The organism is Phenylobacterium sp. (genome assembly GCF_041916435.1).
Lineage (GTDB): Bacteria > Pseudomonadota > Alphaproteobacteria > Caulobacterales > Caulobacteraceae > Phenylobacterium.
Genome location: NZ_JAYRZM010000002.1, coordinates 168554 through 224830, shown reverse-complemented (window position 1 = coordinate 224830; position 56277 = coordinate 168554). Strand labels below are relative to the sequence as shown.

General features: G+C 70.4%; 48 protein-coding genes and 2 tRNA genes (2 of these 50 only partly in view). 26 read left to right on the top strand and 24 right to left on the bottom strand.

The annotated features are described in order from the left end of the window. The 3 genes in view from ACE3TA_RS05980 to ACE3TA_RS05970 are tightly spaced (each overlapping or abutting the next) and all read right to left on the bottom strand, a layout consistent with a single transcriptional unit that may run on beyond the window. Positions 1 to 784, bottom strand: the 5' end (the start) of a protein-coding gene (locus ACE3TA_RS05980) for an MBL fold metallo-hydrolase (RefSeq protein ID WP_374571535.1). It extends 839 nt beyond the left edge of the window; only the first 784 of its 1623 coding nucleotides appear in the window; its start codon is at positions 782 to 784; its stop codon lies off the left edge, out of view. Continuing rightward, a complete protein-coding gene (locus ACE3TA_RS05975; protein ID WP_374571533.1) occupies positions 781 to 2325 on the bottom strand; it encodes a thymidine phosphorylase family protein in 1545 nt (514 codons plus the stop codon). The genes ACE3TA_RS05980 and ACE3TA_RS05975 overlap by 4 nt, the downstream gene beginning before the upstream one ends. Then, a complete protein-coding gene (locus ACE3TA_RS05970) occupies positions 2325 to 2774 on the bottom strand; it encodes a host attachment protein (RefSeq protein ID WP_374571531.1) in 450 nt (149 codons plus the stop codon). Before ACE3TA_RS05970 ends, ACE3TA_RS05975 begins: the two co-directional genes overlap by 1 nt. A 214-nt stretch (positions 2775 to 2988) precedes the next feature. On the opposite strand from ACE3TA_RS05970, the gene ACE3TA_RS05965 reads away from it, so the two are divergent. Continuing rightward, complete coding sequence (locus tag ACE3TA_RS05965; RefSeq protein WP_374571529.1) at positions 2989 to 4362, top strand: hypothetical protein; 1374 nt, start codon at positions 2989 to 2991, stop codon at positions 4360 to 4362. Next, complete coding sequence (locus ACE3TA_RS05960; protein WP_374571526.1) at positions 4347 to 4745, top strand: cytochrome c family protein; 399 nt, start codon at positions 4347 to 4349, stop codon at positions 4743 to 4745. The genes ACE3TA_RS05965 and ACE3TA_RS05960 overlap by 16 nt, the downstream gene beginning before the upstream one ends. Before the next feature lie 36 nt (positions 4746 to 4781). Here ACE3TA_RS05960 and ACE3TA_RS05955 read toward each other — a convergent pair. After that, positions 4782 to 4855 (bottom strand) — tRNA-Gln (locus ACE3TA_RS05955). Between the two features lie 126 nt (positions 4856 to 4981). Between ACE3TA_RS05955 and ACE3TA_RS05950 the strand changes: the two genes are divergently transcribed. Then, positions 4982 to 5058 (top strand) — tRNA-Pro (locus ACE3TA_RS05950). Between the two features lie 68 nt (positions 5059 to 5126). Here the strand turns inward: ACE3TA_RS05950 and ACE3TA_RS05945 are convergent. Next, positions 5127 to 6482, bottom strand: coding sequence for an ATP-binding protein (locus ACE3TA_RS05945; protein WP_374571523.1), 1356 nt, complete (start codon positions 6480 to 6482; stop codon positions 5127 to 5129). A gap of 2 nt (positions 6483 to 6484) precedes the next feature. Beyond that, the gene (locus ACE3TA_RS05940) at positions 6485 to 7138 is read right to left on the bottom strand and encodes a response regulator transcription factor (protein WP_374571521.1); all 654 of its coding nucleotides are present in this window, start codon (positions 7136 to 7138) and stop codon (positions 6485 to 6487) included. 175 nt (positions 7139 to 7313) lie between these two features. Here ACE3TA_RS05940 and ACE3TA_RS05935 point away from each other — a divergent pair, with 175 nt between their 5' ends. Genes ACE3TA_RS05935 through ACE3TA_RS05925 form a run of 3 tightly spaced genes read left to right on the top strand, consistent with a single transcriptional unit; the run spans position 7314 to position 12709 of the window. Then, positions 7314 to 8366 carry an efflux RND transporter periplasmic adaptor subunit gene (locus ACE3TA_RS05935; protein WP_374571519.1) on the top strand — a complete coding sequence of 351 codons (1053 nt, stop codon included), beginning with the start codon at positions 7314 to 7316 and terminating at the stop codon, positions 8364 to 8366. A 3-nt stretch (positions 8367 to 8369) separates the two neighbouring features. Then, on the top strand, positions 8370 to 11459 hold the full coding sequence (locus ACE3TA_RS05930) for an efflux RND transporter permease subunit (protein ID WP_374571517.1): 3090 nt from the start codon (positions 8370 to 8372) through the stop codon (positions 11457 to 11459). Continuing rightward, positions 11459 to 12709 (top strand): TolC family protein, encoded by a 1251-nt coding sequence (locus ACE3TA_RS05925; RefSeq protein ID WP_374571515.1) that lies wholly within the window; start codon positions 11459 to 11461, stop codon positions 12707 to 12709. The genes ACE3TA_RS05930 and ACE3TA_RS05925 overlap by 1 nt, the downstream gene beginning before the upstream one ends. Before the next feature lie 7 nt (positions 12710 to 12716). On the opposite strand, the gene ACE3TA_RS05920 is transcribed toward ACE3TA_RS05925, so the two are convergent. Continuing rightward, the gene (locus ACE3TA_RS05920) at positions 12717 to 14234 is read right to left on the bottom strand and encodes a M20/M25/M40 family metallo-hydrolase (RefSeq protein ID WP_374571513.1); all 1518 of its coding nucleotides are present in this window, start codon (positions 14232 to 14234) and stop codon (positions 12717 to 12719) included. A 239-nt stretch (positions 14235 to 14473) separates the two neighbouring features. Here ACE3TA_RS05920 and ACE3TA_RS05915 point away from each other — a divergent pair, with 239 nt between their 5' ends. Continuing rightward, a complete protein-coding gene (locus ACE3TA_RS05915; RefSeq protein ID WP_374571510.1) occupies positions 14474 to 15949 on the top strand; it encodes a replicative DNA helicase in 1476 nt (491 codons plus the stop codon). A gap of 34 nt (positions 15950 to 15983) precedes the next feature. Here the strand turns inward: ACE3TA_RS05915 and ACE3TA_RS05910 are convergent, their stop codons facing one another. Then, entirely contained in the window at positions 15984 to 16940 is a 957-nt protein-coding gene (locus ACE3TA_RS05910) for a calcium-binding protein (RefSeq protein WP_374571508.1), read from the bottom strand. Between the two features lie 119 nt (positions 16941 to 17059). Continuing rightward, the gene (locus ACE3TA_RS05905) at positions 17060 to 17464 is read right to left on the bottom strand and encodes a BA14K family protein (RefSeq protein ID WP_374571506.1); all 405 of its coding nucleotides are present in this window, start codon (positions 17462 to 17464) and stop codon (positions 17060 to 17062) included. 157 nt (positions 17465 to 17621) lie between these two features. On the opposite strand from ACE3TA_RS05905, the gene ACE3TA_RS05900 reads away from it, so the two are divergent. Together ACE3TA_RS05900 and sppA are read left to right on the top strand one after the other, a co-directional pair. Further along, complete coding sequence (locus tag ACE3TA_RS05900) at positions 17622 to 18755, top strand: DSD1 family PLP-dependent enzyme (protein ID WP_374571503.1); 1134 nt, start codon at positions 17622 to 17624, stop codon at positions 18753 to 18755. An 83-nt stretch (positions 18756 to 18838) separates the two neighbouring features. Next, on the top strand, positions 18839 to 20617 hold the full coding sequence (sppA, locus tag ACE3TA_RS05895; protein WP_374571501.1) for a signal peptide peptidase SppA: 1779 nt from the start codon (positions 18839 to 18841) through the stop codon (positions 20615 to 20617). Positions 20618 to 20638: 21 nt separating this feature from the next. Here sppA and ACE3TA_RS05890 read toward each other — a convergent pair whose 3' ends face one another. Then, on the bottom strand, positions 20639 to 21640 hold the full coding sequence (locus tag ACE3TA_RS05890; protein WP_374571499.1) for a retropepsin-like aspartic protease: 1002 nt from the start codon (positions 21638 to 21640) through the stop codon (positions 20639 to 20641). A 120-nt stretch (positions 21641 to 21760) separates the two neighbouring features. On the opposite strand from ACE3TA_RS05890, the gene ACE3TA_RS05885 reads away from it, so the two are divergent. The 4 genes from ACE3TA_RS05885 to ACE3TA_RS05870 all read left to right on the top strand — a co-directional run bounded on the left by ACE3TA_RS05885 (position 21761) and on the right by ACE3TA_RS05870 (position 24570). Further along, on the top strand, positions 21761 to 22801 hold the full coding sequence (locus tag ACE3TA_RS05885) for a hypothetical protein (RefSeq protein WP_374571497.1): 1041 nt from the start codon (positions 21761 to 21763) through the stop codon (positions 22799 to 22801). Beyond that, positions 22791 to 23660, top strand: a complete 870-nt coding sequence (locus tag ACE3TA_RS05880) for a prolyl hydroxylase family protein (RefSeq protein ID WP_374571495.1) — start codon at positions 22791 to 22793, stop codon at positions 23658 to 23660. Before ACE3TA_RS05885 ends, ACE3TA_RS05880 begins: the two co-directional genes overlap by 11 nt. A 63-nt stretch (positions 23661 to 23723) precedes the next feature. After that, entirely contained in the window at positions 23724 to 24014 is a 291-nt protein-coding gene (locus ACE3TA_RS05875) for a hypothetical protein (protein ID WP_374571493.1), read from the top strand. Between the two features lie 22 nt (positions 24015 to 24036). Then, positions 24037 to 24570: a hypothetical protein gene (locus tag ACE3TA_RS05870; protein WP_374571490.1), complete on the top strand. Its 534-nt coding sequence runs from the start codon at positions 24037 to 24039 to the stop codon at positions 24568 to 24570. 9 nt (positions 24571 to 24579) lie between these two features. Here the strand turns inward: ACE3TA_RS05870 and ACE3TA_RS05865 are convergent, their stop codons facing one another. From ACE3TA_RS05865 to oppB, 6 genes are all read right to left on the bottom strand, one after another. After that, entirely contained in the window at positions 24580 to 26205 is a 1626-nt protein-coding gene (locus tag ACE3TA_RS05865; RefSeq protein WP_374571488.1) for a sulfotransferase, read from the bottom strand. Then, positions 26202 to 26870 carry a Fe2+-dependent dioxygenase gene (locus tag ACE3TA_RS05860; RefSeq protein WP_374571486.1) on the bottom strand — a complete coding sequence of 223 codons (669 nt, stop codon included), beginning with the start codon at positions 26868 to 26870 and terminating at the stop codon, positions 26202 to 26204. The genes ACE3TA_RS05865 and ACE3TA_RS05860 overlap by 4 nt, the downstream gene beginning before the upstream one ends. A gap of 118 nt (positions 26871 to 26988) precedes the next feature. Continuing rightward, on the bottom strand, positions 26989 to 29982 hold the full coding sequence (locus ACE3TA_RS05855) for a TonB-dependent receptor domain-containing protein (RefSeq protein ID WP_374571484.1): 2994 nt from the start codon (positions 29980 to 29982) through the stop codon (positions 26989 to 26991). 214 nt (positions 29983 to 30196) lie between these two features. After that, positions 30197 to 31843: a peptide ABC transporter substrate-binding protein gene (locus ACE3TA_RS05850; protein ID WP_374571482.1), complete on the bottom strand. Its 1647-nt coding sequence runs from the start codon at positions 31841 to 31843 to the stop codon at positions 30197 to 30199. Between the two features lie 22 nt (positions 31844 to 31865). Further along, the gene (locus ACE3TA_RS05845; protein ID WP_374571480.1) at positions 31866 to 32777 is read right to left on the bottom strand and encodes an ABC transporter permease; all 912 of its coding nucleotides are present in this window, start codon (positions 32775 to 32777) and stop codon (positions 31866 to 31868) included. Beyond that, positions 32774 to 33694 carry an oligopeptide ABC transporter permease OppB gene (gene oppB, locus ACE3TA_RS05840; RefSeq protein ID WP_374571478.1) on the bottom strand — a complete coding sequence of 307 codons (921 nt, stop codon included), beginning with the start codon at positions 33692 to 33694 and terminating at the stop codon, positions 32774 to 32776. The genes ACE3TA_RS05845 and oppB overlap by 4 nt, the downstream gene beginning before the upstream one ends. A gap of 107 nt (positions 33695 to 33801) precedes the next feature. Between oppB and ACE3TA_RS05835 the strand changes: the two genes are divergently transcribed. Beyond that, positions 33802 to 34209 carry a TIGR01244 family sulfur transferase gene (locus tag ACE3TA_RS05835; RefSeq protein WP_374571476.1) on the top strand — a complete coding sequence of 136 codons (408 nt, stop codon included), beginning with the start codon at positions 33802 to 33804 and terminating at the stop codon, positions 34207 to 34209. A gap of 10 nt (positions 34210 to 34219) precedes the next feature. Here ACE3TA_RS05835 and ACE3TA_RS05830 read toward each other — a convergent pair whose 3' ends face one another. After that, positions 34220 to 34372 (bottom strand): hypothetical protein, encoded by a 153-nt coding sequence (locus ACE3TA_RS05830; protein ID WP_374571474.1) that lies wholly within the window; start codon positions 34370 to 34372, stop codon positions 34220 to 34222. A gap of 66 nt (positions 34373 to 34438) precedes the next feature. Here ACE3TA_RS05830 and ACE3TA_RS05825 point away from each other — a divergent pair, with 66 nt between their 5' ends. Then, positions 34439 to 35338, top strand: a complete 900-nt coding sequence (locus tag ACE3TA_RS05825) for an MBL fold metallo-hydrolase (RefSeq protein ID WP_374571472.1) — start codon at positions 34439 to 34441, stop codon at positions 35336 to 35338. A 1-nt stretch (position 35339) separates the two neighbouring features. Here ACE3TA_RS05825 and ACE3TA_RS05820 read toward each other — a convergent pair whose 3' ends face one another. Beyond that, a complete protein-coding gene (locus tag ACE3TA_RS05820) occupies positions 35340 to 37505 on the bottom strand; it encodes a long-chain-fatty-acid--CoA ligase (protein ID WP_374571470.1) in 2166 nt (721 codons plus the stop codon). Between the two features lie 306 nt (positions 37506 to 37811). Here ACE3TA_RS05820 and ACE3TA_RS05815 point away from each other — a divergent pair, with 306 nt between their 5' ends. After that, entirely contained in the window at positions 37812 to 38903 is a 1092-nt protein-coding gene (locus ACE3TA_RS05815; RefSeq protein ID WP_374571468.1) for a 3-deoxy-7-phosphoheptulonate synthase, read from the top strand. Between the two features lie 191 nt (positions 38904 to 39094). On the opposite strand, the gene ACE3TA_RS05810 is transcribed toward ACE3TA_RS05815, so the two are convergent. The 4 genes from ACE3TA_RS05810 to pdxH form a co-directional block, all read right to left on the bottom strand. Further along, positions 39095 to 39343 (bottom strand): DUF3297 family protein, encoded by a 249-nt coding sequence (locus ACE3TA_RS05810; RefSeq protein ID WP_374571466.1) that lies wholly within the window; start codon positions 39341 to 39343, stop codon positions 39095 to 39097. A 64-nt stretch (positions 39344 to 39407) separates the two neighbouring features. Further along, positions 39408 to 40787, bottom strand: coding sequence for an MFS transporter (locus ACE3TA_RS05805; protein ID WP_374571464.1), 1380 nt, complete (start codon positions 40785 to 40787; stop codon positions 39408 to 39410). A gap of 68 nt (positions 40788 to 40855) precedes the next feature. Next, positions 40856 to 42364, bottom strand: a complete 1509-nt coding sequence (locus ACE3TA_RS05800; protein ID WP_374571461.1) for an AAA family ATPase — start codon at positions 42362 to 42364, stop codon at positions 40856 to 40858. After that, positions 42361 to 43038 (bottom strand): pyridoxamine 5'-phosphate oxidase, encoded by a 678-nt coding sequence (pdxH, locus tag ACE3TA_RS05795; RefSeq protein WP_374571459.1) that lies wholly within the window; start codon positions 43036 to 43038, stop codon positions 42361 to 42363. Before pdxH ends, ACE3TA_RS05800 begins: the two co-directional genes overlap by 4 nt. A 78-nt stretch (positions 43039 to 43116) precedes the next feature. On the opposite strand from pdxH, the gene ACE3TA_RS05790 reads away from it, so the two are divergent. The 3 genes from ACE3TA_RS05790 (at position 43117) to ACE3TA_RS05780 (ending at position 45744) form a co-directional block, all read left to right on the top strand. Next, on the top strand, positions 43117 to 43836 hold the full coding sequence (locus ACE3TA_RS05790) for a DnaJ domain-containing protein (protein WP_374571457.1): 720 nt from the start codon (positions 43117 to 43119) through the stop codon (positions 43834 to 43836). Between the two features lie 58 nt (positions 43837 to 43894). Further along, positions 43895 to 45019: a chorismate synthase gene (gene aroC, locus ACE3TA_RS05785; RefSeq protein WP_374571456.1), complete on the top strand. Its 1125-nt coding sequence runs from the start codon at positions 43895 to 43897 to the stop codon at positions 45017 to 45019. Between the two features lie 200 nt (positions 45020 to 45219). Then, positions 45220 to 45744 carry a response regulator gene (locus ACE3TA_RS05780; protein WP_374571453.1) on the top strand — a complete coding sequence of 175 codons (525 nt, stop codon included), beginning with the start codon at positions 45220 to 45222 and terminating at the stop codon, positions 45742 to 45744. 28 nt (positions 45745 to 45772) lie between these two features. Here the strand turns inward: ACE3TA_RS05780 and queE are convergent, their stop codons facing one another. Both queE and queC read right to left on the bottom strand, forming a co-directional pair. Beyond that, positions 45773 to 46405 (bottom strand): 7-carboxy-7-deazaguanine synthase, encoded by a 633-nt coding sequence (gene queE / locus ACE3TA_RS05775; RefSeq protein ID WP_374571451.1) that lies wholly within the window; start codon positions 46403 to 46405, stop codon positions 45773 to 45775. Beyond that, a complete protein-coding gene (queC, locus tag ACE3TA_RS05770) occupies positions 46402 to 47133 on the bottom strand; it encodes a 7-cyano-7-deazaguanine synthase QueC (protein WP_374571449.1) in 732 nt (243 codons plus the stop codon). Before queC ends, queE begins: the two co-directional genes overlap by 4 nt. 349 nt (positions 47134 to 47482) lie before the next feature. Here queC and ACE3TA_RS05765 point away from each other — a divergent pair, with 349 nt between their 5' ends. From ACE3TA_RS05765 to ACE3TA_RS05735, 7 genes are all read left to right on the top strand, one after another. After that, positions 47483 to 50287, top strand: a complete 2805-nt coding sequence (locus ACE3TA_RS05765; protein ID WP_374571447.1) for a TonB-dependent receptor — start codon at positions 47483 to 47485, stop codon at positions 50285 to 50287. A 439-nt stretch (positions 50288 to 50726) separates the two neighbouring features. Then, positions 50727 to 53273, top strand: coding sequence for a TonB-dependent receptor (locus ACE3TA_RS05760; protein WP_374571445.1), 2547 nt, complete (start codon positions 50727 to 50729; stop codon positions 53271 to 53273). A gap of 157 nt (positions 53274 to 53430) precedes the next feature. Next, positions 53431 to 54537 (top strand): response regulator, encoded by a 1107-nt coding sequence (locus tag ACE3TA_RS05755; RefSeq protein WP_374571443.1) that lies wholly within the window; start codon positions 53431 to 53433, stop codon positions 54535 to 54537. A gap of 64 nt (positions 54538 to 54601) precedes the next feature. Then, a complete protein-coding gene (locus ACE3TA_RS05750; protein WP_374571441.1) occupies positions 54602 to 55225 on the top strand; it encodes a class I SAM-dependent methyltransferase in 624 nt (207 codons plus the stop codon). 4 nt (positions 55226 to 55229) lie between these two features. After that, positions 55230 to 55790 carry a GNAT family N-acetyltransferase gene (locus ACE3TA_RS05745; RefSeq protein ID WP_374571439.1) on the top strand — a complete coding sequence of 187 codons (561 nt, stop codon included), beginning with the start codon at positions 55230 to 55232 and terminating at the stop codon, positions 55788 to 55790. 108 nt (positions 55791 to 55898) lie between these two features. Beyond that, a complete protein-coding gene (locus ACE3TA_RS05740) occupies positions 55899 to 56195 on the top strand; it encodes a hypothetical protein (RefSeq protein ID WP_374571437.1) in 297 nt (98 codons plus the stop codon). A 79-nt stretch (positions 56196 to 56274) separates the two neighbouring features. Further along, positions 56275 to 56277: the beginning of an MATE family efflux transporter gene (locus ACE3TA_RS05735; RefSeq protein WP_374571435.1), read on the top strand. Its footprint extends 1305 nt past the window's final position; 3 of the gene's 1308 nt are visible here — the first part of the coding sequence; the start codon lies at positions 56275 to 56277; its stop codon lies beyond the right edge, outside the window.

Here is a 56277-nt window from a genome sequence, read left to right as displayed (position 1 = left end):
CCAGCAGCTCCTGGGTGCGCTCGACGGCGAAGGACGGGATCAGGAGCGGGCCGCCCGCGGCGTGGGCCTGGCGCAGCTCCTCGGCCAGGGCGGCGCGGCGGCCGGCGGCGTCCAGGTTCCGGCGCTCGCGGTCGCCGTAGGTGGACTCCATGATCAGGTGGTCGATCCCGGACGGGCCCTGCGGGTCGCCGACGAACTCGCTGCCGCCGGGACCGAGGTCGCCGGAAAACAGGAGCTTGATCGGTCCCTCGTCGCCCTCGACATGCACCTCGATCGAGGCCGAGCCGAGGATGTGGCCGGCCTCCCAGTAGACGGCGCTGACGCCGGGGACGACCTCGACCGTCTCGCCGAGCTTCACGCGCTCGAACTGCTTCATCACGCGGGCGGCGTCGCGCTTGGTGTAGATCGGCTCGACGGGCGGGCGGCCGCGCCGCTCGTTGCGGCGATTGAGGTAGCGCACCTCGCTTTCCTGGATGCCGGCGGAATCGGCCAGCATGACGGTGCACAGGTCGCGGGTGGCGGCGGTGGTGTAGATCGGCCCCTTGAAGCCGGCGCGCATCAGCTTGGGCAAGAGGCCCGAGTGGTCGATGTGCGCGTGGGTCAGCAGGACCGCGTCGATCTCGTGCGCGTCGAAGGGGAACGGCTCGTAGTTGAGCGCCTTCAGGGTCTTGGGGCCCTGGAACATGCCGCAGTCGACGAGCACGCGCGCGGTCTCGGTGCGCAGCTCCATGCACGAGCCGGTCACGCAGCCGGCCGCGCCGTGGAAAGTGATCGTGGGGGTCATTTCAACGCGCCTACCATGGCGACGCCGCAGTCGGCCTCGGCGGCCTCCACGGCGAAGCCGAAATCAGAGGGATCGGAGCCGTAGATCCGATAGACGGGCTCGCCGGCCTTGGCCGTGTCGCCGACCCGCTTGAGCAGCTCCACGCCGGCGCCGGCGTCGGTGGGCGCGCCGGCCAGGCGGGCCACGTTGGCGATGCGCAGGCAGTCGATGCCGAGGATCGGGCCGGTGGACGCGGCCCTGACCTCGTGCACCAGGGCGCCGAGGGCGGCGTCATGCAGCGGCGACGGGCCCTGGGCGGCGATGATGGCGTCCATCTTGGCCTGCGCCGCGCCGGAATCCAGCAGCTCGCGCGCGCGGTGCTCGCCCTGGCCGCCCGGCAGGGCCGGGTCGAGGTCGAGCACGCGGCCAGCCAGGCGGATGGCCTTCTCGCGCAGGTCGGCCGGCGCGTCGGGATCGCCCGCCAGCACGGCGGCCACGTCGCGCGCCTCCAGCACCGGGCCGACGCCGCGGCCGATCGGCTGGGAGCCGTCGGTGAACAGGATGTCGACCTCCAGGCCCAGGTGCGAGGCGACGTATTCGAAGAGCTTCTTCAGGCGAAGCGCCTCGCGGCCGTCGCGCAGCTTGGCCGAGGGGCCCACTGGCAGGTCGAGCACCAGCTTGTCGACGCCGGCGGCGACCTTCTTGGACAGGATCGAGGCGACCATCTGCTCGGGCGTGTCGATGGACAGCGGCCGCTCCACCGAGACCAGCACGTCGTCGGCCGGCGACAGGTTCACTCGCCCGCCCCAGACGATGCAGGCGCCGCAGCGCTCGACCACGGCGCGCATCTGGTCCTCGAGGAGATCGACCCGGGCCAGCACCTCCATGGTGTCGGCCGTGCCCGCCGGCGAGGTGATCGCCCGCGAGGAGGTCTTGGGCATGGTCAGGCCGTGGGCGGCGACGATCGGCGCCACCAGCAGCGAGGTGCGGTTGCCGGGAATGCCGCCGATGCAGTGCTTGTCCACCACGAGGCGGCCGTCCCAGTCCAGGCGCGAGCCGGCGGCGACCATGCCCTTGGTGAGGGCCAGCGTCTCTTCCGGCGACATGAAGCTGGCGCAGGCGATCAGGAAGGCGGCCACCTCCATGTCGCTCCAGCGGTGGTCGGCCAGGTCGCGGGCGACGGCGGTGAAGGCCTCTTCGTCCAGGGAGACGCCGGCCACCTTGTCGCGGATGGCGGCCAGGCTCTTGGGCGGGCGCGCCGGGGCGATCTGCACCGGGTCGCCCGGCTTGACGCCCAGCCGCCGGAAGAGGGGCTGGGGCAGGCCGATCTCGTCGGGGCCGACCAGGTGATCGTCGCCGATCATGGTGGAGGCCATCAGCGTGCGGCCGTTGGCCTGCACCTCGACCTTGCGCGAGCCGCGCAGGCGTTCGGGCCGGAGCACGTGGCTGCACCGGGCCAGCACGACGATGTTTTCGCGGAAGGTGTCGAGCCCCAGGGGCTGGGCCTTCAGCGTCCCGGCCGCGGCGGTGAGCTCGGCGGCCGGCGGCGCGTCATCCGCCATCAGGCGCTCTTCACGCGAAGGGCGTGCAGCGCGTGGTGCAGCTCCTCGGCGGTGGCGCCCACGCGGTCGTGCGGCTCGGTCTCCTTGAGCTTGCGCTCCAGGCCCTTGGGCAGGGCCTCGCGCAGCACGCCGAGGGCGCGCGGCGGGGCGATCAGCACCAGGTCATCGAACGCATGATCGCGGACGATTCGCTCCAGCTCGCCCACCAGGCCGACGAGGAACGCATGCTCGCCCTTGTCATGGGGCGTTTCGGAGGTCACGCCGTGGGAGGCGTGGCCCATGCGGTCGTAGACCCGGCCAGGAGCGGTGCCGGCGCCGACCTTGTAGCCGGGCAGGTCCTTCAGCCATTCGTCCCGTTCGTGCAGCGGTCCGTCGCGGCGAGCCTCCTCGAACACGCGAGCATTGCGGCCATCGGCCACCACCACCAAGGTCCGTCCATCCGGGGTCATCAGCGTCTCCTTATTCGCGGCGGACCATGCGACGGGCCCGCCTGCGCCTCCGTGATCGAAATCAAACGCGGCGCCCCGCTCCCGGTTCGCCGGCGCGGGGCGTCACCTTCGGCCGGGCCGGCGGCCGGACATTGACGATAGTCAATGCGCCGCGGCTGCGCCATGGCTAGCCCTCGCTCAGGGAAGGGAGAGCTCCATTACGGATGGAGAGCTCATGCACGCCTTGCGTCTTCCCGGACACTTCCGAAGCGGCCTTTTGGCCTGGTTCTGGGCGGCGCTCGCCGCGGCCCTGTTCTGTCTGGCCGTTCCCGAAGCCGAAGCCGTGCCCAGCTTCGCGGTCCAGACCGGCCAGCCCTGCCAGACCTGCCACGTGGGCGGGTTCGGCCCGCAGCTCACCGCCTTCGGCCGCGCCTTCAAGATGCAGGGCTACACGCTGGGCTCGGACGGCGTCACCACCCCGATCTCGGTGATGGCCGTGGCCTCCTACGTGCGCACGCAGGAGGACCAGCCGGACCTGCCCGCGGCCGGGTTCCACGCCAACGGCGCCATCACCCTGGACCAGGCCAGCATATTCGTCGCCGGCCGCGTGAACGCCCACCTGGGCGGGTTCGTGCAGACCACCTACGACGGCGTGGACAAGGCCTGGGCCTGGGACAACCTGGACCTGAGGGCGATCGGCCGGGCGCAGATCAAGGGCGCCGACGTGCTCTACGGCGCCAGCCTGAACAATTCGCCGACCGTGTCCGACCCGTGGAACACCCTGGCGGCGTGGGGCTATCCCTACACCGACTCGGCGCTGGCCCCCTCCCCGGCCGCCGAGCCCCTGCTCTCCGGCGCCCTGGCGCAGGACAGCCTGGGCCTGACCGCCTACGCCTGGATCAATTCGACGGTGTTCGTCGAGGCCGGGGCCTACGGCTCGCCTGGGGCGAACAGCCTGGCGCGGTTGGGCGCCGATCCGTTCGATCCGGGCGACATCGACGGGCTGGCGCCCTACGGCCGGGTCGCCCTGCAGCGCGGGGTCGGCGGCGGATCGCTGGAGCTCGGCGCCTTCGGCCTGCGGGCCGACATCCATCCGGGCCGCGTCGCCTCGGCCGGAAGCGACCGCTACACCGACCTGGGCCTGGACGCCTCGTTCCTGAAGACCCTCGGCCACGGGGGCACGCTGACGCTGAACGGCCGCTATACGCATGAGCAGGAGACCCTGGACGCCACCTGCGCCCTGGCCGCGATGAGCGCCGGCTGCGCCAAGGGCCGGCTGAACGACCTGCGCGCCGACGCGTCCTACTACCGGCCCGACGGCATGCTGGGCTTCACGATCGGGGCGTTCGACACCTTCGGCCCGGCCAATCCGGTGCTCTACGCCGACGACCGGACGCTCAAACCGGACAGCTCGGGCCTGATGTTCCAGGTGGACCACACCCCGTTCGGCCATGGCGGGTCGCCGCTGGGCCCGCGGTTCAACGTCCGCGTCGGCCTGCAGTACACGCTCTACGACCGCTTCGACGGCGCGCGGAAGAACTATGACGGCCTGGGGCGGAACGCATCGGACAACAACACGGCGAGGGTGTTCGCATGGTTCGCCTACTGACGGCCCCGCTGGCGGCGGGCGCGGCCCTGGCCCTGCTTTGCACGGCGGGCGCCGCTTTCGCCGGAGCGCCGGGAAACGCCGCGCACGGCAAGGCGGTGTTCGCCGCCCAATGCTCCATGTGCCACTCCGCCGCGCCGAACGGCGCAGGCATGATGGGACCGCCCCTGTTCGGCGTGGTCGGCCGAAAGGCCGCCACGGCGGCGGGCTTTCCCTATTCCCCGGCGATGCGCGCGCAGACCTTCACCTGGACCGACGAGCGCCTGCACGCCTATCTGCCGGCGCCGGCGCGGATGGTGCCGGGCACGCGCATGGCCATGTATCCGGGCCTGCACGACCCCAGGCAGCTCGACGACGTGATCGCCTATCTCGACTCGCTGAAATAGGCCGGAGCGGCCTTGGCGACGGATCGGGGGGAGATGTGGCTGGGGAACTAGGACTCGAACCTAGAATGACGGTACCAAAAACCGCAGTGTTACCATTACACCATTCCCCAGCAGGAACGGCGACGGGGTCAGCCCCGCGCGAGGCGGTGGAGATAGCTCAACCCGATTTGCGATGCAACGCCCCAGCGGTCGCTTGCGGGGTCGAAAAGCGTCCTCTATAAGGCCCGCTCCCAAGTCGGAGTGTGGCTCAGTCTGGTAGAGCACCGCGTTCGGGACGCGGGGGTCGCAGGTTCAAATCCTGCCACTCCGACCATTCATCCCGCCGCCCGAGCGGGACCATCCCTTCCCTCGAATATCCCGTGCGCCAAGGGGCCGGCCGCCTCAGGCGCGCGGCAGCTCCAGGACGGCGCGCAGGCCGCCGAGCGGGGCCTGCTCGAGCCATACGCGCCCGCCGTAGAGCACGGCCAGGTCGCGGACGATGGACAGGCCCAGACCCGAGCCGGGCGCCTGTTCGTCCAGCCGCTGGCCGACGTTGAACACCACGTCCCAGGCCTCCGGCGGCAGGCCGGGGCCGTCGTCGTCGACGGTGATGCGCACCAAATCCTTGGCCGGGGCGTAGGCGGCGACCTCCACCCGCGAGGCGGCCCACTTGCCGGCGTTGTCGACGAGGTTGGCGACCATCTCGCTCAGGTCCTGGGCCTCGACGGCGGCGACGAGCGGGCGCTCGGCGGCGTGGCCGAAGCTCACGCCGCGGCGGCCGTGCAGGCGCCGCATGGCCGCCATCACCGAATCCAGGTTGGCGACCACATCGGCCGCCGCGCCCGGCGCGCTGCGCGAGGCGGCCGCCCGGGCGCGGGCGATCTGGTAGTCGATCTGGCGGCGCATGCGGTCGCACTGGGCGAGGATCACGTCGGCGGCCGGGGCGTCGCCCGCCGCGCGCAGGCGCTCGCCCTCGTCCACCAGGATGGCCAGCGGCGTCTTCAGCCCGTGGGCCAGGTTGCCGGCCTGGGCGCGGGCGCGGCGGATCATCTCGTGATTGGCGTCGATCAGGGCGTTCAGGTCGTCCACCAGGGGCATGACCTCGTCGGGCGCGTCGGAGGGCAGCCGGTCGATGCGGCCCTGGCGCACGTCGGCGAGGCTGGCGCGGACCTTGGCCAGCGGCTGCAGGCCGAACCACACCTGCAGGAAGGCCGCGGCGATCAGGCCCAGGGCGATGACGCCGAGCGAGAGCGCCAGGGTGCGGTTGAAGTCGGCCAGCACGGCCTGCAGCAGCCGCTCGTCGGCGCCGATGCCGATGCGCAGGGTCTCGTCGGAGTGGGCCAGCCGCACCGCGCGCTGCACCAGGCGCACCTGGCCGGTGGGCCCGTCGATGAAGGAGTGGCGCTCCACGCCCGGCGCCGGGGCCGGCCCGTCCAGCGGCAGGGTGGCGCCGGCCAGCGAGGGCGAGGCGGCGGTCTGGCCGTCGGAGGCGTCGATCTGCCAGTAGAAGCCCGAGCCCTTGGGCAGGAAGCGCGGGTCGCTGAGGCGGCGGTGCAGATAGGGCCGGCCCTTGGCGTCCAGGTCGACCAGGGCGGCGAGTTCGGCGGCGTGGCCGTGCAGCTCGCCGTCGAACTGTTCGGTGACGTGCGCGCGGAAGAGCTCGGACAGGGCCACGCCGCTGACCGCCACGCCCACGCAGATCCAGACCACCGAACCGATGATCAGCCGCGCGCGGAAGCTCTTCCAGATCCGCTGCATGCTCATCCCATCCGATAGCCGAGGCCGCGGATCGTGCGGATCGCGTCGCGGCCGAGCTTCTTGCGCAGGCGGGCGATGTAGACCTCGATGGTGTTGGACTCGCGCACATCGTCCATGGCGTAGACGTGGTCGATCAGCTCGGCCTGGGAGACGATCCGGCCGGTGCGGTGCATCAGATAGACCAGGATGCGCAGCTCGCGCGCGGTGAGCTCGATGGGACGGCCGGCCACCTCCACGACGCCGGCGGCGGCGTCCAGGGTGATGTCGCCCAGGCGCAGGACCGGCGAGGCGCCCCCGGCCGAGCGGCGCACCAGGGCGCGCAGGCGGGCCACCACCTCGGCGGCCTGGAAGGGCTTGCCCATGTAGTCGTCGGCGCCGGCGTTCAGCCCCTCGACCCGCTCGGTCCAGGCGTCGCGGGCGGTGAGCACCAGCACCGGCACGTCGCGGCCGGCCCTGCGCCAGCGCTTGAGCACCTCCAGGCCGGAGAGCTTGGGCAGGCCGAGGTCGAGCACCACCGCGTCGAAATCCTGGGTCTCGCCGAGGAACAGGGCGTCGTCGCCGTCGGCGGCGTAGTCCACGGCGAATCCGGCCTCGCCCAGCGCCGCACCCAGGCGGCGCGCGAGTTCAGCGTCGTCTTCAGCAAGCAGGATCCGCATCTTCGCCTCGTTTTCGGGGGCCGGCGTAACATGGTCCACCTGAAACCTGCCTGAAAGCGGGGTGCGGCCGTTCGGCGCTTTCAGCTTCGTTTCAGCTTCAGTTCAGGGAGGTTTCAGGGCGCAGGGCCAGACAGCCGTGGAGCGCCCCCTCCCCGGCGCGCCTCGGGAAATTCTGATGTCCAGACGACGCAATTGGGCGCTCGCCGCGAGCGTGCTCGCCCTGGCCCTGCCCTTCGCCGCAGCCGCGGCCCCGGCCTCCGTGCAGGTGACCGCGGCCCAGGCGCGCAACATGGGCCTTCGCACCACCGCCGCGGCGCCCGCCGCCGAGGCGGCGCTGGCGACCCTGCCCGGCGTGGCGACGCCGCCGCTGAACGGGCGGGTGATCGTCTCGGCGCCGTTCGCCGGGACCGTCGTGCAGGTGGACGTGCTGGAAGGCCAGCCGGTGAAGGCCGGCCAGCGGCTGGCCACCGTGTTCAGCCAGGACGCGCTGCGGGTGTCGTCCGAGCTGATCTCGGCCCAGGCCGAGGCGCGGGCCGCCAACGCCGCGGCCAAGCGCACGCGGACCCTGGCCGAGGAAGGCATCATCGCCGGCGCCCGCGCCGAGGAGGCCGAGGCCCGCGCGGCCCAGGCCCGGGCGATGGCCGCCGAGAACAGCCGCCTCTTGGCCAGCGCCGGCGGATCGACCGGCCGGGCCGGCGAATACGCCCTGCGCGCGCCGATCGCCGGCCACGTCTCCCAGCTCAACCTGCAGCCCGGCGGCGGGGTGGAGGCCATGGCCCCGGCCATCGTCATCGACCGCGACGAGAAGCTGTGGGTGGAAGCCCGCCTGCCGGCCGCGCTGATCGGCAAGGTCAAGGTGGGCGCCGGCGTCGAGGTGGGCGGCGTGCGCGGCAAGGTGGTGGCCGCCGGCACGGCGATCGACCCGCGCACCCGCTCGGCCATGCTGCGCGCCGAGCTGCCCGCCGGCACGGGCCTGGCGCCCGGACGGGCCGTGTCGGTCACGGTGATGGGCCAGGCGCCGGCGGGGGCGGTTTCCCTGCCCAGGGCCAGCCTGACGCGGATCGAGGGCCGCGACGCGGTGTTCGTGCGCGCGGCCGACGGCTACCGGCCGCAGTACGTGACGGTGCACGGCGTGTCCGCCACCCACGCGGTGGTCTCCGGCCTTTCCGCCGGGACCATGGTCGCAAGCGCCGGCGTGAGCCAGCTCAAGGCCGCGGCGGGGCGCTGACCGATGCTTTCCCGTCTCGTCTCCGTGGCGCTGTCGCAGCGCCTGATGATCCTCGTCGCCGCCTTCGCCCTGATGGCGGCGGGCTGGTCGGCCTATCGCAACCTGCCGGTGGACGCCTTCCCCGACATCTCGCCGACCCAGGTGAAGATCATCCTGAAGGCCCCCGGCATGACCCCCGAGGAGGTCGAAAACCAGGTCATCACGCCCCTTGAGATGGAGCTGCTGGGCATTCCCAAGCAGGTGATGCTGCGCTCCACGGCCAAGTACGCGATCGCCGACATCACCCTCGACTTCAAGGAAGGCACCGACGTCTACTGGGCCCGCCAGCAGACCGCCGAGCGGCTGTCCAACGCCATGGCGAGCCTGCCGTCGATCGTCAGCGGCGGACTTTCGCCGATCTCGACGCCCCTGTCCGACGTCTACATGTTCACCCTGGAGGGCGGCGGCCTCAGCCTGGAGGAGCGCCGCACGCTGCTGGACTGGACCGTGCGGCCGGCGCTGCGCGGCCTGCCGGGCGTGGCCGACGTCAACGTGCTGGGCGGCCGGGCGCGCGCCTTCGAGATCATTCCCGACCCCGCCGCCCTGGCGAGCGCGGGCCTGACCGCGGCCGAGCTGAAGACCGCCGTCGAGGCGGCCAACCGCAACGACGGCGCCGGGCGCCTGACCGAGGGCGAGGAAGCCCTGATCGTGCGGGTGGTGGGCGCGGCGACCTCGCTGGACGACCTGCGCGACACCGCCATCGCCCTGCCTGGCGGCGGGACGGTGCGGCTGGGCGACGTGGCCGAGGTGCGCACCGGCGCGCTGACCCGCTACGGAGCCGTCACCGAGGACGGCAAGGGCGAGACCGCCGAGGCGATCGTCATCGCCCTGCGCGGCGCCGACGCCAAGGCCGTGGTCGGCGAGGTCAAGGCGCGGCTGGAGGAGGTGAAGAAGGGCCTGCCGCCGGGCGTGCAGATCAAGCCGTTCTACGACCGCTCCGAGCTGGTGGAACGGGCGACCGGCACGGTCACCCACGCGCTGATGGAGGCCACCGTGCTGGTGGTGATCCTCCTGATGCTGTTCCTGGGCGAATGGCGCGCGGCCGTGGTGGTGGCGGTGACCCTGCCGTTCGCGGCCCTGTCGACCTTCCTCTTGATGCGCCTCTTCGGCCTGTCGGCCAACCTGATGAGCCTGGGCGGGCTGGCGATCGCCATCGGCATGCTGGTGGACGCGGCCGTGGTGGTGGTGGAGAACACCGTCGAGCGGCTGACCGACCCCAGCGCCTCGGTCTCGCGCAAGCTGCACCTGATCTACGAGGCCGCCCGCGAAGTGGCCGTGCCGGTGGTCTCCGGCGTGCTGATCATCTGCCTGGTGTTCATGCCGCTGCTGAGCCTGCAGGGCCTGGAGGGCAAGCTGTTCGCGCCGGTGGCCCTGACCATCGTCTTCGCCCTGGCCGCCTCGCTGGTGCTGTCGTTCACCCTGATCCCGGTGCTGGCCTCGTTCCTGCTGAAGCCGGCGGCGCACCACGAAGCCTGGCTGATGCGCAAGATCGGGCCGTTCTACGAGCGGCTGCTGGCCCGCTCGCTGGCCAAGCCGACGCCGGTGATCGCCGCGGCCCTGGTCGGCATGGCGGCCGCGGGCGTGGGCTACGTCTTCATCGGCAAGAGCTTCATGCCGACCATGGACGAGGGCGCGATCCTGATGCAGCTGGCCAAGCTGCCGTCGATCAACCTCGATGAAAGCGCCAAGCAGGACATGGCCGTGCAGCGCGCCGTGCTGCAGCGGGTGCCCGAGGTGAAGCGGATCATCGCCCGCGTCGGCTCCGACGAGCTGGGCCTGGACCCGATGGGCCTGAACGAGACCGACAGCTTCATGGAGCTGGCGCCCAAGAGCGAATGGCGGCGCAAGGACAAGGCCTGGCTGACCGACCAGATCCGCAAGGTGGCCGCCGACTTCCCCGGCGTGGACTCGGCCTTCACCCAGCCGATCGAGATGCGGGTGTCGGAGATGCTGACCGGCAGCCGCGGCGACCTGGCGGTGAAGGTGTTCGGGCCGGACCTGGCGACGCTGGGCGACCTGGCCACCCGCATCCAGGCGACCATCAAGGCGACCCCCGGCGCTGCGGACGTCTACACCGTGGCCGGCGACAGCGTGGACTACCTGCAACTGCAGATGGACCGCGGCGCAGCGAGCCGCGCGGGCCTGTCGATCGAGGCGGTGCAGAGCGAACTGCGCTCGCAGGTCGAAGGCGTGCCCGCCGGCGTGGTGTTCGAGCCCGGCCGGCGCACGCCGGTGCTGGTGCGCGGCCCCGAGGACGCCCGCGCCCGGCCCGAAGCCCTGGAGCAGGTGGAGATCGCCACCCCCGACGGCGGCTTCGCCAGGGTCGGCGACCTGGCCCGCGTGGAGCGCGTGCAGGGCCCGGTGAAGATCGACCGGGAGAACGCCTCGCGCTTCGCCGTCGTGCAGGCCTATGTGACCGGCCGAGACCTGGTGGGCTTCGTCAAGGAGGCCCAGGAACGGGTGGCCCGCGACGTGCCGATGCCGCAGGGCTACCGGCTGGTGTGGGGCGGCCAGTTCGAGAACCAGCGCCGCGCCGCCGCGCGCCTGGCCGTGGTGGTGCCGGCCGCGCTGGGCCTGATCTTCCTGGTGCTGTTCGTCACCCTGCGCTCGGTGCGCCAGGCGCTGCTGATCCTGGCCAACATCCCCTTCGCGGTGATCGGCGGGATGCTGAGCCTGTGGGCGTCGGGCCAGTACATGTCGGTGCCGGCCTCGGTGGGCTTCATCGCCCTCCTGGGGATCGCGGTGCTGAACGGCCTGGTGCTGGTCTCGCACTTCAACGACCTGATCCAGCGCGGCCTGAGCATGGACCAGGCGGTGACCGAGGGCGCGCGGCGCCGGCTGCGGCCGGTGCTGATGACCGCCTCCATCACCGCGCTGGGCCTGGTGCCGCTCCTGCTGGCCAGCGGGCCGGGCTCGGAAATCCAGAAGCCGCTGGCCATCGTCGTCGTGGGCGGCCTCGTCACCTCGACCTTCCTGACCCTGATCATGCTTCCCATCCTCTATCGGCGTTTCGGCCTCGAACGCGGCGCCGTCGCCCAGGAGACCGCAGACTGATGCGCGCGCTCGCCCTTCTCGCCGCGGCCCTGACCCTTGCGCCGGCCGCGGCGCTCGCCGCCGAACCGGGCCTGGTCCGGCCCGGCTACCTGCCGCCGGACACCATGATCCTGGAGGTGCTGGGCTCCACGCCGCAGCTCGCCGAGGCGCGGGCCATGCTGGCCTCGGCCCGCGCCGACCAGCGCATCCTGAACGCCGGGGAGCACGAGACCCTGGTCACGGCCACCTACGACGACCGCAAGGTGCGCAAGGAAGGCGACTACGCCGAATGGTCGGTGCAGGCCGCCCGCGGGGTGCGCCTGCCGGGCAAGGCCGCCCTGGACCGAGCCGCCGGCCGCGCCGGGCTGAAGGCCGCCGAGGACGGGGTGGACGACGCGCGCCACCAGGCCTCGCTGCTCCTGGCCGACCGCTGGGTCGCCTGGGCCGAGGCCGCCGGACGCCGGGACCTGGCCGACGCCGAGCTTTCCACCTACGCCAGCGAGGCCGCCGCCCTGACCCGCCGCGTGGAGCTGAAGGACGCCTCCCAGCTCGACCTGGAGCTGGCCCAGGGCGCCGAGGCGCGGGCCCGCGCGGCCGCGGCCCAGGCGGCCGGCGAGGAAGCCGCGGCCAAGGCCGAGCTGGAGTTCATGTTCCCGGGCCTGGCGCCGGCGCGCGCGCCGGCCCTGCCCGACCCGGCCGCGCCGACCCGACCGTTCGAAGCCTGGCCGGCGATCGTGCTCGAGCGCAGCCACGAGATCACCATCGCCCGCGCCCTGGCCGACCGCGAACGCTTCATCGCCCGGCGCACGGCGCAGGACCGCGTGCCCGACCCGACGCTGGGGGTGCGCACCTTCTCCGAGCGCGGCGGCGACGAGACCGGGATGGGCGTGTTCGTCTCGATCCCGTTCAGCGGCCCGCGCCGCAGCGCCGCGGCCGACCGCCAGGCCGCGCAGGCCTCGGCCGCCGAGGCGCGCTTCGCCATGGTCGCCCGCGACGTGCGCGCCACCGCCCAGGCCGACGTGATCGCCGCCTCATCGGCGCTGGACGCCTGGCGCGCGGCCAGCACGGCGCAGGCCGCCTCGCAGCAGGCGGCCAAGCGGGTGGGCCGGGCCTACGAACTCGGCGAGCGCGACCTTTCAGAGCGGCTGATGGCCGAGCGGCAGGACTTCGAGGCGCGCCGGGCCGAGCTGGCCGCGCGGGCCCAGGCCCACCGCACCATGCTCAAGCTCGCCCTGGACGCCCACGAGCTGTGGCTCGCCGAGGAGGAGTAGGCGCGCCTCAGAACGGCTGCGTCACCAGGCTGAACAGGCTGCGCGCGCCGTCGAAGTAATTGCCGACGCGCAGGTTCTCGTTGGCCGCGTGCTGGTTGTCGTCCTTGTTGACGAGGGGGATCAGCAGCACCGGCGCCTTCAGCCCCTGGGAGAAGGGCGAGGACGGCACGCCGCCGCCCATGATCGGGATGCGCACCGGCTCCTGGCCGAACTCGGCGAGGAGCGCCTTGCGGGCCCAGACGCCCACCGGCGCGTCCAGCGGCGTCTGCAGGGCCGGCGCGCCGCCGCCGCCCTTCACCGAGGCCAGCAGCGGATAGGCCGCGCGCTCCTCGGCCGTCGGCTCGCCATCGACCAGATGATAGCCCTGCTGCTGGACCCAGGCCTTGACCAGGGCGAGCTGGCGGGCGGGCGGCGTGCCCGGCACGGTGCGCGAATCGAAGCTCGCCGTTGCGAACGAGGGGATGATCGAGCGGTGGCTGCCCGGCTCGCCCGCCTTCATCTCGGTGATGTTGAGCGTGGGATAGGCCATGGCCTCCTGGTAGCTGACGCCGACCTTCTCGCTCTCGGCGATGCCCAGGCGCGCGCGCAGGGCGGCCTCGTCGTCCGGCACGGCGGCGCGGGCGGCCTTGGACGCGGCGTCCATCGCCACCCCCTCGTAGAAGCCGGGGATCAGCACCCGGCCGTCGGCGTCCTTCATGGAGGTGACCAGCCGGGCCAGGCCGAAGGCCGGATTGGGCGCGAAGTTGCCGTAGTGGCCGCTGTGCAGATCCTCGGACGCGCCGAACACGGTGAGGGTGAAGCCGGCGCCGCCGCGGTGGCCGAACACCAGGGTCGGCCGGTTGGTGTCGTGCATCGGCCCGTCGAGCATGACCACCGCGTCGGCCTTCAGGAGCTCGGCGTTGCGGGCCACCACGTCCTTCAGGGTCGGCGGGCCGCCCTCCTCGTGGGAATCGATGATCACCTTGACGTTGACCGCCGGTTTCAAGCCCAGGGCCTTCACCGCGTCCATGGCCGCGATCAGCATCAGGATCGGCGCCTTGTCGTCGGCCGCCGAGCGGGCGAAGAGCCGCCACTCCGGATCGGTCGTACCGCTCGTCAGGCGCTCCAGCGGCAGGTCCTGCAGGCTCCCGTCGGCCGCCTTGGCGCGCAGCACCGGGACGAACGGGTCGGGCTGGTCCCACTCCTTGGGGAACACCGCCTGGCCGTCCATGTGGGCGTAGAAGAGCACGGTCTTCCTGGCCGGCGAGGCGGCCGGCCATTCGGCGTAGACCATCGGCGTGTCGCCGTCCTGAAGCTGGCGGGCGGCGAAGCCGTGGCGCTTGAAGGCGGCCTCGGCCCAGTCGGCGTTGCGGCGCATGTTCGCCGAGGACTGGAAGGCCACGTTGGGGATCTTCAGGAAGTCGATGAACTCCGGCAGATCGGCCTGGGCGGCGGCGCGGACGGCCTTCTCGTGCCGGGGGGTTCCGGCCTGGGCCGGCAAGGCCGCAAGACACGCCAGGGCGAGGGCGGCGCACAGGCTGCGCATGATCGGACACTCCAACGCTGAACCGGGCCGCTCGCCCGCGGTGTTGATGGGGCGCCCGCCCGGCGCCGCCAACGGCGAACCGCGATCAGAGCGCCGCGCGGGCCGGCGGCGCCCGCAAGGACGGCAGAGCTGGCGCGGAACGGGGCCTTCTCCCCAGCCTTCCACAGGGCCGCGATTCCCTGGGGACGAAGACACATTGTCCTAGGGCTGTTAACCTCGCGTTCGGATATGGGTGAGCCATGCCCATCGTCGAATTTCCCGCCGGAGCGGGACGTGAGCAGATCCGCCACACGCCCGCCAACATCGAAGCCGAACAAGCGCTGCTCGGCTGCCTGCTCTACGACAACGGCGCGTTCGAGCGGATCGGCGACTTCCTGCAGACCCGCCACTTCTACGAGCCGTTCCACGGCCGGCTGTTCGCCGCCATCGAAAGCCACATCCGCAAGGGCCAGCTCGCCGAGCCGATCCTGGTGGCCGAGCAGTTCGCCACCGACGAGGGGTTCAACGAGCTCGGCGGCCTGCGCTACCTGGCCGACCTGGTGGACCGCGCGCCGCCGGCGGCCAACGCCTATGACTACGCCCGCTCGATCTACGACCTGGCCCTGCGCCGCGACCTGATCCGCATCGGCGGCGACATCGCCCAGTCGGCGGAGACCGGCGACCCGGAGCTGTCGGCCCGCGACCAGATCGAACAGGCCGAGCAGCAGCTCTACGCCCTGGCCGAGACCGGCGGGGCGACCCAGGGGCTGGTGAGCTTCGCCGACGCCCTGCGCGGCGCCATCGTGATGGCCGCCGAGGCGCACAACCGCGACGGGGCGCTGGCGGGCCTCTCCACCGGCCTGATCGACCTGGACCGCAAGCTGGGCGGACTGCACAAGTCGGACCTGGTGATCATCGCCGCGCGCCCCTCGATGGGTAAGACCGCGCTGGCCGCCAACATCGCCTTCAACGCGGCCAAGGCCTACGCCTGGGAGCCGCAGCCGGACGGCAGCCGCAAGACCGTGTCCGGCGGGGTGGTGGCCTTCTTCCAGCTCGAAATGTCGCCCGAGCAGATGGCCATGCGCCTGTTGGCCGACGCCTCGGGCATCTCCGGCGACCGGCTGCGCAAGGGCGAGATCGACGCGGTGGAGTTCGCCAAGGTGCGCGACGCGGCCGTGGCCATCCAGGACGCCCCGCTCTACATCGACGCCACCGGCGGCATCTCCATGGCCAAACTCGCCGCCCGGGCGCGGCGGCTGAAGCGCTCGGTGGGGCTGGACCTGCTGATGGTCGACTACCTGCAGCTCGTCACGGTGGGCGAAGGCTCGCGCATCGAGAACCGGGTGCAGGAGGTGAGCTTCATCACCCAGAGCCTGAAGGCGCTGGCCAAGGAGCTGAACATCCCGGTGGTGGCCATGGCCCAGCTCTCCCGCCAGGTGGAGAACCGCGAGGACAAGCGCCCGCAGCTGTCGGACCTGCGCGAATCCGGCTCGATCGAACAGGACGCCGACGTGGTGATGTCGATCTACCGGGAGAGCTACTACCTCAGCCGCGCCGAGCCGCGCGAAGGCACTGAAGAGCACTTCAAGTGGCAGGAGCGGATGGACCAGGTCACCGGCGTGGCCGAGATCATCGTCGGCAAGCACCGCCACGGCCCGATCGGCACCGTGAAGCTGAGCTTCGACGAGAACACCACCAAGTTCGGCAACCTGGCCTACGACGGCCACTACGACTGAGGCCGACGCCCGCCAGGGCGTGAAGTTTCTGGGCTCAGGCGACGGAGATCCAGTCGCCGGTGAGCGAGGACATGGTCACGCCGACCAGGATCACCTCGCCGCCGCCGTCGAGGGTGATGACGGTGTCGGCGCCGCTCTGGGCGACGGTGTAGGTCGTGCCGGCGTCCAGCAGGATGTGGTCGCCCTCGGCCAGGCTGAAGTCGACGATGCGGTCGATCCCGGCCCCGGCGAAGGAGTGGAAGACGTCCGCCCCGGTCCCGCCGGAGATGGTGTCGTCGCCCTTGTCGCCGGAGATCCAGTCGTTCCCCGCCCCGCCGGAGATGCTGTCGTTGTCCTGGCCGCCGCGGACCCAGTCGTCGCCGTCGTCGCCATAGACGGTGTCATTGCCCATGTTGCCGTTGACCACGTCGTTGCCGGCGTCGCCGTGGACGATGTCGGCGTCCTTGCCGCCGACCACCCAGTCGACGCCGTCGCCGCCGGAGACGGTGTCGGCCCCGGCGTTGCCGTTGATGTAGTCGAAGTTGACGCCGCCGATGATGGAATCGTTCCCATCCTCGCCGCGCAGGAAGCTGTCGCCCGCGCCGCCGTCGATGGTGTCGTTGCCGGCCCCGCCGTAGATGGTGTCGTAGCCGCCATAACCGGCGAAGCTGTCGGCGCCGCTGGAGCCGTGCATCAGGTCCGCGCCCCCGTACAGCGACTGGGCGACCACCACGTAGTCGCTCGCCGAGGCCCAGGTGGAGATCGAGCTGTTGAAGTCGGTGATGTCCACCGCCGGCGCGCCGTTGATGGTCACATGGATGCCGGTGATCGAGCCGTTGGTCGTCAGGTCGCCGTAGGCGTCGTACTGGAACGATCCATTGATCGTCAGGCCGAACACGCCCGACGCGACCGTGATGGTGTTCGAGTTCGCGGTCAGCACCGAAGCGGTGTTGAGATTCACCGAGTTCAGGTCCGAAATGGACGCGCCCTGGCTGATCGTAACGGTAGTCATCTAGCTCTCCCCAGACTGCGAGCGTGGTTCAGCTTGAACCATCCGGAGCGAGAACAAGCAATCCGTGTTCCAGTCAAGCGGCCGCCATCATGGGTTGAGGCGGCCGCCGGCCGGATCGCCTAACGGCAATAGTGGCGCAGGCCGTCATAGCCGAGATAGGTGCCGCTGCGGGGGTCGAAGGAGCTGTACTTGCGCGCGCAGTAGGCGATCCAGTCCGGGTCGTCCAGGCGGCCGGCCACGTCGGCCTTCTGCTCCTGGGTGCCGGCGATGGCCGCGCCGAGGGCGAAGCCGAGGATGCCGGCGATGACCGCGTCGGAATGGTCGTCGTAGTGATGATCGCGCCGATAGACGTAGGACTGACGGTATTCCCACGAGCGCTGGTTCCAGCCGGGGGGCGGCGGCGGACGGCGCGCATCATAGTGCTCGCGGGACGGCGGCGGCGGACGCTGGGCCGAGGCCGGGCCGGCGACGGCGCCGACGGCGAGGATCGCGGCGAGCGCGCTGGCGAGGATCGGGTTTCGCATGTGGTGTCTCCGTTCAGGCCCCTGTGATGGCAAGAGGCCCCGCCGCGGGGGCGGCCGCCTTGATCATGCTCAAGCGCGCCCACGGAAATGACGGCCCGCGACGGCTTTCCCCGGCCGGCGTTTTCGCGCACCCTCCCGCGCTCGACGAAAGGCTCCCATGACCTACGCCCAGACCCTGCATCAGCATCTGATCGGCCGCCAAGGCTCGCGCAGCGACCTGAACACCCCGGCGCTGCTGATCGAGCTGGACGCGCTGGAGCGCAACGTCGCGGCCATGGCCGAGCGGGCGGCGCGGGCGGGCGTGAAGCTTCGCCCGCACGCCAAGACCCACAAGTGCGCGGCCATCGCCCGCCGGCAGATCGAGGCCGGGGCGCTGGGCGTGTGCTGCGCCAAGCTGGGCGAGGCCGAGGCCCTGGCCGAGGCCGGGGTCGGCGGGCTGCTGATCACCTCCCCCGTCGTCGGCGCCCCGGCGACGGCGCGGCTGGCCGCCCTGGCCGCGCGCGCGCCGGACCTGATGGCCTCGGTGGATCATCCGGACGCGGTGGCGGCGATCGCGGCCAGCGGCGCGCGCATGACCCTGCTGGTCGACATCGACCCCGGCATCCACCGCACCGGCGTGGCCGACCCCGAGGCGGCCCTGGCGCTGGCCCGCCGGATCGACGCCGCGCCGAACCTGACGTTCGGCGGGGTGCAGTTCTATTGCGGCTCGCAGCAGCACATCGAGGACTTCGCCGCCCGTCGCGAGGCGATCGTCGAGCGCACCGACTACCTGAAGGGCGTAATCGCGCTGCTGACCGAGGCCGGCCTCAAGCCCGGGATCGTCAGCGGCGGCGGCACCGGCACCCACGCCATCGACCTGGAGCTGGGCGTCTTCACCGAGCTGCAGGTGGGCTCCTACGTGTTCATGGACCGCCAGTACAACGACTGCGACCTGGCCGGCGACGGACGGGCCGTGTTCGAGACCTCGCTGATGGTCGACGCCCGCGTGATCAGCGCCAACCACGAACGGCTGTCGACGGTGGACGCCGGCTTCAAGGCCTTCGCCACGGAGGCGGGCTCGCCGCCGGTGCTGGCCGGGGCGCCGGCGGGGTCGAGCTACCATTTCATGGGCGACGAGCACGGCTGCATCGTGCCGCCCAAAGGCGAGGCGCCCCCGGCGCTGGGCGCGGTGGTGACGCTGGCCGCGCCGCACTGCGATCCCACGGTGAACCTGCACGACGCCTATCACGTGGTGCGCGGCGACACCCTGGTGGACATCTGGCCGCTCGAGGCGCGCGGGCGGTCGGCGTGAGCCAAGGCGACGCAACCTCTTCATTTGCGTGCAACCGGGCCCGATATAGGGTCGCAACCGGGCCGATGCGGGCGGGAGTCTGAATGAAACAGTTCTTCATCACCATGGCCGGCGTGTTCGCCGGGCTGGTGCTGTTCCTAGTGGGCGTGCCGTTCCTGCTGGTGGTGATGGCGGCCGGCGCGGCGAGGCCCCCGACGACCCCGGCGCAGACGGTGCTGACGCTCGACCTGCGCGAGGCGATGACCGACCAGGACCCGCAGAACCCGCTGGCGGCGCTGGGCCGGCGCAACCTGTCGGTGATGTCGGTCATCGAGACCCTGCGGCGCGCCGAGCGCGACGGCCACGTCAAGGGCCTGTTGGTGCGCCTGCCCGAGGGCGGCATCGAGCCGGCGGCGGCCGACGAGCTGCGCCTGGCGTTCAAGCGCTTCCGCGCGGCCGGCAAGCCGATCTACGCCCACAGCCAGGGGCTCTACCCCTCCGGGGCGGTGGTCTCGACCTACATGCTGGGCGCGGCGGCCGACGAGCTGTGGATGCAGCCGGCCGCCTCGTTCCAGGTGACGGGCATGGCCAACGAGGACATCTTCTTCAAGCGCCTGTTCGACAAGTACGGCGTCAAGGCCGACTACCAGCAGCGCTACGAGTACAAGAACGCCGTCAATCCCTACCTCTACGACGACTACACGCCCGCCCACCGCGAGGCCGAGCTGTCGTGGATGGGCTCGATCTACACCTCGGCGACCGCCGAGGCGGCGGCCGACCGCAAGGTCGCCGCGGCGGACCTGCGTCGCAAGCTGGAGGCCGGCCCCTACCTGGCGGACGGCGCGCTGAACCAGGGGCTGGTGGACAAGCTGGGCCAGGTGAAGGACGCCGAGCAGGCGATCCTGAAGAAGACCGGCGGCGAGCAGACCGTCGACTTCGAGGACTACATGCGCGCGCGCCGCGGCCGCTCGGCCGACGGCGCGTCCGGTCCGGCGGTGGCCGTGGTGGAGGCCGAGGGGCCGATCGTCACCGGCCACGACGGGACGGCCAATCCCTTCTCCGGCGGGCCGACCATCTATTCCGACGACCTGTCCGAGGCGATCTACGACGCGGCGGCGGACGACGATGTCAAGGCGATCGTGCTGCGGGTGAACTCGCCCGGCGGGTCGGACACGGCCTCCGAGCAGATCCTGGCGGCGATCCGCACGGCCAAGGCCGCCAAGAAGCCGGTGGTGGTCAGCATGGGCACCTACGCGGCGTCCGGCGGCTACTGGATCTCGTCGGAAGCCTCGGCCATCGTCGCCGAGCCCACCACCCTCACCGGCTCGATCGGCGTGTTCGGCGGCAAGTTCGTGCTGGGCCCGGCGCTGGCCAAGGTGGGCGTCGACGTGCGCGAGCTGGGCGTGGGCGGCGACTACGCCGAAGCCTTCGGCATGGGCCAGGAGTTCAACCAGGCCCAGCGCGCGGCCTTCTCCAACTGGATGGACCAGATCTACGCCAACTTCGTCGAGCGGGTGGCGCAGGGCCGCAACCTGACGCCCGAGCGCGTGCGCGAGATCGCCAAGGGCCACGTGTGGACCGGCGTGCAGGCCCGCGAGCTGGGGCTGGTGGACGAGATCGGCGGCTTCTACCAGGCAGTGGACAAGGCCAAGGCCCTGGCGGGTCTGACCGGCCAGGTGCGGCTGAAGCGCATGACGCCGCAGTCGAGCGCGATCGAGGCCCTGGAGCAGGTGCTGGGCGTGAGCGCGACCTCGGCCCGCACCCTGGCCGCGGCGGCCTGGATCCTGGGCGATCCGCGCGCCTCGGCGATCGTCGACGAGGTGGCCGATGCGCGGCTGCGCGACGGCGGGGCGATGGTGCTGGCGCCCCGGCCGATCCGCTAGGACGCCGTTGGGCGGCGGGGATCAGCCGCCGCCCGAGCCGCGCGAGCCGGCGCGCCGGACCAGTTCGTTCGGCGGCTCGGCGGGCCAGAAGGTGATCAGCTTGCGGCCGAAGTCGAAGGCCACGCTGGAGAAGCGCCGCAGGGTGTCGACGCCGATCAGCATGGCCGGGTGCTCCTGCAGGCCCCACAGCGTGAAGATGTGCAGGTCCGAGAAGGCGACCAGCGGCGCCTCGAAGGTCTGACGGGCGATCCTGAAGCTCGGCAGGGCGGCGAAGTCGGCCGGGGCGTGCTGGCCGGTGGCGCTGATCAGCTCGGAGCGGATCGCCTTGCCCGCCAGGCGCGGATGATCGGCGAAGGCGGCCCGGCGCAGGGCGCTGTTGCCCACGGTCACCTGGGAGCCGGAATCCAGGAAGGCGATCACCGGCACGCCGGCGGCCTCCACATCCAGCAGCAGGAGCTGGCCGGAGCGGTAGCGCGCCGGCACGGTGACCGGATCGCGCGGGCTGGACAGGCGCGAGTTGCGCCCGCGGGCCAGTTCGGCGAACGGATCGGTGGCCGAGGGAATGATCGAGAAGGTCTGGTCGTCGAAGTCCAGCTTCACGCGCCGGCTGCGCATCATGTCGATGCCGAGGATGCCGTCTGCGCCCAGCCGCGCGCCGGCCACCACCGGCAGGCGCAGGCCCGAGGAGATCACCGAGCCCACCCGCAGCCGGCGCACCCGCACCAGGGGCGCGGGCTCGGCGCTGATGATGCCGTGCACTTGGGCCGTGCCGGCGGCCTCGAAGCCGCAGCGGGCGGCGACCTCGGTGGCCACCACGGTGCGGTTGGAGCCGGTGTCCACCACGAAGGCGAAGGGGCCCTCGGCGTCGAGATAGACCGGCACGGTCAGGCGAAGGGCGTGGTCGAAGGCGGTCTCGAGGAAGGCGCCGCCGTCGATCGACGGAAGCGGCGGTCCCTGCGGCGACGCCGCGTCCTGGGCCGACGAACGCCCGGGCCGCGCGATCAAGGCTGCGATCGCGCCCATGGTCGTCCGCCTTGACCAGGCTGTTGTCATGAAAACACAGTAGGACTCCGCTCCGCATCCGGAAAGCCGTATCCATGCGGGCGGACCTGGCCGGCGACCGGCCTTCCGCGTGGAGACTTCATGACCGCAACGAGCCTGGCCACGCGGCTGCGCGCCTCGCCGGAGCTGTTTCCCCTCGATCTGGAGATCGGCGAGGCGGCGGCGCTGATCGAGCTGAACCCGGTGGACTACGAGCGGGCGAGCTTCCTGGACGCGCGGATGCAGCGGCCGACCGTGGCCCGCCTGCCCTACCCCGAACTGGCCGCGGCCGCCGAGGGCCTGCCGGTCGCCTGCGACTACATCTTCCACGTGGGCCATGTGGGCTCGACGCTGATGTCGCGGGTGCTGGGAACGCACCCGGCGGTCTTCTCGCTGCGCGAGCCGCAGGTGCTGCGCACGCTCGCCCAGGCCGAGGCGCTGGGCGCCTGGACGCCGCAGCTGCTGGACGCGCGGCTGAACGTCTTCCTGGCGCTGTTGTCGCGCACCTGGACGCCGGCGCGGCGCGCGACGATCAAGGCCACCAGCCTGGTGAGCGAGCTGGCCGGGCGGCTGCTCGACCAGCAGCCGGGCGCGCGGGCGCTGATGATGACCGCCGCGCCGGCCGTCTATCTGGCGACGATCCTGGGCGGGCCGAACTCGCGTCAGGAGCTGGCGCTGGCCGCGCCGGGGCGGCTGGCGCGGCTGAACCGGCGGCTCGGCGGGCCGCGCTGGCGGCTGGAGGCCCTGTCGGAGGGGGAGCTGGCGGCGATGAGCTGGGCCTGCGAGATGAGCGCGCTGGGCGCCGCCGCCGGCCGGAACGGCGAGCGCTGCGCCTGGATCGACTTCGACCGCTTCCTGGCCGACCCGCGCGCGGGCCTGAGCCGGGCGCTCACAGCCCTGCACGGGCGCGCCGATCCCGCCCAGGTCGAGGCCATGGCCCGCTCGCCCTATTTCGAGCGCTACTCCAAGGCCCCGGAATACGGCTACAGCCCGGCCCTGCGGCGCGAGGTGCTGGCCGCCGCCGAGCGGGACCACGGCGGCGAGATCCGCCGGGGCCTGGCCTGGCTGGAGGCGGCGGCGCGCACGGAGACCCCGCTCGCCGAGATTCTTTCCACCGCGGAGGCGCTGTCCCATGTCGCCTGAAGACCTGGCCGAGGTGCGCCGCAGGGCCGGCGCCGACGATCCGCAGGCCCTGGCCATGGCCGCCGTGCTGGCCGGCCTGGGCGCCGGCGAGCCGCAAAGCTGGCCCGCCGCGATCCAGCGGCTGACCCGCGCGGCCGAACTCGGGCTGGAGAGCGCCCGGGGGCAGCTCGCCGTGCTGGCCAACGCCGCGCCGGACGCCGGCGCCGACTGGACCGGCCTGGCGCGGACGATCGACATGGGCCGCTGGCTGGCGCCGCCGCCGAAGGAGCGGCTGTCGCGCGATCCGCGCATCTCCCGCTCGCCGGGCTTCCTGGCGCCGCAGGTCTGCGACTGGCTGATCGAGCGGGCGCGCGGGCGGGTGACCCAGGCCAAGGTGTTCGATCCGGCCGGCGACGGCGGACGCACCGAGGCCGGGCGCACCAACAGCGCCTTCGAACTGGCGCTGGAGGACCTGGACCTGGTGACGGTCATGGCCCGCACGCGGATCGCCGTGGCCGTGGGCGTGCCGCCGGGCGCGCTGGAGCCGATCCAGGTGCTGCACTACGCGCCGGGCCAGCGGTTCACGCGCCACTTCGACTACCTGGACCCGACGGTGCCCGGCTACGCCGCCGACGTGGCCCGGCGCGGCCAGCGCATGGCGACCTTCCTGGTCTACCTCAACGCCGAATTCGAGGGCGGCGAGACCGACTTCCCGCTGGTGGGGCTGAAGTTCAAGGGCGCGCCCGGCGAGGCGCTGATGTTCGCCAACGTCGACATGACCGGCGCTCCGGACCGGCGCACGCTGCACGAGGGCCTGCCGCCGGCGTCGGGGGAGAAATGGCTGCTGTCACAGTGGATTCGCGACCGCGCGGCGGCGTGACCCACCTTGTGCCCGACAGACCGAGCCCCTAAGTTCGCGGTAAAGTAGAAGGAGTTTCCTTTCATGTTGTTGGCTTTCCTGGCCGTGCTGGCCGCCGGCACGCCCGCCGAAACCTCCACCTCCACCGCAACCGCCGCTGCAACCGCCGAGGCGCCCGCCGCGGCCGCAGCCGCGCAACAGACCGCGTCGGCCGACACCAAGAAGCCGGAGATGGTGTGTCACCAGGAAGAAGTGACCGGCTCGCGCTTCACCAAGAAGGTCTGCCGCAGCAAGGCTGACATCGAGTCGGAGAAGGCCGATGATCAGCAAGCCCTGCGCAACATGCAGCGTATGACCGGGCCGCGCGGCAACTAAGCGCGCAAGAACGAGGACTTCGATGCGATCGGCGGACGCCGCGGCGACGGCCGTGCTCCTTTCCGTCCTTCTGGCGGCCGGCTCGGCCGCGGCGAAGGACAACGACACGGCCAAGCACGCGGCCGCCTTCCAGGCGGTGCTGGACTGCCGCGGTGTGAGCGACGACGCCCAGCGGCTCGCCTGCTACGACGCGGCCGCCGCGAAGATGGGCGAAGCCGAGAGCCACGGGGACATCGTGGTGATCGATCGCGCCCAGGCCAGCGCCGCCCACCGCGAAGCCTTCGGCCTGCACGTGCCGAGCCTGGACTTCGTGACCAAGGCGCTGAAGCCGGAAGAGGTCGACCGCGTCGACGGAATCGTGGACAAGGCCAGGGCCGACCAGAACGGCCGCTGGACCTTCGAGCTGAAGGACGGGGCGGTCTGGCGGCAAATCTCCGGCGACCTGCTGCGCCCGCCGAAGTCGGGCTCGAAGGTGGAGATCCGCAAGGGAACGCTGGGCAGCTTCCTGATGAACGTGGACGGGCAACCTTCGATCAAGGTTCACCGCGACCAGTGATTCTCGCGTTTATTCAGCGGGATATCCGAAGGCTTTGACCCAGGGTTCGAGGATCGGCTTGATCACGTCGATGGTGTCGCCGTAGCCGCGCCAGCGCGCGAGGCTCTCCTTGTAAAGCCCGCGGCGGACCTGGTCGGCGCTGGGCGTGCGGATGTCGCGCCGGTTCGCGGTCTCCACGAAATTGCGCATGTTGGCGTCCCACGGCAGGCCGACGAAGGCGCAGATCGCCTGGGTCTCGGCGTCCAGGTTCTCCACCAGGTCCTCGTGGCGGTGGATGTGGACCGGCAAGGTCAGCTTTTCGCTGTAGATCTCGGCGAGCCGCATGACCGCCGAATAGACCTCGGCCGCCCGCTTCAGATCGGTGAGCTCCACCGTGATCGGGTTGGGCCGGAAGCGGTGGCGGAAGCAGCTCACCACCACGTCGCGCGGATCGCGGCGGGCGAACAGGATCTTGGCCCGCGGGAACAGCTTGGCGATAAACGGCAGGTAGATCGTGTGCAGCGGCAGCTTGTCGACGAACACCTTGCCCCTGGGCTCCACGTCGAACTCACGCACGCGCTTCCAGTAGAGCTCGCGCCAGCGGTCGGCCTCGGCCTCGTCGATGGCGGCCAGCCGGTCGAGCGCGGCGTCGTGGCCGATGAACTCCATGATGAAGTCGTCGAGGGTGGGCTTTTCCTCCAGCGCCACCATCTGCGGGTGGCTGGCGAGGATCTGCTCGAGCAGGGTGGTGCCGGACCGGGCGAAGCCCACGAGGAAGACGTGGCCCTCCTCGCCGCCGAAACGGCTGGTCTCCGGCGCGGGACGCCAGGCCTCGGCCGGCGCGGCCTCGAAATAGCGGATGAAGCGGCGGCACAGGTCCAGGCCGAGCTCGGGCGCGTTCAGCGCCTTGACCTGGACCTCATGCAACCCGCGGTTGGCCTCGATATAGGCGGCCATCGCCTCGCGCGGGCGGCCGAGCGCCTCCAGCGCGTCGGCCTTGATGTTGAGCGCGCCGGACAGGTGCAGGCGCGTGAGGCGCCCGCCGGAGATGAGCCGCGAGACCCGCGCCTCGGCCGCGGCGGCGTCGCCCTCGGCGAGTTCGGCCGCGGCGAGGGCCAGGGAGGCCGCCGGCTGGCCGGGCTCCAGGGCCAGGGCGCGCTCGGCCAGCTTGCGCGCGCTTTCCCAGTCCTTCTCCTCGGCGGCCAGGGCGGCGAGCGCGCCGACCGGCTCGGGGAAGCCGGGATCGAGTTCGGCCGCCCGCTGCTGGGCGAGCTTGGCCGCCGACTTGTCGCCGAGGCCGGCGAGCGCCAGGCCGCGCCCGTTGTGCGCCTGGGCGAAGTTCGGGTCGATGAACAGCGCCTGCTCGAACGCCTGGAGCGCCTCGGCCGGCCGGTTGGTCTTGGACAGACACACGCCGATGCTGTTGAGCACGAACTGGTCGTCGGGCGACAGCCGCCGCGCGCGCTCCAGCACCTGGAGCGCCTCCTCGGGCTTGTCCTCCAGCTCCAGCTTGTAGGCCACCAGGTTCAGGACGGAGGGATGCTCCAGGCCCTGGGCGTAGGCCTGCTCGGCCAGGCGGATGGCCAGGTCCATGTTGCGCGCGCTGACGGCGGCGTGCACCTGGTCCACGCTCACGCGGGGCTGGGTGTTGTTCACTTGGACACGCTCCACATCCGGCGAAGATTGGTGCGCACGTGCTGGAGGCGGATGCGGTTCTCCCAGCTCATGTTGTTTCCTTCCAGCGCCGCGACCTCGTCGAGGTCGTAGAGCAACTCGCGCAGGGCCGGATCGGCGATCTGGCTCTCGATGAAGGTGATGCCCACCAGGCGCTGGCCGGAAGTGACGGGGGTGACCTCGTGCAGGGTGGTGGATGGATAGACCACCGCCGCGCCGGGCTTCAGCTTGAACTCCACGGCGCGCGAGCCGAGGTGGACCGCCAGGGCGCCGCCCTCGTAGCTGTCGGGGTCGTTGAGGAAGATGGTGCAGGACACGTCCGAGCGCAGCTGGCGCGAGCCGAGCTGGATCATCGCCGAGTCCGAGTGCGGCCCGTACTTCATGCCTGGCTCGTAGCGGGCGAGCAGCGGCGGGGCCATCACGCCGGGGAAGGCGAAGTTGCGGAAGGCCTCGTTGCGCTGCAGCGCCTGGGCCATCAGCCGCGAGGACGCCGCATAGGCGTCGTCGGCGTGGTCGATCTGCAGGTTGTCCTTAACCGACGAGTGCGGGCTGGTGATGCGCCCATCGACGAACCGCGCCTTTTCCGCCCAGCCGCGAAGTTGCGCGACCTCGTTGGCGGTCAGGACGTCTTCAATCTCGAGAAACATCGCTCATCCGGGCTCGTGAGGATGCGTAACACCGGCCGCATGACCGGACAACGCACGCCCCGTGACGAAAACGGCGGGCCTTTCGGCCCGCCGTTCCCAACTCTCGCTCGAAGCGATCTTAGAAGTCGGCGGTGAGGCCGATGAAGATCGTCCGACCCAGGGAGTCGTAGGTCCCCGGATAGGTGTTGCCGTTGCCGTAGGGCGGGCCCGAAGCCGGGAAGCCCAGGGAGTCGAGCAGCGGCGGATCCTTGTCGAACACGTTGTTCACGCCGCCACGCAGGGTGACGGTGTCGCGAACCTTCCAGGTGCCCGAGAGGTCGATGTAGTCGTAGCTCTTGATCTTGGCGTCCGGAATGTCGGTCCGGCCGAACGGGTCGGCGAGGAACGGATTGGACTCGTTCACGTCGAAGTCGACGCTGCTGAGGTGACGCCAATCCATCGACACGACGACCGGCCACGGCGTGGTCCAGGTGATCCGGAACTTGTGACGCCACTTCGGAATGGGACCGCCAGCCGCGATGCTGGAGCAGACCACCCCGTAGAGGCCGGCGCAGTCGAAGGTGCCGCCGCCCGTGGTCGGCTGCATTTCGTACTTGTCGGTGTAGGTGCCGATCAGGTTGAACGCCAGGCCGCCCCACTCGCCCATGCCGAGGTCGGAGAACGAGGTGCGGTAGTTGGCCTGAACGTCCACACCGGTGGTTTGCAGGTAGCCGGTGTTGATGTTGGTGGCGTCGATGTAGCCCGACAGGCCGAAGATGCCGCCCGTGGCCGGGTCGCGGTGGAAGGCGTTACAGGCGGAGGAGTTGCCGTTCACCAGGCAGTCGGTGAGCGTCAGCGCCGGATAGTTCGAGATCAGGTTGTCGACCTTGATGTTGAAGTAGTCGACCGACATGTCGAAGCCCGGCAGGAACCGCGGCCGCAGGATGAAGCCCACGGTGTAGGTGTCGGCCTGCTCGGCCTTCAGATCCGGGTTGCCGCCGAACAGCGCCGAGCACTGGGCCGCCGGGCATTGGATGATCGTGCCGTACTGGGCCGCGGTGACGCCGGAGGCCTCGCACGCGGTCAGGCTGGCGGCGGGGCTGGAGCCGGCGCACGGGTCGACGCCCGAGAACAGGCCCACGGCGCCCGGCGTGAACAGCTCCACCACGTTCGGCGCGCGCACCGCACGGTTGTAGCTGCCGCGGAACTTGACGTCGTCGATCGGCGTCCAGTTCATGCCCACCTTGTAGGTGTTGGTGGTGCCCACGGCCGTGCTGTAGTCCGAGAAGCGGTAGCCCAGCTCCAGGTTCAGGTCCTTCGCGAAGGGCTGGTCCTGAGCGATCGGGATACGGGCTTCGCCGAACAGGTCGTAGACGTCGAAGCTGCCCGAGTTGGACGGGGTCGGGCCGCCTTGGCCGGAGAGGTCGCCGGAGGCGAACTCTTCGTCGGTCAGCAGGGTGAGCTGTTCGCGGCGGTATTCGACGCCGAGAGCCACGCCGATGCCGTCAGTCGCGGTGGGCAGCTTCACGCCGTACTGGCCGAGGTCGCCGGTGACCGAGGCGCTGACGACGCGTTCGATCGTTTCACCCGACTTGAAGCCCTTGGCGAGCACGTAGTTCAGCATGTCCGGCGTCAGGCCGCCGAGCTGGAACAGGTTGATCGGCACGCAGCCGTCGGTGGAGCCGCTGGCGCATTCGCCGGTCGCCGGGTCGACGAGCAGGGCGTTCTGCACCTTACGGGTGGAGACGTCGTTGTTGTAGTGCTCGTTGTAGATGGTCGAGCCGTACTGCATATACGCGTCGTAGGACCAGCCGTCGGCCAGCTCGCCCTTGCCGCCGAGGACGAGGCGGTAGGACGTGTGCCGCAGGTCGTCCTGACGCGGATAGCCCGAGAAGCGGAAGCCGATGGTGGTCTGCTGGATCGCGGAGGTGCCGGCCGCGGCGCCGCAGATGGCGGTCGCCTGGGAGGCGCTCATCAGCGGGTTGTCGCAGTTGATGCCGAACGTGCTGGTGCCGTTCGGGCCGGTGCCTTGGAACAGGCCCGACGGAGCGATCTGCGCCACGGTGTGGTCGTCGGCGAACATGAAGTCGCTGTAGAGCTGCAGGTGCTCGTTGACGTCATAGTGGCCGAAGAAGCCCGCCGTGTAGCGGTCGTCCGGACGCTGGAAGTAGTTCAGCGGGGCGAAGTTGTAGGAGGCCGCGCCCGTGAACGGCACGAAGGACTGGCTGCCGTCCGGGTTGAGCGAGGCGCCCGACGCCGGGGTGTTGGCGTTGCGGAAGCGGCCGTAGGCGTTGTTCGACGAACCCAGGCACAGGTGGGTGTCGTAGATGCTCGGATCGGCGCTGTAGCTGGTCAGCACGGCGCACGAGGAGAAGTCGCGCTGGGACTGCAGCACCGGCTCGACGTGGCGATAGCCCAGGTAGCCGGTGAAGTTGCCGCGGCCGTCGGGGGCGTTGACGCCCATCACGAAGGTGATTTCCGAGATCTCGCCGTCCCGCACGTTCTCGCCGGGGGCGGCGACCGGGAAGTAGGCGTTCTTGATCAGGTTCTGGGCTTCACCGTTGTCGTTCTTGTGCTGGTAGAAGCCGTACTGGCCGTCGATCCGGATGCCTTCGAAGTCGCGGTTCATGACGAAGTTCACGACGCCGGAGATGGCGTCCGAACCGTACACGGCCGAGGCGCCGCCGGTCAGAACGTCCACGCGCTGCACCAGGGCGGCGGGGATGTTGTTCAAGTCGGCCGCGGGCAGCGACGGGTCGCCCGGCATCAGGCGGCGGCCGTCGATCAGCACCAGGGTGCGGACCGGGCCCAGGCCGCGGAGGTCGACCGTGGCGGTGCCGGTGGCGCCGTTGGACACGCCGCCGGCCTGGTTGCCGTTCACCTGCGGCAGGTTGTTGAGCAGGCTCTCGACGTTCGTCGTGCCCTGCAGCTTCAACTCCTGGTCGGTCAGCGCGGTGACCGGGCTGACGCTGGTCAGGTTCGGCGTCGGGATGCGCGTCCCGGTGACGACGATTTCGGAGACTTCGTTGCCGCTGCTCTGCGCCGCCGCTTGCGTGGCCGAGAGGCCAAGGATGGCCGCTCCGCAGATCATCGAGGAGGCCAGCAGGCGCTCCCGCATCGTTCGAATCTTCAAGGTCAGGATCCTCCAGCGGTCCGCCGGTCCGAGGGACGAAGGCGGAAAACCGCTCCCCACAAATGTTGCCCGGGCCGCTGAGCGACCCGGTTACGTAGGAGTTACGGGCGTTACCGAAGAGGGGTCAACGCACATTAACACCCTGCAACGTTGTAGACGCCGACCTGTCGCATTCTGGTCACAGATTGTGGCGCGCCCGGCGAAACGCGCACGTTTATTGCTTGGTCGACGGCGAGCCGGACGACGAAGCGGGGGCCTTTCGCAGGCACATGTAACGGATGCGATGGTGGTCGATGATGTTGTCGACCCATCCGTCGAGCGCCGGTGTGACAAGGTTTTTGCTGATGGCGAAATAGAGCGGCGCGACCGGCGCGTCGGCCTGCATGAGCTGTCCGGCCTGGGCCAGGTCGGCCGCGCGCTTCTTGGTGTCGGGCTCATTGTCGGCCTTGGCGAGCAGCGCGTCGTAGGCCGGGTTCTTGTAGTCGCCGTAGTTCTGCGCGCCCGTATCCGATTGCATCAGATAGAGAAAACTCATCGGATCGTTGTAATCGGCGATCCAGGCGGCGTCGGCGACCTGGAAGTCACGCGCGCGATACGAAGCGTAGGCGATCTGCACCTCGTTCTGCTCGAGCGCGGTCTCCACGCCGATTTCCCGCCAGTCGTTCTGGACCGAGGGCGTGTACAGCATCGGGTCGGGCGTGTTGCGGTGCTTGATGGTGATCTTCAGCGGATGGCCCGGGCCGTAGCCGGCCTCGGCCAGCAGCTTCCGGGCCTCGGCCTGGCGCTTCTCCAGCGGCCAGGCGGCCCAGGCCGGCGCCGGCGGCGCGGTGTAGTTGGCCACCCCCGGCGGGGTGAAGGTGTAGGCCGGCTTCTGGCCGCCGCGCAAAAGCTTGCCGGCGATGAAGTCGCGGTCGATGGCCATGTCCAGGGCCAGGCGCACGCGCTTGTCCTTCAGCGCCGGCACGTTGGCGTTGAACGCCAGATAGGTGACGCCCAGATAGGTGTTGGTGCGCACGTACTGGGGGATGCGCTCGCGCAAGTAGCCGATTCGGTTCGATTCGATGTCGGTGTTGACGTCCAGCTCGCCGCGCCGCACGCGCCGCTCGGCGCTGATCGAATCGGTGGTCGGGAAGAAGTCGACCCGGTCGATGCAGACGTTGGCGGCGTCGTAGAAGCGCGGGTTCTTCTCCACCGTGATGCGGTCGCCCAGGCGCCAGGACTTCAGCACGTAGGGCCCGTTGCCGACGTAGTGCTCCGGCTGGCTCCAGGCGTCGCCCCACTTCTCCACCACGTGCTTGGGCACCGGCAGCATGGTGTTGTGCTTGGCCAGCTCCAGCAGATAGGGCGCCGGGTGCTCCAGGCGGATCTCCAGCACCTTGGGCGAGACCGCGCGCACGCCGAGCGCTTCGGGCGCCGCCTTGCCCTCGTTCACCTGCTGGGCGTTCTTGATGAAGTAGAGCAGCGAGGCGTACTCGGCGGCCGTCTCCGGCTTGAGGATCCGCCGCAGCGAGAAGACGAAGTCGTCGGCGGTGACCGGCACGCCGTCCGACCAGAGCGCGTCGCGCAGGTAGAAGGTCCAGGTGAGCCCGTCGGGACTGACGGTCCAGCGCTCGGCCATGCCCGGCACCGGCTCGCCCGCGGGGCTGTCGGTGGTCAGGCCCATCAGCACTTCCTGCAGGATGCGGTCCTCCCAGGTGCCGGTGGTCTTGTGCGGATCGAGCGAGACCGGCTCGGCGCCGTTGCCGTACTCCAGGCAGACCTTGCCCGCCGGACAAGGCGCGCGCACCGCCGCCTGGGGCCCGCAGCCGGCGGCGGCGAGGCAGACGAGCGCGGCCAGGCTCAGTTTCACCGAACGGAACATGTGACGACGCCCCTTCCCCGCCCTAGCGGTCCTTGGGGTCGATGGCGTCGCGCAGGCCATCGCCGATGAAGTTGAAGCAGACCAGCGTCACCACCATGGTCACCGACGGGAAGACCAGGAGCCACCAAGCCAGCTCCATGTTCTGGGCGCCGTTGGCGATCAGCACGCCGAGCGAGGCCATCGGCGGCTGTACGCCCAGGCCCAGGAAGCTGAGGAAGCTCTCGGCCAGGATCACCGCCGGGATGGTCAGGGTGACGTAGACCACCACCGGGCCCAACAGATTGGGCACGATGTGGCGCAGGATGATCGCCCCGCGCCCGAGGCCGGCGGCGCGGGCGGCCTCGATGAACTCCTTCTGCTTCAGCGAAAGGGTCTGACCGCGCACGATCCGCGACATGGTCAGCCACTCCACGGCCCCGATCGCGATGAAGATCAGGACGATGTTGGAGCCGAAGGTGACCATCAGCAGGATCACGAAGAAGATGAAGGGCAGCGAGTAGAGCACGTCGACGACGCGCATCATCACCTCGTCCACCCGCCCGCCGACATAGCCGGCCACCGCCCCCCAGGCGACGCCGATGACCAGGGAGACGGTGGTCGCCACCAGGCCGATGGCGAGGGACACGCGAAGGCCGATCAGCAGGCGCGCCAGGAGGTCCCGCCCCAGGGAATCGGCGCCCAGGAGGTGGCCGGCGACGAGCGGCGGGGCCCACACGTCGTTCTTGTTGATCTCGTCGTAGGCGTAGGGCGTCAGGTAGGGGCCGACCACGGCGGCGACCACCAGGATCGCCAGCACCACCATGCCGGCCACGGCGGCGCGGTTGCGCAGCAGCCGGCGGCGCGCGTCGTCCCACAGGCTGCGGCCCTTGGCCAGCTTCTCCATGGCCTCCGCGCCGCGGCGCGATCCGGGGACCAGCATGTCGGCGCCGCTCACGCCAGCCTCACGCGCGGATCGAGCGCCGCGTAGAGCAGGTCGGCGATCAGGTTCAGGGCCAGGATCAGGGCCGCGTAGAAGATCACCATGCCCATCACCACGGTGTAGTCGCGCTGCAGGGCGCTGATGACGAAGAACTTGCCGAGCCCCGGCAGGTTGAAGATCTTTTCCACCACCAGCGAGCCGGTGAGCAGGCCCGCGCAGGCCGGCCCCAGGTAGGAGACCAGCGGCAGGATCGCCGCCCTCAGGGCGTGTCGGGTGACGATGCGGTGCTCGGGCAGGCCCTTGGCGCGGGCGGTGCGCACGTAGTTGGACCGCAGCACCTCGATCATGCCGGCGCGGGTGAGCCGCGAGATGATCGCCACCTGCGGCAGGGCCAGGACGATCACCGGCAGCACGTAGGCGCGCACGCCCCCGCTCAGCCCGGCGGTCGGGAACCAGCCGAGCCAGGAGCCGAAGGTGAGCACCAGGAGCGGCGCGGTGACGAAGGTGGGGATGCAGACCCCCAGGATCGCCACGGTCATCACGGCGTAGTCGGTGGACTTGTTCTGTCGGAGCGCCGCCAGCACCCCCAGGCTGACGCCGATCACGCCGGCCAGGACGATCGCCGCCAGGCCGAGGCGCAGGCTGACGCCGTAGTTCTCGGCCAGGATCTCCAGGACGGTCTTGTCCTTGTACTTCAGGGAGGGGCCGAAATCGCCGTGGGCCACGTCCTTCAGGTAGTCGGCGTACTGGACGACCAGCGGCCGATCCATGCCGTACTTGGCCATCACGTTCTTCTCGATCTCGGGCGGCAGCTTGCGGTCGGTGTCGAACGGACTGCCCGGGGCGGCCCGCATCATGAAGAAAGCGACCGTGACGACGAGAAACAGCGTGGGCAGCGCCACCAACAGGCGGCGGCCGATGAAACGCAACATATGCGGCTCGCAAGCAGGCGACTTTTGACGGCCGGGCGTTGCGAAACTTCCACCAGCCCCCGATGATGTCAAACAACGCCCGGTTCGGGCGGCAGCCATTGCGACCCATGACCGATTTCCGACGCGTCACAGACCAGCTTTCCGTCAGCCCGCAAATCAGCGTCGCCGACGTGGCCGAGGCCGCCCGCCAAGGCTTCAAGACCGTGATCAACAACCGCCCCGACGGCGAGGAGCCGGCCCAGCCGGCCGCCGCCGAGATCGAGGCCGCGGCCAGGGCGCTGGGCCTGGCCTACGCCTACATCCCCGTGCGCGGCGGCCCGACGCGCGAGCAGGTCGAGGCGCAGGCGAGCTTCATCGCGGGGGCCGAAGGGCCGGTCCTGGCGTTCTGCCGCTCAGGCACGCGCTCAATCGTCACCTGGTCGCTCGGCCAAGCGATGAGCGGCGAGCGCGGGCGCGAGGAGCTGGTGAAGCTGGGCGCGGCGGCGGGCTACGACCTGTCGGGCGTCCTGCCCTGAGCGTTCCGGCTCATTGCGCGGCGGCGATGGCCACGCGCACGGCGGCCGGCGCGGGCGCGGGCTCGCGATGGGCCACGAAGAGCTGCGCCGCGGCGAGACAGATCAGGGCGAACGCCACGCGCTGAAGCCGTTTTGAAACAAAAATCGCCGCGTCCAGACCCAAAGCCGCCCCCAAATCCCTAGATGGGGGCCTGGACGGCAACAAAGGCGCCGCAGGAGGCCAGGAAGCATGATCCCCTTCGTCCGCGACTTTCAGTTCGAGTACGGCCGCTGCGACCAGGTCTCGCCGCTGATCCGCCGGGTGGTGGCCGACAACCCCGGCCCGTTCACCTTCACCGGCACGGGCACCTACATCGTCGGCCAGGGCCAGGTGGCGGTGATCGACCCCGGCCCGGACGATCCGGCCCACCTGGAGGCGATCCTGAGGGCGGTGGACGGCGAGACGGTGAGCCACATCCTGATCACCCACCACCACGTCGACCACTCGCCGCTGGCCGGCGCGCTGAAGGCCGCCACCGGCGCGCCGATCTACGGATGCCCCGTGGCCTCCAGGCCGGACGCCGCCGATTCGGCGATCCGCACCGAGGCCGGGTCGGACGTGGACTTCCAGCCGGACGTGAGCGTCTGCGAGGGCGCGACGATCCAGGGCCGGGGCTGGACGATGGAGGCGATCCCGACGCCGGGGCACACCTCCAACCACATCTGCTACGCCCTGGCCGAGGAGAACGCCCTGTTCTCGGGCGACCACATCATGGGCTGGTCGACCACGGTGATCACCCCGCCGGACGGCGACATGGCGGCCTATTTCGCCAGCCTGGACAAGGTGCGGGCGCGGGGCTTCGCGCGGCTGTGGCCGACCCACGGCCCGCCGGTGGACGACGTCGACGGCTTCATCGGCGCCTATATCGCCCATCGCCGCGCGCGCGAGGCCCAGGTGCTGAAGGCCGTCGGCGAGGGGCTGGCGACGATCGGCCAGATGGTGCCGGTGCTCTACGCCGAGGTGGACCCCCGGCTGCACCCGGCCGCCTCCCGCTCGGTGCTGGCCCACCTGATCGACCTGACCCAGCGCGGGGTGGTGACGGCCGAGGGCGGCGCGGGCCCCGACAGCGTCTATCGGCTGGCGGGCTGAGCTAGACCCCGAACGGCGGGCTGGTGACGCCGGAGGCGCGCATCAGAAGATAGGCGCCGAAGGTGGCGACGGTGACGGCGAGCGCCAGGGCCGCCTTGCCGCGCAGGGGTTCAAAGCCGGTCAGCAGGGCCAGGACCGCGCCGGTCACGCCGGTGGCGACGCTGAGCAGGGCCGTGCGCGCCGCCCAGTCCAGGGCGACGAAGCCGAAGCCGCGGGTCCAGTCGGTCCATCCGGCGGCGACGGCGATCATGCCCGCGCCGATCAGCACCGAGGGCGTCAGCGCCAGGATCACCGCCACGGCCAGGAAGGCGCCGGCCGCATGGCGCGCGCGCCGGCGCCCGACGACGGACGACGGCGCGGGCGGCGGCGGGGCCGGCTCAGCCGCGGGACGGACCCGCGGCGCTTCCGGAAAAGGGAGGCCGGCTTCCGCCGAGGCCTCCTTTTCGCTGGAGAGGGCGGACGCGGCCGGGAAGGCTCCCGGCTCGGGCGCATAGAGCCTGGGATCCGGCGCGGCCGACAGGGCCTGGGCCGGCGCGGGCGCGGCGGTGGGCAGGACGTAGTCCTTCATGCGCTCGCGGATCAGCTTCTTGTCGATCTTGCCGGTGGCGCCGAGCGGAATCTCCTCGACGAAGACCACGTCGTCCGGGGTCCACCACTTGGCGATCTTGCCCTCCAGGAACTTCAGGAACTCGTCCTTGGTGGCTTCTTCGCCGGGCTTGAGCTTGACCAGCAGCACCGGCCGCTCGTCCCACTTGGGGTGGGCCGCGCCGATCACCGCGGCGAGTTCGGCCTTGGGATGGCCGACCGCGATGTTCTCGATCTCGATGGAGCTGATCCACTCGCCGCCGGACTTGATCACGTCCTTGGAGCGGTCGGTGATCTGCATGTAGCCGTACTCGTCGATGGTGGCCACGTCGCCGGTGTCGAAGAAGCCCTCCTCGTCGAGGATCTCGCCGCCGTCGCCCTTGAAGTACTCGCCCACCACGAACGGCCCGCGCACCTTCAGCTTGCCGTAGGTGGTCCCGTCGTGCGGCAGGCGCTCGCCCTCGTCGTTGGTGAGCTTCAGTTCGATGCCCACGGGCGGGCGGCCCTGCTTGAGGGTGAAGCGGAGCTGCGCCTCGGCGTCCATGGCCGCGATCTTGGCCGAGGGGTTGGCCAGGGTGCCGAGCGGCGAGGTCTCGGTCATGCCCCAGGCGTGGGTGACCGACACGCCGTATTCGTCGCGGAAGCCGCGCACGATCGCCTCGGGCACGGCCGAGCCGCCGATGACGACGCGCTTGAGGGTGGTCAGCTCGCCCTTGGTTTCACGCAGGTGCGTCAGCAGCATCTGCCAGACGGTGGGCACGGCGGCGGAGAAGGTGACGCCCTCGGTCTCCAGCAGTTCGTGCACCGAGGCGCCGTCCAGCTTGGAGCCCGGCATCACCAGCTTGGCGCCCACGGCCGGGGCCGAGAAGGTGATGCCCCAGGCGTTGGCGTGGAACATGGGCACCACCGGCAGCACCACGTCGCGGGCGCTGAGGCCCATCACGTCCGAGCCCAGGGTGACCAGGGTGTGCAGGAAGTTGGAGCGGTGCGAGTAGAGCACGCCCTTGGGATTGCCCGTGGTGCCGGAGGTGTAGCAGAGGCCCGCGGCGGTGTTCTCGTCGAAGCCGCCCCAGGCGCACTCGGGGCCGTTCTCCTCGACCAGGGTCTCGAAGCACAGGGCGTCGGGCAGCTCGACGCCGGCCATGTGCGCCTGGTCGGTCATCACCACGAACTTCTCGACCTTGGGCATCTTGGCCCGGTTCTCCAGCAGCGTCGGCAGGAAGGTCAGGTCGGTGAAGATGATCTTATCTTCGGCGTGGTTGACGATGTAGCAGAGCTGGTCGGCGAACAGCCGCGGGTTCAGCGTGTGGCAGACCGCGCCGATGCCCATGATGGCGTACCAGGCCTCCATGTGGCGCCCGCCGTTCCAGGCCAGGGTGGCGACCCGGTCGCCCGGCTTCACGCCCAGCGCCAGGAGCGCGTTGGACAGCCGCTTGGCGCGCTCGTGGAGCTGGCCGTAGGTGGTGCGGACGATCGGCCCCTCGACCGAGCGGCTGACCACCTCGCGGTCCCCGTGCCAGGCCTTGGCGTGGTCCAGGATCCGGTCCACCGTCAAAGGCCAGTCCTGCATCAAGCCCTGCATCTTACGCGTCTCCCAAGAAGCTCTGTTTTCGACTTGTCCCTAGGGTAGATTCCCGCGCGGGCATAGGCAACGAAACGCACCCGCGCGGCGCAGGGACGTGACATCGGCGCGGCTTTCGGTTATCGAGGCCGGCGATGACCCTCTCCGCCTGCCAATATTCGTTTTGGTATTTTGGCTATCCGATGCCGCTGGCGGAGGAAGGGGTTCGTTCGAGCTGACCGCAAGGTCCAAGACAGACACCCGACAGCCGCCAGTCACGCTGGCGGCTTTTTCGTCTCCGGCGTGGCTCCCGAAAGGAGCAAGATCATGCCGACCCAGACCGACGACCTGAGAATCCGAGAGCTGCGCGAGCTCTCCACCCCCGCCGAGGTGATCGCCGAGCGGCCGCGCTCCGACGCGGCCGGCGAGACCGTGGCCGCCGCCCGGCAGGCCGTGCACGAGATCCTGCGCGGCGAGGACGACCGCCTGGTGGTGGTGGTCGGCCCCTGCTCGGTGCACGACGTGGGCGCGGCGCTGGACTACGCGCGGCGGCTGAAGGCCGAGCGCGAGCGGCTTGCCGGCGACCTGGAGATCATCATGCGCGTCTACTTCGAAAAGCCGCGCACCACGGTGGGCTGGAAGGGCCTGATCAACGACCCGCACCTGGACGGCAGCTTCGCCATCGACGAGGGCCTGCGCATGGCGCGCAACCTCCTGGCCGACGTCAACGAGATGGGCCTGCCGGCGGGCTGCGAGTTCCTGGACATGGTCACCCCGCAGTACATCGCCGACCTGGTCGGCTGGGGCGCGATCGGCGCGCGCACCACCGAGAGCCAGGTGCACCGGGAGCTGGCCTCTGGCCTTTCCTGCCCGATCGGCTTCAAGAACGGCACGGACGGCAACGTCGCCATCGCGGTGGACGCCATCAAGGCCTCCAGCCAGCCGCACCATTTCATGGCGGTGACCAAGGACGGGCGCACGGCGATCGCCTCGACCACCGGCAACGAGGACTGCCACGTGGTGCTGCGCGGCGGCACGGTTCCCAACTACGACGCCGACGGGGTGGAGACGGCCGCCGCGGCCCTGGCCAAGGCCGGCCTGCCGCAGCGGCTGATGATCGACGCCAGCCACGCCAACAGCCGCAAGGACCCGGCCAACCAGCCCAAGGTGATCGACGACGTCGCCGCCCAGGTGGCCGGCGGCGAGGACCGCATCTTCGGGGTGATGGTCGAAAGCCATCTCGTGGCCGGCCGCCAGGACCTGAAGCCCGGCCAGCCGCTGGTCTACGGCCAGAGCATCACCGACGGCTGCATCGACTGGGAGACGACCGTCACCGTGCTCGACCGCCTGGCCGAGGCGGTGCGCGCCCGCCGCGCCAGCACGGTGGTGAGCCGCGCGGTCGAGGCGGCGGTGGGCTGAGCGGCGGCTGCGGCAGGTTCTGCTGATGCTCCCCCGCTGGGGGAGCTGTCGGCGAAGCCGACTGAGGGGGACTTTCGACTCACCCGCGCTCGGACCACGACCGATCAGTCATGGTCCCCCTCAGGCCCTTCGGGCCAGCTCCCCCAGAGGGGGAGCATCTGGGCGGCGGGCCGACGCTGGCCGCCGGGAGCTCAGTCCTCGTCGGGGTCGCGGAAGTAGGGCTCGACCGGGCCCTGGAGCTTGACGGTCATGGACTTGCCGCGGCGGTCGACGGTCTTGCCGACGGCCAGGCGGACCCAGCCTTCGCTGACGCAGTATTCATCGACGTTGGTCTTCTCCACGCCCTTGAAGCGCACGCCGACGCCGCGCTCCAGCACGGACGCGTCGTAGTAGGGGCTGTCGGGATCGGTGGACAGGCGGTCGGGGGGAACGTCGCTCATGGCCTTCGCCTCGGCTGCGGGGGAAAGGGCGCCCTGTTACCCCCGTCCGCGCCCGGCGCCAACGTCAGGCCCCCTCCCCGACCCGCGCCGAGGCGTCGCGGGCGTCGAGTTCGGCGCGGATCACCGCGTGGCGATGGGCGTCCAGCCGCCAGCCGATCATGCAGGCGCCGCCCAGCAGCACGAAGACGATGGGCCCGGCCAGGAACACCATCTCCAGGCCGTGGACGGCGCGCGGGGTGTTCACCGCCCCCACCGAGGCGTCGTAGCCGAACCAGGCCAAGAGCGGGAACGTCAGGCCGATGGCGAAGGCCGGCGACAGCTTGGTGGCCAGACTGTTGAGGGCGAACAGCAGGCTCATCTGCTCCTTGCCGTGGTCCAGGCGGACCTCGTCGCCCACGTCGGCCAGCATGGCCCGCAGCATCAGGTCGAAGCCGGAGGCCATGAAGCCGCACCAGAACATGGTGGGCGCGCCGGCCCACATCTCGCCCTTGGGCACGGCGAGCACGGTGAACAGGCCCAGGGCGTAGGCCGTGGTAGTCATCATCAGCGTGCGGTGCTTGCCCAGGCGGCGGGAGACCCGGCCGGTGATCGGCGCGCCCAGCACGCCCGCGGCCAGGTAGATCGCCAGGAGGATCGAGGACTGGCCCTCGGTCAGCCCCCGCGAGTCGCGGAAGAAGAACAGGTAGAGCGCGCTCATCCAGTTGGGGCCGAGCGACAGGGAGAGCTGGGCCAAGAACAGGCGCACCTGGTTGGGGTGGACCAGCACCTTCACGACGTCGGCCGCCGAATAACCGCGCCTGCGCGGATCGCCGAGCGGGCGGTCGGGGGTGAACAGCACCGCGACGGCGACCGCCGCCGGGGTGGTCGCCAGCAGCAGCCACCCCATCGCCGGGGCGATCTGCGCCTCCGAGAGGCCGAGCGAAGGGGCGACGATCGGGATCGTCAGGACGGTCATGGCGCCGGCCACGCCCACCGCCGAGAGCACGCTGTAGACCCGCGAGCGGTCATGGTAGTCGACCGCCACGCTCGCCCCCCAGGCCGACTGCGCCAGGCCGAGCATGGAGACGCCCAGGTAGATGGCCAGGAGCCAGACGATCAGATAGGCCGAGCCGACCCCCGGCCGGGCCATGAAGAGCTGGAAGACCGCGGCCATCAGGATCGGCGCGCCGGCGAGCATCCAGGGCCGGTAACGGCCGATCGGCGTGTGGACGGCGTCCATGGCCAGGCCCAGCACCAGGTCCACGCCCACGTCGAGGAAGCGCACCGTGGCCCAGGCCGCGCCGACCACCGCCAGGGGCACGGCCAGGTGCGAGGCCATGTGCGGCGGCAGGTAGACCAGCATCGCCACCGAGATCGCCGTCAGCGGGAACGAGGAGGCGGCGAAGGCGAAGGTGCGCGGCCAGGAAAGACGCCCGACGGCGGCCGCGCGCGCTGGTTCTGTCACTGCGGCTCCTCCCCTCTGCCCGCCAGGCGGGCATGGAGCCGCTTTCCCCGAAGGAAGCGCAAGAGGCTTCAGCCGGCGGCAGGCGCCGCATGCGACCAGACCTCGGCCGCGTCCTCGGCCGGGCCGGACGCGTCGATGCGCATCCAGGCCGGCCCCGGCGGCTCGTCGCGGGCCAGGCGCTCGATCTGGCCGTGGAGCACCTCGATCGTGGCGTCGGAGGCGTCGCCGGCGCGCCCGCCGATACGGGCCTCCAGCACCTCGGCCGGCGCCTCCAGCAGGACGCCGCTGAACGGAACCTTCGCCTCGACGGCCAGCGCCTCGGCGCGCGCGCGCAGCTCGGGCTTCAGGAAGGTGGCGTCGAGCACCACCGCGCGGCCGGCGCGCAGCAGGCGGGCGGCCTCGGCGAACAGGGTCTCGTAGACCCGGTCGTAGAACGCGCTCGTGTAGATCTCGCTGGGCAGGGAATCGGTGGGGCCCGCGCCGGCCAGGCGCTTCCTCACCTCGTCAGTGCGCAGGACCACCGCGCCGGGCGCGGCGCCCACCCCCGGCGCGATCAGCCGCGAGAAGGTGGTCTTGCCCGTACCGGAGAGCCCTCCCACGGCCACCAGCCGCGGCGGGGCGGGCGACAGGTGGCCGAGCGCGGCGTCGAGATAGGCCGAGGCCGCGTCCAGGTCGCCGGAATGGGCGCTGACGTGGGCGCGCACCGCCGCGCGGACCGACAGCATCAGCGGCAGCGCCGCCAGGCCGTCCAGCACCACTTCGCCGAAGGTGCGCAGCGCCTCGTCGAGATAGGCCGAGAGCACGCGCACGGCCGCGTCGCGCCGGCGGCGGAAGTCCAGGTCCATCAGCAGGAACGCCAAGTCGTACTGCACGTCGATCTCCGACAGCACGTCGTTGAACTCGATGCAGTCGAAGAGCACCGGCCGGCCCTCTTCGAGCAGGATGTTGCCCAGGTGCAGGTCGGCGTGGCAGCGGCGCGCGAAGCCGGCGGCCTGGCGCCGGTTCAAGAGCGCCTCCTGGCGGAAGAACTCCGCGTCGGTTCCGGCGACCAGCCGCTCGACCCGCTCGGCGCCGAGCCGGGGCGCAAGCTCGCGCAGGAGCTGGGCGTTGGAATCGATGGTGAACTTCAGCGCCTTGCCGCCGCCGCCCTGCGGACGCACCGGCGCGGCGGCGTGGACGCCGGCCACCGCGCGGCCCAGGGCGTCGGCGAGCGGGCCGTCCACCGCCCACGGCTGGGCGGCCAGCACCGCGGTCTCGTCGAAGCGGCGCATCTCCAGGGCGTACTCGACCACCGCCCCGGGCCCGTCGAACTCGAACCCGCCGCCGGCCTTGCGGGTGACGGCGCGCACGGCGCGGTAGATGTCCGGCGCGGCGGCGCGGTTGAACGCGAGCTCGCGTTCCAGCGCCCAGAGGCGAAGCTCCAGGGTGGAGTAGTCGAGATAGCCGAGTTCGACCCGGCGCTTGACCTTGAAGGCCCGGTCGCCGGCCAGGAACACGCGCGCGCAGGCGGTCTCGATGGCGCGGTCGGCGCCGGCGCCCAGCCAGGCCGCGACCTCGGCCTCCTCCGGGTCGGTCAAGGGAAGAGCCGCTTGGTCGTCCAGCCCTCGCCCGCCCGCTCGAACACCAGCCGCTCATGCAGGCGGAACGGCCGGTCGCGCCAGAACTCCAGGCTCTGCGGCGCCAGGCGGAAACCCGACCAGTGGGGCGGCCGCGGCACCCTGCCCAGGCCAAAGCGCAGGCCGACGTCGGCGATGCGCTTTTCCAGCGCCAGGCGGCTGGTGAGCTCGCGCGACTGGGCCGAGGCCCAGGCGCCGATCTGGCTGGCCCGCGCGCGGGTGGCGAAATAGGCGTCGGCCTCCTGCGGCGTCACCGGCGAGACCGCGCCGCGCACGCGCACCTGCCGCCGCAGCGACTTCCAGTGGAACAGGAGCGCGGCCTTGGGATTGGCGGCCAGCTCGTGGCCCTTGGCGCTCTCCAGGTTGGTGTAGAAGACGAAGCCCTCGGACGTGGCCTCCTTGAGCAGCACCATGCGCACGTCCGGCGCGCCCGCCTCGTCCACCGTGGCCAGCGCCATGGCGTTGGGATCGTTGAGCTCTTTCTCGCCTGCGTCCTTCAGCCAGGCGGCGAACAGGCGGAAGGGATCCTCCTCGGCGAGCAGCGGCGGCGGCTCGGCGTGGGTGACCTGCCGCACATAGTCGTCCTCGCTGGGCGAGGGGGGAATGACCGCCTTGTCGTCGCTCGCATCGCTCATGACCGCCGTATAGCCTGAGCCGCGCCGGAGCGGCAGGGTTTAACGCGACATTGATAGCCTGAACCCTAGGCTGGCGGGATGAGCGGACCTCATACCGTCATGACCGTGGCCATGGCTTGCGAGCTGCTGGGCGTCAGCGCCGACGCATCGGCGGGCGACCTGCGCCAGGCCTTCCGCAAGGCCGCCAAGGAGGCCCATCCCGACCGCCCCGGCGGCGACGCCGAACGCTTCCGGCTGGTGGTGGAGGCCCACCACGTGCTGCAGCGCGCCGACGCCGCGCCCAAGGCCGCGCCGCACCGGCCCTCGAGCAGCGGCGCCGCGCGGCCGTTCACGCGCGCGTCGCATCCGCCGGTTCGGCTCTCCATCCCCCCGGAGGTGGCGGTGAACGGCGGCCAGGTCGACCACGTGCTGGGCGACGGACGGAAGATCCGCATCGTCACGCCGGCCGGCCTGCGCACCGGCGACCGCTTCCGCGCCGAGGAGACCGAATTCGAGGCGATCGTGCGCGGCGACGGGGTGACGGTGGTGCGCGGCGACGACATCTGGATCACCCTGCCCGTCGAGGCCAAGGTGCTGAAGAACGGCGGGCGGCTGGCGGTGGAGACGCCGCACGGCCGGCGGATGGTGATCATCACCGCCAAGGCCGCCGCCCAGGGCCTGGTGCGCCTGCAGGGCCAGGGACTGCCGCCCCGGGGCCGGCACCGGCAGGGCCACCTGTTCCTGCGCCTGGAGCCGCTGGAGACCCGCAACATGGCCCGCGACATCCTGCGCCGGTTCTCCGGCGGGCGGGCGGCCTGAGCCCCTTCGCGCCGCGGCGTTGTTGGAAGTTGCGGCAAGTTGAGCAATAAGCCCGGCCATGTCGCACAACAGCTTCGGCCATCTGTTCCGCGTGACCACCTGGGGCGAGAGCCACGGGCCCGCCCTGGGCTGCGTGGTGGACGGCTGCCCGCCCGGCCTGCGCCTGACCGAGGCGGACATCCAGGTGTGGCTGGACCAGCGCCGCCCCGGCCAGGGCAAGTTCGTGACCCAGCGCCAGGAGCCGGACGCCGTGCGCATCCTGTCGGGCGTGTTCGAGGACGAGGCGATCCGCGAGCGCTTCGGCGGCCAGGTGACCACGGGCACGCCGATCTCGCTGATGATCGAGAACGTCGACCAGCGCAGCCGCGACTATTCGGAGATCGCCAAGGCCTTTCGGCCCGGCCACGCCGACTACGCCTATTTCGCCAAGTACGGCGTGCGGGACTATCGCGGCGGCGGGCGGGCCTCGGCGCGCGAAACCGCCGCGCGGGTGGCGGCCGGCGCGGTGGCGCGCAAGGTGGTCGACGGCGTGACGATCCGCGCCGCGGTGGTGCAGATCGGCCCGCACGCGGTGGACCGCGAACGCTGGGACTGGGACGAGACGCACCAGAACCCCTTCTGGTGTCCGGACGCCGAGACCGTGGCGGTCTGGGAGGAGCACCTGGAGAAGACTCGCAAGGCCGGCTCGTCCACCGGGGCGGTGGTCGAGGTCGAGGCCAGCGGCGTTCCGGCCGGCTGGGGCGCGCCGATCTACGGCAAGCTCGACGCCGAGCTGGCCGCGGCGCTGATGTCGATCAACGCGGCCAAGGGCGTGGAGATCGGCTCGGGCTTCGCCTCGGCGGCCTTCTCGGGCGAGGAGAACGCCGACGAGATGCGCATGGGCAACGACGGGCCGACGTTCCTGTCCAACCACGCCGGCGGCATCCTGGGCGGGATCTCCAGCGGCGCGCCGGTGACGGCGCGGGTGGCGTTCAAGCCGACCTCCTCGATCCTGACGCCCCGGCGCAGCATCGACGAGACCGGCGCGGAGATAGAGCTGCGCACCAAGGGCCGCCACGATCCGTGCGTGGGCATCCGCGCCGTGCCGGTGGTGGAGGCGATGACCGCCTGCGTCCTGGCCGACGCCTTCCTGCGGCAGCGGGCGCAAACCGGCCGCGGACCGTTCGTCCCCGGAGCGTTCTAGACCGCGCTCGCGCTGCGTGCGTGTTTTGCACGCTCTCCGATTGACGCAACGATAGGTGGCGAAGCTTTGAAGTTGCAGAGGCTTTGCGATTGACCGCGTCGGCGACGCATTCGTATTGAAGCGCACGTCATCGGGCCGCGGCGCCGCCGTTTCGCCCATGACGGGAAACCGATCGCCGACAGACACGACTTCGCGCCGCCGTGAGATACGACCAGCTCAAACTCCTGATCGTCGACGACAACCAGCACATGCGCGTGCTGCTGGCTGAGATTCTGCGCGCGGTCGGCGTGGTCACGATCTTCGAGGCCAACGACGGCGCCGAGGGGCTGGAGATGATGCGCGCCCACGCCATCGACATCGTCATGACCGACCTGTCGATGCAGCCGCTCGACGGGATCGACTTCGTGCGGCTGCTGCGCAACTCGCCCGACAGCCCCAACCAGATGATCCCGGTGATCATGATCACCGGCCATTCGACGATGAAGCGGGTGTCGGAGGCGCGCGACGCCGGCGTGACCGAGATCCTGACCAAGCCGCTGACCGCGCGCGGCGTGCTCGACCGGATCAACCGGGTGATCAACCACCCGCGGCCCTTCGTGCGCACCGACGACTACTTCGGCCCCGACCGGCGCCGGCGCAGCGATCCGAACTACGACGGCCCGCACCGCCGCGAGACCGACATGCCCGAGCCGAAGCGGCCCGGCGGCGCGCACCTGGAGGTCTGAAGCCGCGGTCCGCCGGGGCCCGGGCGGGTCAGGCGATGCCGAGGTACTTGTGCGTCTGCACGCTCAGGCGCCAGCGCGGATGGGCCAGGCAATAGGCGACGGCCGCCTGCGTGGCCGCCTCGCGATCGGGTCCGTCCATCGGCTGCAGATAGAACCGTTCGAAGTCCAGCGCCTCGAAGGCCGCCGGATCGACCCCGGCCTGCGGGAAGACCAGCTTCAGCTCCTGGCCGCGCCGCTGCACCACCTCGGCCGCGCCCTTGGGGCTGACGCAGATCCAGTCGATCCCCTCCGGCGCCGGCAGGGTGCCGTTGGTCTCCAGCGCGATGGAGAAGCCCCGCGCGCGCAGCACCGCGATCAGCGGCGCGTCGAGCTGCAGCAGCGGCTCGCCGCCGGTGCACACGACCAGCCGATCGTCCGGCCCGCCGGCCCAGGCGGCCTCGACGGCGCCGGCCAGGGCCTCGGCGTCGGCGAAGCGGCCCCCGCCCGGCCCGTCCATGCCGACGAAATCGGTGTCGCAGAAGGTGCAGGCCGCGCCGGCCCGGTCCTGCTCGCGCCCGGACCACAGGTTGCAGCCGGCGAAGCGGCAGAACACCGCCGCGCGGCCGGCCTGGCCGCCCTCGCCCTGCAGGGTGAGGAAGATCTCCTTGACGGCGTAGCTCATGGGGTGAGCGCCGGCCGCCCCTGGGCGACCCAGGCCTCCCAGCCCCGGGCGCGCAGCTCGCAGGCCGGGCACGTCCCGCAGCCGTGGCCCCAGGCGCGCCGCTCGCCGCGCTCGCCGAGGTAGCAGGTGTGCGTCTCGCCGACGATCAGGTCGACCAGGGTCTCGCCGCCCAGGCCCTTGGCCAGCGCCCAGGTGTCGGCCTTGGTCAGGCGCATGAGCGGCGTCTGGATCGAGAAATCCTGCTCCATGCCCAGGTTCAGGGCCTGCTGCATGGCGTCCAGGGTGTCGCGCCGGCAGTCCGGATAGCCGGAGTAGTCGGTCTCGCACATGCCGCCCACCAGGGCCTGCAGGCCGCGCCGGTCGGCGAGCGCGGCGGCGTAGACGAAGAAGGCCAGATTGCGCCCCGGAACGAAGGTCGACGGCAGGCCCCTGGCGGTCATTTTGATCGCCTGGTCGGTCGTCAGCGCCGATTCGGCGACGGCGCCGAAACCCTTCAGGTCGAGCACGTGGTCCGGCCCCAGGCGGGGCGCCCAGCCGGGAAAGGCCTCGAGCATCCGCGCGCGCACGGCCTGGCGCGCCTCGAGCTCGACGGCGTGGCGCTGGCCGTAGTCGAACCCCACGGTCTCAACCCGGTCGTAGCGTTCCAGCGCCCAGGCCAGGCACACCGTCGAATCCTGGCCTCCGGAGAACAGGACGAGCGCGCCGGCCCCTTCAAAAGATGCGGTCATCCGCCCCATATGCGCGCTCGCGGCCGGAACGCAAAGCCCAAGCGGGCGCCCGAAAACGCGTCATTTCAGGCGAATTTCAGCGGGCGGTATCCCGCAAGACCCGACAATGACGACATTTCCGCAACATCGCGGCCCGAGATTTTAAGTTATCAACGTTCACGTAACAGCGTCCAGTTGACAGAGTCCATAAGCAGGCAAGAGCTTTAGGCCGACTGGGGGTCGGGTCGCGCGCTCCTGGCTGATGATTTTGCGCGGCGTTGCTGACGGACCTGGCCGGCGAACAGAGCCACGGCCGTCAGGGGAGGAACCTAGAATGACGAAAACTCCGTACTTGCGGAGCCTGTTGGCTATGAGCGTCTCGGCGGCCGCCTTGACAGGCTTTGCGGCCCCGGCGTTCGCCCAATCCCAGGGTTCAGGCGCCACGGTCATCGAGGAACTGGTCGTCACCGCCCAAAAGAAGGAAGAAGCGATCCAGGACGTGCCGATCGCCGTGTCGGCCTTCAGCGAAGACGCCCTGAACAAGTCCAAGATCGACGGCGGGCCGAACCTGGTGCTCGCCATCCCGAACGTGAACTTCTCCAAGGGGAACTTCACGGGCTACAACTTCCAGATCCGCGGCATCGGCTCCAAGCTGGTCGCCGCCTCCGGCGACGCCGGCACCGGCATCCACCTGAACAACGCGCCGCTGACCTCGAACAACCTGTTCGAAACCGAGTTCTACGACGTCGAGCGCGTCGAAGTGCTGCGCGGCCCGCAAGGCACCCTCTACGGCCGCAACGCCACCGGCGGCGTGGTCAACATGATCACCAACAAGCCGGTCAGCCACTTCGAAGCCAACATCCGCGGCGAAGTCGGCAACTACGACACGCGCAAGGTGCGCGGGATGATCAACATCCCGATGGGCGACGCCCTGGCCCTGCGGGTGGCCGGCTCGTACCTGAAGCGCGGCGGCTTCGGCACCAACACCTTCACGGGCAACGACGCCGACGACCGCGACCTGTACGGCATCCGCGCGACGTTGGGCTTCCACCCGACGGACAACCTCAACGTCACCTTCATGTACGACCGCTTCAGCGAAGAGGACAATCGCTCGCGGATCGGCAAGCAGTACTGCACCAAGGACACCGGCCCCACCAGCGTGGGCGGCCAGGCCTTCTCCGGCGTCGGCGCGATCGCCAACATCCAGCAGGGCTTCTTCACGCCGGGCTGCGCGACCACGTCGCTCTACTCGCCGGGCGCCCTGGGCACGGTGGACTCCCGCGGCACCCTGGGCGGCCTGTTCGGCGCGCTCACCGGCCTGCAGACGGGCGACGCCTACGCCGGGCTGATGCAGGACAGCAACGTCCGCAACATCTCCTCGACGTTCGACCCGATCTACCAGTCGCACACCGACATCTACGAGCTGACCGTCGACTGGGACGTCACCGACAGCCTGAAGTTCACCTCGCTGTCGAGCTGGACCAAGTACGACCTCTACACCCGGCAGGACTACAACCGGTACACGCCGTCGGTGTTCTTCAACACCACGCCCAATCCGGTGAACGCCTTCGCCGCCCTCGGGTCGGCCTATACGACCATCTACCAGTCGCTGTTCCCGAACGGCGTGGTCAGCGACGCCCAGAACGGCGCCTACAACCGCTTCACCACCAGCGACATCTCCTCGGCCAAGACCGAGCAGTACAGCCAGGAGTTCCGCCTGCAGTCCGCCTTTGACGGGCCGTGGAACTTCAACGTCGGCGCCATCTACCTGGACTACAAGGCCGGGGACGGCGACTACTACGTGATGTTCAACACCGGTACGGCGTACTACCAGTTGAACAACTACCTGAACACGGGCAACGCCAACTGTCAGACGGTCGCGCCCTGCGTGGCCATCGACACGAACTCCGACCCGAACCGCGTCGGCCACAACTACTACGACTCGCACTCGCCCTATCACCTGAAGTCCCAGGCGCTGTTCGGCGAGCTGTACTGGCAGATGACCGACAACTTCAAATGGACCCTCGGTCTGCGCTACACCGACGACGACAAGCGCGTGGATTCCTATCCCGGGCCGCTCGGCGTGGCCGGCGTGGGACCGCTGCCGGTGGTCAAGCAGCACGTGGAGTTCAAGGAGACGACCGGCCGCTTCGGCTTCGACTGGAAGCCCGAGGTGCCGTTCACCAACAGCACCCTGGTCTACGCCTTCTACTCGCGCGGCTATAAGGCGGGCGGCCTGAACTCGCCCTGCACCGCCGCGGCCGGGGTGATCTGCGGCAACCCGACCTTCCAGCCCGAATTCGTCAACTCGATCGAAATCGGCACGAAGAACACGCTGCTCGACGGATCGATGATCCTGAACGCCACGGTCTTCCACTACGACTACAAGGGCTATCAGGTCTCCAAGATCGTCAACCGCGCCTCGACCAACGAAAACATCGACGCCAAGATCAAGGGCGTGGAGCTGGAAAGCGTGTGGTCGCCCCTGCGTCCGCTGCGCTTCAACGCCTCCATCGGCTATCTCGACACCGAGATCAGCAACGGCACCTCGATCGACACCTTCGACCGCACCCAGGGCGATTCTTCGCTGATCCTGGTGAAGTCGTCGGCGGCCTCGAACTGCGTCACCACGGTGGCGGCGGCCCAGGCGGCCCTGGCCTACTCGAACGCGACCAACAATCCGTTCGCGCTGCTGGGCCTGTGCACGGCCTCCTCGACCGCCGGCGCCGGCTCGACCGTGGGCTCGAAGGGCGCCATCGCCGTCGGCACCAACGCCTTCGGCGGCCTGGTGTCGGACGGCGCCCCGGTGAACCTGAAGGGCAAGGAGCTGCCGAACGCCCCGCACTGGACGGTCAGCCTGGGCGCCCAGTACACCTACGACTTCGGCAACGGCTGGGACGCGGTGGCGCGCGTCGACTACTACCATCAGTCGGAAACCTTCGCCCGCATCTACAACAGCGCGGCGGACAAGCTCAACAGCTGGCAGAACGTGAACCTGACCTTCACCGTGGCCAACAAGGACAACGGCTGGTCGGTTGACGCCTACGTCAAGAACGCCACCGACGAGGAAGTCATCACCGACTTCTACCTGACCGACGACTCGTCGGGCCTGTACCGGAACGCCTTCTTCACCGAGCCGCGCACCTACGGGATCGCGGTCTCCAAGTCCTGGTAGACGCAAGGCTCCGATCAATCTGCGAGGGCGGCGGGCCAACCGCCGCCCTCTTTTTTTTGCGCCCGGCGCCAACGCCGATTCGCCCCGCTCCCGGCTTTTCAGCGCCCGCGCAGAACGGCTCCTTCGGCCGCAGAATCCGGTTTGCATGAGCGGTATGCGCACCGCCCCGCGACGTGATCGCGCGAACCCAACTATTAACAAGCGTCGAATATCAGCGATCAGTTTTGTGCAGCTGATTTGAAAGCGCGGTATTTTCGCCACAAGCCGGTCAAAAGTTGCGCCGTTTGAGGCGGGCCTTGGCGCGCGAACGTTGACTCCCCCTGACGCCAGACAGAGCCTCCGCCCGTCCGGCCCACGCTCCCCCGTGCGGCCGGGCTCAACACATCTACAGCACAGGGGCCGCGGCGCGCTCGCACGCGTCAGCGCCATGGGAGGCACAATGTCGTTTTCTCGTCTTCGCCTGCGGAGCGCGCTTATCGCCGGCGCTTCAGCGGCGACTCTCGCAACCCTCGCCACCCCCGTCTTCGCTCAGACAGCGGCTCAACCGCAGGCCAGCGACGACGACACGTTCCAGATCGAGGAACTGGTGGTCACCGCCGAAAAGCGCGAACAGGCGCTGCAAGACGTTCCGGTCGCCGTGTCCGCGTTCAGCTCCAAGCAGCGCGACGTGATGGGCGTCACCGGCATCCAGGACTTCGTGAACTTCACGCCGGGCATGAACTACTCCGGCACCGACCGCATCAGCCTGCGCGGCGCCGGCCGCAACACCTACCTGATCGGCAACGATCCGGGCGTGGCGACCTACACCGACGGCTTCTATTCGGCGAGCTCGTCGGAACTGTTCAAGTCGCCGCTGTTCGTTGAGCGCACCGAAATCCTGCGCGGCCCGCAAGGCACCCTCTACGGGCGCAACTCCATGGGCGGCGCGGTCAACACCATCTCCAAGCGTCCGTCCGACACCTTCAGCGGCGAAGTGCGCGGCGCGGTGGCCAACTACGACTACACGCGCGCCGAAGGCGTGGTGTCGATCCCGGTGGCCGAGAACCTGCGCTTCAAGCTGGGCGGCAGCCAGGAATGGCAGCGCAACGGCTTCATCAAGAACGAAGGCAGCGGCAACGAAGCGGCCACCTTCAAGCGCACCTACTTCGAAGGTCAGGTCGAGGCCGAGCTCGGTGACAACGTGAACGTCTGGATGCGTTACAGCCGCACGAGCTGGGACGACACCATGGGCGTGGGCGACCGCCTGAACAACCAGGTCACGCCCTATGAAACCACCCGCGCGGCGGCCCCGATCGGCACGCTGAGCCTGGTGACCAACCCGTCGTACGGCTACACCGTGGCCAACCCGGGCGTCACCGACCCCTACCTGATGAACACCAACCGCAACGGCTACGGCCAACTGCGGGGCAACCACCTGTTCACCGGCCAGGTCACCTGGGACCTGGGCTTCGCCGACCTGAAGTACATCGGCGGCTTCCAGCAGTACAACTACCAGACCGGCGGCGACTACGACGCGACGAGCCGCACCGACCCGATCACGGTGGCCGGCGTCTCCGGCGTCTATGTCGACTACACCACCGACTTCAACGAGAAGAAGCGGTACCACTCCAACGAGCTGAACCTGACGTCGAACGGCGACGGGGCGCTGAAGTGGATCGTCGGCCTCTATGAATACAGCGAGAAGTACAGCCAGCGCGTCCAGCTCGGCGACCCCCAACAGGCCCAGCTCGACCAACCCTGCTACTATGTCGGCGCGCCCTACTACTGCTCGCCGGCCGCGGCCAACCCGTCGCGCGACTTCGTCGACCAGTACGCCACGTTGAAGTCCAAGGCCTGGGCGGTGTTCGCCCAGACGACCTATAAGTTCAACGACCAGTTCGCCCTGACCACCGGCCTGCGCTACTCGCACGACGAGAAGGACGGCTTCGAACAGCAGCGCCTGGTGATGTACTCGCCGGCCGGTCCGTTCGGCCCGGTGCTGGGCGGCCTCTACGCCTGGGACGTCTCCACCGACCTGGATAAGACGACGGCCGGCGTGCAGAACTACCGCTACCTGTCCAAGAGCTGGCACGCCGTCACCGGCGTGATCAACCTGGACTGGACGCCGGACGACGACACCCTGGTCTATGCGAAGTACAGCCGCGGCTATAAGTCGGGCGGCTTCCTGCTGGGCAGCCTGTCGGAAGATCCGGAAGCCGACGAAGAACTGGTCAACGCCTACGAAATCGGCCTGAAGAAGACCATCGCCCGGCGCCTGATCGTCAACGGCGCGGTGTTCTACAACGACTACAACGGCCTGCAGCTCAATCTGTCGCAGCTCAGCGCCGCCGGCACCGCGGCCAGCAACTTCATCAACGTCGATGCTCGCGCCTACGGCCTGGAGCTGGAAACCAACTGGCAGCCGACCCGCGCGCTGCAGTTCCTGCTCAGCTACAGCTACCTGAACACCGAGATCACCAACGGCTGCTGCTACTACGACCCGGCCGACCCGAGCGCCCTGCTGGCCTCGGCCAAGCCGGTCGGAACCAGCATCACCAGCAACGGCGTGGTGCTGCGCTTCCAGGACCTGAAGGGCGCTTCGCTCTATCAGTCGCCGGAGAACAAGGTGGCGTTCAACGTGAACTACACCTTCGACTTCTCGCCGGGCTCGCTGACCCTGTCGGGCAACTACGTGTGGACCGACGAGACCTACTACCAGCCCTTCGAGAACCCGGCGTTCAAGGTGCCGGCCTACGACACGACGGACTTCCGGGCCCTGTGGCGTGACGCCGACAACCGCTACTCGGTGATCGCCTACGTGAAGAACGCCTTCGACCAGAAGGGCTACACCAGCACCGGCTCCACCAACCCGGTGGCCGAGTTCGCCACCACGGCCGCGGCGACCATCGTCGACGGCCAGTCGTCGCTGACCCAAACCGGCTCGACGATCACGCGCGGTCTGATCTACCCGCGCACCTACGGCATCGAACTGCAGTATCGCTTCTGATCCGATCCGGATTTCTGCGACTGATGAGGGCGGCGGGGAAACCCGCCGCCCGTTTTCGTTGTACTAATCGCGACATTCCATCACAGGCGCACATTTTAACATCTCCGCAAGCGCTTGCGGTCATGCTGCGTTTACGCTGCAGCTTTCGCGAACCTCGATGTCCTTGTCCGATTTCTTCTTCGAGCGCGTGACGGAGGAAATCCGCCAGCAGATGGAGGGCGTGCTCGCGCTCAGCCAGCGCCTTTCGCGCGAGCGGCTGAGCCCGGACGCCACGGCCTGCGTGGCCGGCGTCAGCGAAGCCGCCGCCAGCGTCACCCGCCTCGTGGACGACAGCATCGCCCTGCGCGCCGCGGCCAGCGAAGGCCTGGCGCTTTCGCCGGCGCCGCAGCGGCTGCATGACATCATGGACGGCATCCAGGGCCGCTGGCAGCGCCGGATGACCGGCGGCGTCACGCTGCTGGTGTCCTACGACGGCGACCCCGACGCGGTGGGCGTCATCGATTCCGACCAACTGGCCCGCGTGTTCGACGGCTTCATCGCCCAGGCGATCAGCGGCGCGCGGCACGGGGCGGTGGAGGCGACGCTTCGCGCCACGACGCGCGGCGAACTCCTGCACCTGGAAGGCCGGGTGCGCGGCGCCGCGGAGACGGCCGCCGTGGACGGCCCGCCCGACATCCTCGACATCGAGACCCGCTTCGGCCTGGAGACGGCCATCGGCATCGCCCTGGCCTATCGCATCCTGGGCGCCATGGAGGGCGAGCTGCGCACGGAGCGCAACCGCGGGGCCGGCGAGACGGTGGTCTTCGAGCTGAACGTGCCGAAGGCCCAGCCCGAACCGCAGGCCGAGGCCATGGAGACCGCCGTCGCGGCGCGGCCGGCCCACATCCTGATCGTCGACGACAACGCCACCAACCGCATGGTCGCCGAGACCCTGTGCGAGATGTTCGACTGCACCTCGGAGTCGGTGGTCGACGGGGTCGAGGCGGTGGAGGCCGCGCGCACCGGCGGCTTCGACCTGATCCTCATGGACATCAAGATGCCGCGCATGGACGGGGTGGCCGCCTCGCGCGCCATCCGCGCCCTGCCCGGCCGGCTGGGCGTGGTGCCGATCATCGCCCTGACGGCCAACGCCGATCCCGAGGACGCGGCCAGCTATATCGCTGCGGGCATGAACGGCGTCGTCGAAAAGCCGATGAAGCCGGAGACCCTGCTGCGCGCCCTGCAGGACGCCCTCTCCGAAGGCGGAGCCGCCGCGGCCGCCTGAGGCTCTAGCCATAGCCCCGCGCTTGGGCGATCCTCCCGGCCGCAATGAGCCTGGGGAGGGCCGAATGGCGTCTTTCTACGAGCGCCGCATCCTGCCGAAACTGCTGACCTGCGCGTGCTCGTCGCCGCAGATGATGAAGCAGCGCGCCAAGGTGGTGCCCAGGGCCGAGGGCCGGGTGCTGGAGCTGGGCATCGGCATGGGGCTGAACCTGCCGTTCTATGACGCGGACAAGGTGGAGACCGTCTTCGGCGTCGATCCGGCCGCGCCGCTGCGCGCCCTGGCCGAGGCGGCCCCGCGCGATCCCAGGCTGTCGGTCAAGGTCGAGGAGGGAACCGCCGAAGCCCTGCCCTTCGAGGACAAGACCTTCGACAGCATCGTCTGCACCTTCACCCTGTGCTCGGTCTGCGCGCCGCCGCAGGCCCTGGCCGAGGCGCGCCGGGTGCTGAAGCCGGGCGGGCGCTTCCTGTTCTGCGAGCACGGCCTGTCGCCGGACGCCGGCGTCGCCAAGTGGCAGCGGCGGATCGAGCCCGTCTGGAAGCGGCTGGCCGGCGGCTGCCACCTGACGCGGCCGGTGGCCTCGTCCATCGGCCAGTCGGGCTTCGCCCTGGAGGGCGTCGAACAGCGCTACCTGCCCAAGGCCCCGCGCTTCGCCGGCTGGGTGGAATGGGGCGTCGCCCGCCCATCGTGACGCCTTGACCGTTCAGATCATCAGGCCCGGCCGCGAGCACCTGGCCGGCTATGTCGCCGCGCTGGAGCGCGGCTGGTCGGCGGACAACGTGCGCGGGCTGCTGGCCACGCGCGAGGAGCTGGCGGCCATCGCCGAGGACGCCGACGGCTTCCTCTCGCGGCTGGACGATCCGCAAGCCAAGGGCGGCCCCCTGAAGGCCCCGGACGGCACGCTGATGGAACGCCTGCCGGGCTATCGCCGCTGGATCTGGGACGGCGACTTCGCCGGCTCCGTCGGCTTTCGCTGGAGCAAGGACGGCGGCCCCCTGCCGGCCCACGTGCTGGGCCACATCGGCTACGCCGTGCCGCCGTGGATGGCGGGACGCGGCTACGCCAGCTTCGCCCTCGGCGAGGTCCTGAAGGACGCCCGCGCCAGGGGCCTGGCCTTCGTCGAGCTGACCACCGACCCGGACAACGCCGCCTCCCAGCGGGTGATTGAGAAGAACGGCGGGCGCATGGTCGAGCGCTTCGTCAAGCCGGCCGTCTATGGAGGCGGCGAGAGCCTGCGCTGGCGGATCGAGCTCTGAGCCAGCCTCGGGGTTGAAAGCGGCCTCGCCGACCACAAATCTCTGCGCAGCCGCTTCCGGCCCGCCGCCGGAGGCGCAGGAGAAAGGACAGATTCTGGAGACACGGCCATGCGATTGGCGACCTCGGACCAGCTTATCCAACAACAGGGATTGGCCGCCGCCCTCGAACGATGGTTGCGGCCCGGCGTTGGCTTCCAACACCCGCGCGACGTGCTCAAGGATCCATTGCTCGACGCCGCCGAGAAGCGCGCCGTCCTGTCCTCGTGGGCCTCGGACGCCTCGGCCGTGCAAGACCAGCCGGGCCAGCGGTGGCTGCTCGGAACGCCCGAACCGGTGCTGCTGAGCGACGTCCGCGAGGCCCTGGCGCGGCTCGACCGGATCGAAGGGACGGCGCCGCCGAACTAAGGCCTCGCGCAGGCTTGACCACGCGCGCGCCGCCCGCCACTGCGGACGGATGAGCGAGCCTGGAGCCTCTGCGACGTCAATG

Bases quoted from the DNA above. Each gene is read 5' to 3' on its own strand.
- ACE3TA_RS05970 (WP_374571531.1), bottom strand. From the start codon at position 2,774: ATGACCCCGGATGGACGGACCTTGGTGGTGGTGGCCGATGGCCGCAAT.
- ACE3TA_RS05940 (WP_374571521.1), bottom strand. From the start codon at position 7,138: ATGCGGATCCTGCTTGCTGAAGACGACGCTGAACTCGCGCGCCGCCTG.
- ACE3TA_RS05825 (WP_374571472.1), top strand. From the start codon at position 34,439: ATGATCCCCTTCGTCCGCGACTTTCAGTTCGAGTACGGCCGCTGCGAC.
- sppA (WP_374571501.1), top strand. From the start codon at position 18,839: ATGAAACAGTTCTTCATCACCATGGCCGGCGTGTTCGCCGGGCTGGTG.
- ACE3TA_RS05810 (WP_374571466.1), bottom strand. From the start codon at position 39,343: ATGAGCGACGTTCCCCCCGACCGCCTGTCCACCGATCCCGACAGCCCC.
- ACE3TA_RS05890 (WP_374571499.1), bottom strand. From the start codon at position 21,640: ATGGGCGCGATCGCAGCCTTGATCGCGCGGCCCGGGCGTTCGTCGGCC.
- ACE3TA_RS05820 (WP_374571470.1), bottom strand. From the start codon at position 37,505: ATGCAGGGCTTGATGCAGGACTGGCCTTTGACGGTGGACCGGATCCTG.
- ACE3TA_RS05850 (WP_374571482.1), bottom strand. From the start codon at position 31,843: ATGTTCCGTTCGGTGAAACTGAGCCTGGCCGCGCTCGTCTGCCTCGCC.
- ACE3TA_RS05925 (WP_374571515.1), top strand. From the start codon at position 11,459: ATGCGCGCGCTCGCCCTTCTCGCCGCGGCCCTGACCCTTGCGCCGGCC.
- ACE3TA_RS05885 (WP_374571497.1), top strand. From the start codon at position 21,761: ATGACCGCAACGAGCCTGGCCACGCGGCTGCGCGCCTCGCCGGAGCTG.
- ACE3TA_RS05760 (WP_374571445.1), top strand. From the start codon at position 50,727: ATGTCGTTTTCTCGTCTTCGCCTGCGGAGCGCGCTTATCGCCGGCGCT.
- ACE3TA_RS05875 (WP_374571493.1), top strand. From the start codon at position 23,724: ATGTTGTTGGCTTTCCTGGCCGTGCTGGCCGCCGGCACGCCCGCCGAA.
- ACE3TA_RS05860 (WP_374571486.1), bottom strand. From the start codon at position 26,870: ATGTTTCTCGAGATTGAAGACGTCCTGACCGCCAACGAGGTCGCGCAA.
- ACE3TA_RS05740 (WP_374571437.1), top strand. From the start codon at position 55,899: ATGCGATTGGCGACCTCGGACCAGCTTATCCAACAACAGGGATTGGCC.
- ACE3TA_RS05815 (WP_374571468.1), top strand. From the start codon at position 37,812: ATGCCGACCCAGACCGACGACCTGAGAATCCGAGAGCTGCGCGAGCTC.
- ACE3TA_RS05905 (WP_374571506.1), bottom strand. From the start codon at position 17,464: ATGCGAAACCCGATCCTCGCCAGCGCGCTCGCCGCGATCCTCGCCGTC.
- ACE3TA_RS05965 (WP_374571529.1), top strand. From the start codon at position 2,989: ATGCACGCCTTGCGTCTTCCCGGACACTTCCGAAGCGGCCTTTTGGCC.
- queE (WP_374571451.1), bottom strand. From the start codon at position 46,405: ATGAGCTACGCCGTCAAGGAGATCTTCCTCACCCTGCAGGGCGAGGGC.
- ACE3TA_RS05900 (WP_374571503.1), top strand. From the start codon at position 17,622: ATGACCTACGCCCAGACCCTGCATCAGCATCTGATCGGCCGCCAAGGC.
- ACE3TA_RS05835 (WP_374571476.1), top strand. From the start codon at position 33,802: ATGACCGATTTCCGACGCGTCACAGACCAGCTTTCCGTCAGCCCGCAA.
- ACE3TA_RS05765 (WP_374571447.1), top strand. From the start codon at position 47,483: ATGAGCGTCTCGGCGGCCGCCTTGACAGGCTTTGCGGCCCCGGCGTTC.
- ACE3TA_RS05960 (WP_374571526.1), top strand. From the start codon at position 4,347: ATGGTTCGCCTACTGACGGCCCCGCTGGCGGCGGGCGCGGCCCTGGCC.
- ACE3TA_RS05880 (WP_374571495.1), top strand. From the start codon at position 22,791: ATGTCGCCTGAAGACCTGGCCGAGGTGCGCCGCAGGGCCGGCGCCGAC.
- oppB (WP_374571478.1), bottom strand. From the start codon at position 33,694: ATGTTGCGTTTCATCGGCCGCCGCCTGTTGGTGGCGCTGCCCACGCTG.
- ACE3TA_RS05930 (WP_374571517.1), top strand. From the start codon at position 8,370: ATGCTTTCCCGTCTCGTCTCCGTGGCGCTGTCGCAGCGCCTGATGATC.
- ACE3TA_RS05975 (WP_374571533.1), bottom strand. From the start codon at position 2,325: ATGGCGGATGACGCGCCGCCGGCCGCCGAGCTCACCGCCGCGGCCGGG.
- ACE3TA_RS05870 (WP_374571490.1), top strand. From the start codon at position 24,037: ATGCGATCGGCGGACGCCGCGGCGACGGCCGTGCTCCTTTCCGTCCTT.
- queC (WP_374571449.1), bottom strand. From the start codon at position 47,133: ATGACCGCATCTTTTGAAGGGGCCGGCGCGCTCGTCCTGTTCTCCGGA.
- ACE3TA_RS05750 (WP_374571441.1), top strand. From the start codon at position 54,602: ATGGCGTCTTTCTACGAGCGCCGCATCCTGCCGAAACTGCTGACCTGC.
- ACE3TA_RS05945 (WP_374571523.1), bottom strand. From the start codon at position 6,482: ATGCAGCGGATCTGGAAGAGCTTCCGCGCGCGGCTGATCATCGGTTCG.
- ACE3TA_RS05915 (WP_374571510.1), top strand. From the start codon at position 14,474: ATGCCCATCGTCGAATTTCCCGCCGGAGCGGGACGTGAGCAGATCCGC.
- ACE3TA_RS05910 (WP_374571508.1), bottom strand. From the start codon at position 16,940: ATGACTACCGTTACGATCAGCCAGGGCGCGTCCATTTCGGACCTGAAC.
- aroC (WP_374571456.1), top strand. From the start codon at position 43,895: ATGTCGCACAACAGCTTCGGCCATCTGTTCCGCGTGACCACCTGGGGC.
- ACE3TA_RS05790 (WP_374571457.1), top strand. From the start codon at position 43,117: ATGAGCGGACCTCATACCGTCATGACCGTGGCCATGGCTTGCGAGCTG.
- ACE3TA_RS05920 (WP_374571513.1), bottom strand. From the start codon at position 14,234: ATGCGCAGCCTGTGCGCCGCCCTCGCCCTGGCGTGTCTTGCGGCCTTG.
- ACE3TA_RS05935 (WP_374571519.1), top strand. From the start codon at position 7,314: ATGTCCAGACGACGCAATTGGGCGCTCGCCGCGAGCGTGCTCGCCCTG.
- pdxH (WP_374571459.1), bottom strand. From the start codon at position 43,038: ATGAGCGATGCGAGCGACGACAAGGCGGTCATTCCCCCCTCGCCCAGC.
- ACE3TA_RS05755 (WP_374571443.1), top strand. From the start codon at position 53,431: ATGTCCTTGTCCGATTTCTTCTTCGAGCGCGTGACGGAGGAAATCCGC.